The 57,671-nt window shown below is 52.0% G+C and carries 54 protein-coding genes (1 of these 54 only partly in view); 30 read left to right on the forward strand and 24 right to left on the reverse strand.

The annotated features are described in order from the left end of the window. The first annotated feature begins 85 nt into the window (after positions 1-85). Both codB and JSN25_RS02860 read left to right on the forward strand, forming a co-directional pair. Positions 86-1,339, forward strand: coding sequence for a cytosine permease (codB, locus tag JSN25_RS02855; RefSeq protein WP_085048636.1), 1,254 nt, complete (start codon positions 86-88; stop codon positions 1,337-1,339). Then, entirely contained in the window at positions 1,326-2,606 is a 1,281-nt protein-coding gene (locus JSN25_RS02860; RefSeq protein WP_160955902.1) for a cytosine deaminase, read from the forward strand. The genes codB and JSN25_RS02860 overlap by 14 nt, the downstream gene beginning before the upstream one ends. Positions 2,607-2,665: 59 nt before the next feature. Here the strand turns inward: JSN25_RS02860 and nanQ are convergent, their stop codons facing one another. The 5 genes from nanQ to nanR form a co-directional block, all read right to left on the reverse strand. Then, positions 2,666-3,133: an N-acetylneuraminate anomerase gene (gene nanQ, locus JSN25_RS02865; RefSeq protein ID WP_038642896.1), complete on the reverse strand. Its 468-nt coding sequence runs from the start codon at positions 3,131-3,133 to the stop codon at positions 2,666-2,668. A 2-nt stretch (positions 3,134-3,135) separates the two neighbouring features. Beyond that, positions 3,136-4,005, reverse strand: a complete 870-nt coding sequence (gene nanK, locus JSN25_RS02870; RefSeq protein ID WP_204525427.1) for an N-acetylmannosamine kinase — start codon at positions 4,003-4,005, stop codon at positions 3,136-3,138. A 106-nt stretch (positions 4,006-4,111) separates the two neighbouring features. Next, on the reverse strand, positions 4,112-5,602 hold the full coding sequence (gene nanT, locus JSN25_RS02875; protein ID WP_038634306.1) for a sialic acid transporter NanT: 1,491 nt from the start codon (positions 5,600-5,602) through the stop codon (positions 4,112-4,114). 109 nt (positions 5,603-5,711) lie between these two features. Then, the gene (gene nanA / locus JSN25_RS02880) at positions 5,712-6,605 is read right to left on the reverse strand and encodes an N-acetylneuraminate lyase (protein ID WP_110496719.1); all 894 of its coding nucleotides are present in this window, start codon (positions 6,603-6,605) and stop codon (positions 5,712-5,714) included. Positions 6,606-6,739: 134 nt separating this feature from the next. Then, positions 6,740-7,531 carry a transcriptional regulator NanR gene (gene nanR, locus JSN25_RS02885; protein WP_204525428.1) on the reverse strand — a complete coding sequence of 264 codons (792 nt, stop codon included), beginning with the start codon at positions 7,529-7,531 and terminating at the stop codon, positions 6,740-6,742. Positions 7,532-7,890: 359 nt separating this feature from the next. On the opposite strand from nanR, the gene dcuC reads away from it, so the two are divergent. Next, positions 7,891-9,258, forward strand: coding sequence for an anaerobic C4-dicarboxylate transporter DcuC (dcuC, locus tag JSN25_RS02890; protein WP_204525429.1), 1,368 nt, complete (start codon positions 7,891-7,893; stop codon positions 9,256-9,258). 55 nt (positions 9,259-9,313) lie between these two features. Here dcuC and sspB read toward each other — a convergent pair whose 3' ends face one another. The 5 genes from sspB to zapE form a co-directional block, all read right to left on the reverse strand. Continuing rightward, positions 9,314-9,817: a ClpXP protease specificity-enhancing factor gene (sspB, locus tag JSN25_RS02895; RefSeq protein ID WP_038634317.1), complete on the reverse strand. Its 504-nt coding sequence runs from the start codon at positions 9,815-9,817 to the stop codon at positions 9,314-9,316. Positions 9,818-9,822: 5 nt separating this feature from the next. Then, positions 9,823-10,461 (reverse strand): stringent starvation protein SspA, encoded by a 639-nt coding sequence (sspA, locus tag JSN25_RS02900; protein WP_199966671.1) that lies wholly within the window; start codon positions 10,459-10,461, stop codon positions 9,823-9,825. Positions 10,462-10,777: 316 nt separating this feature from the next. Further along, positions 10,778-11,170, reverse strand: coding sequence for a 30S ribosomal protein S9 (rpsI, locus tag JSN25_RS02905; RefSeq protein ID WP_000829815.1), 393 nt, complete (start codon positions 11,168-11,170; stop codon positions 10,778-10,780). 15 nt (positions 11,171-11,185) lie between these two features. Then, positions 11,186-11,614, reverse strand: a complete 429-nt coding sequence (gene rplM, locus JSN25_RS02910) for a 50S ribosomal protein L13 (RefSeq protein ID WP_003025141.1) — start codon at positions 11,612-11,614, stop codon at positions 11,186-11,188. A gap of 215 nt (positions 11,615-11,829) precedes the next feature. Further along, the gene (gene zapE / locus JSN25_RS02915) at positions 11,830-12,957 is read right to left on the reverse strand and encodes a cell division protein ZapE (protein WP_204525430.1); all 1,128 of its coding nucleotides are present in this window, start codon (positions 12,955-12,957) and stop codon (positions 11,830-11,832) included. Positions 12,958-13,149: 192 nt separating this feature from the next. Between zapE and zapG the strand changes: the two genes are divergently transcribed. The 3 genes from zapG to degS all read left to right on the forward strand — a co-directional run bounded on the left by zapG (position 13,150) and on the right by degS (position 16,241). Continuing rightward, positions 13,150-13,548 (forward strand): Z-ring associated protein ZapG, encoded by a 399-nt coding sequence (gene zapG, locus JSN25_RS02920; RefSeq protein WP_003025147.1) that lies wholly within the window; start codon positions 13,150-13,152, stop codon positions 13,546-13,548. A 168-nt stretch (positions 13,549-13,716) separates the two neighbouring features. After that, a complete protein-coding gene (degQ, locus tag JSN25_RS02925; protein WP_204525431.1) occupies positions 13,717-15,084 on the forward strand; it encodes a serine endoprotease DegQ in 1,368 nt (455 codons plus the stop codon). Positions 15,085-15,173: 89 nt separating this feature from the next. After that, positions 15,174-16,241, forward strand: a complete 1,068-nt coding sequence (gene degS / locus JSN25_RS02930; RefSeq protein WP_137350623.1) for an outer membrane-stress sensor serine endopeptidase DegS — start codon at positions 15,174-15,176, stop codon at positions 16,239-16,241. A gap of 146 nt (positions 16,242-16,387) precedes the next feature. Here the strand turns inward: degS and mdh are convergent, their stop codons facing one another. Beyond that, positions 16,388-17,323, reverse strand: coding sequence for a malate dehydrogenase (gene mdh / locus JSN25_RS02935; RefSeq protein ID WP_069324412.1), 936 nt, complete (start codon positions 17,321-17,323; stop codon positions 16,388-16,390). A 436-nt stretch (positions 17,324-17,759) separates the two neighbouring features. On the opposite strand from mdh, the gene argR reads away from it, so the two are divergent. Both argR and yhcN read left to right on the forward strand, forming a co-directional pair. Continuing rightward, complete coding sequence (gene argR / locus JSN25_RS02940) at positions 17,760-18,230, forward strand: transcriptional regulator ArgR (protein ID WP_003025162.1); 471 nt, start codon at positions 17,760-17,762, stop codon at positions 18,228-18,230. Positions 18,231-18,605: 375 nt separating this feature from the next. Further along, positions 18,606-18,872: a peroxide/acid stress response protein YhcN gene (gene yhcN, locus JSN25_RS02945; protein ID WP_038634340.1), complete on the forward strand. Its 267-nt coding sequence runs from the start codon at positions 18,606-18,608 to the stop codon at positions 18,870-18,872. A gap of 56 nt (positions 18,873-18,928) precedes the next feature. Here yhcN and JSN25_RS02950 read toward each other — a convergent pair whose 3' ends face one another. The 4 genes from JSN25_RS02950 to aaeX form a co-directional block, all read right to left on the reverse strand. Beyond that, positions 18,929-19,207: a barstar family protein gene (locus JSN25_RS02950; protein ID WP_038634342.1), complete on the reverse strand. Its 279-nt coding sequence runs from the start codon at positions 19,205-19,207 to the stop codon at positions 18,929-18,931. 117 nt (positions 19,208-19,324) lie between these two features. Further along, positions 19,325-21,292, reverse strand: coding sequence for a p-hydroxybenzoic acid efflux pump subunit AaeB (gene aaeB, locus JSN25_RS02955; RefSeq protein WP_038634345.1), 1,968 nt, complete (start codon positions 21,290-21,292; stop codon positions 19,325-19,327). Between the two features lie 5 nt (positions 21,293-21,297). After that, positions 21,298-22,230, reverse strand: coding sequence for a p-hydroxybenzoic acid efflux pump subunit AaeA (gene aaeA / locus JSN25_RS02960; protein WP_038634348.1), 933 nt, complete (start codon positions 22,228-22,230; stop codon positions 21,298-21,300). Positions 22,231-22,237: 7 nt separating this feature from the next. Next, the gene (gene aaeX / locus JSN25_RS02965) at positions 22,238-22,441 is read right to left on the reverse strand and encodes a p-hydroxybenzoic acid efflux pump operon protein AaeX (RefSeq protein WP_003025177.1); all 204 of its coding nucleotides are present in this window, start codon (positions 22,439-22,441) and stop codon (positions 22,238-22,240) included. A 184-nt stretch (positions 22,442-22,625) separates the two neighbouring features. On the opposite strand from aaeX, the gene aaeR reads away from it, so the two are divergent. Beyond that, a complete protein-coding gene (aaeR, locus tag JSN25_RS02970) occupies positions 22,626-23,555 on the forward strand; it encodes an HTH-type transcriptional activator AaeR (RefSeq protein WP_038634351.1) in 930 nt (309 codons plus the stop codon). An 84-nt stretch (positions 23,556-23,639) separates the two neighbouring features. Here the strand turns inward: aaeR and tldD are convergent, their stop codons facing one another. The 7 genes from tldD to mreB form a co-directional block, all read right to left on the reverse strand. After that, entirely contained in the window at positions 23,640-25,085 is a 1,446-nt protein-coding gene (gene tldD / locus JSN25_RS02975) for a metalloprotease TldD (RefSeq protein ID WP_038642897.1), read from the reverse strand. A 146-nt stretch (positions 25,086-25,231) separates the two neighbouring features. Continuing rightward, positions 25,232-29,032, reverse strand: a complete 3,801-nt coding sequence (gene yhdP / locus JSN25_RS02980) for an AsmA2 domain-containing protein YhdP (protein ID WP_204525432.1) — start codon at positions 29,030-29,032, stop codon at positions 25,232-25,234. 110 nt (positions 29,033-29,142) lie between these two features. Then, a complete protein-coding gene (rng, locus tag JSN25_RS02985; RefSeq protein WP_038634356.1) occupies positions 29,143-30,612 on the reverse strand; it encodes a ribonuclease G in 1,470 nt (489 codons plus the stop codon). Further along, positions 30,602-31,195, reverse strand: a complete 594-nt coding sequence (locus JSN25_RS02990) for a Maf family protein (RefSeq protein WP_085048629.1) — start codon at positions 31,193-31,195, stop codon at positions 30,602-30,604. The genes rng and JSN25_RS02990 overlap by 11 nt, the downstream gene beginning before the upstream one ends. 8 nt (positions 31,196-31,203) lie before the next feature. Further along, positions 31,204-31,692 (reverse strand): rod shape-determining protein MreD, encoded by a 489-nt coding sequence (mreD, locus tag JSN25_RS02995; RefSeq protein WP_038634362.1) that lies wholly within the window; start codon positions 31,690-31,692, stop codon positions 31,204-31,206. Further along, positions 31,693-32,715: a rod shape-determining protein MreC gene (gene mreC, locus JSN25_RS03000; protein ID WP_042311343.1), complete on the reverse strand. Its 1,023-nt coding sequence runs from the start codon at positions 32,713-32,715 to the stop codon at positions 31,693-31,695. A 64-nt stretch (positions 32,716-32,779) separates the two neighbouring features. Next, complete coding sequence (mreB, locus tag JSN25_RS03005; protein ID WP_000913396.1) at positions 32,780-33,823, reverse strand: rod shape-determining protein MreB; 1,044 nt, start codon at positions 33,821-33,823, stop codon at positions 32,780-32,782. Here mreB and JSN25_RS03010 point away from each other — a divergent pair. Beyond that, the gene (locus JSN25_RS03010; protein WP_154050627.1) at positions 33,801-34,121 is read left to right on the forward strand and encodes a hypothetical protein; all 321 of its coding nucleotides are present in this window, start codon (positions 33,801-33,803) and stop codon (positions 34,119-34,121) included. The two genes, mreB and JSN25_RS03010, sit on opposite strands and share 23 nt — an antisense overlap. Before the next feature lie 8 nt (positions 34,122-34,129). Here JSN25_RS03010 and csrD read toward each other — a convergent pair whose 3' ends face one another. Then, positions 34,130-36,070 carry an RNase E specificity factor CsrD gene (gene csrD, locus JSN25_RS03015; RefSeq protein WP_085048627.1) on the reverse strand — a complete coding sequence of 647 codons (1,941 nt, stop codon included), beginning with the start codon at positions 36,068-36,070 and terminating at the stop codon, positions 34,130-34,132. Positions 36,071-36,295: 225 nt separating this feature from the next. Here csrD and acuI point away from each other — a divergent pair, with 225 nt between their 5' ends. The 13 genes from acuI to JSN25_RS03080 all read left to right on the forward strand — a co-directional run bounded on the left by acuI (position 36,296) and on the right by JSN25_RS03080 (position 47,600). Then, on the forward strand, positions 36,296-37,270 hold the full coding sequence (gene acuI, locus JSN25_RS03020) for an acrylyl-CoA reductase (NADPH) (protein ID WP_204525433.1): 975 nt from the start codon (positions 36,296-36,298) through the stop codon (positions 37,268-37,270). Positions 37,271-37,389: 119 nt separating this feature from the next. Further along, a complete protein-coding gene (msrP, locus tag JSN25_RS03025) occupies positions 37,390-38,394 on the forward strand; it encodes a protein-methionine-sulfoxide reductase catalytic subunit MsrP (RefSeq protein WP_159121493.1) in 1,005 nt (334 codons plus the stop codon). Next, a complete protein-coding gene (msrQ, locus tag JSN25_RS03030; RefSeq protein ID WP_087856909.1) occupies positions 38,395-38,994 on the forward strand; it encodes a protein-methionine-sulfoxide reductase heme-binding subunit MsrQ in 600 nt (199 codons plus the stop codon). A 392-nt stretch (positions 38,995-39,386) separates the two neighbouring features. Beyond that, complete coding sequence (accB, locus tag JSN25_RS03035) at positions 39,387-39,857, forward strand: acetyl-CoA carboxylase biotin carboxyl carrier protein (RefSeq protein ID WP_003025210.1); 471 nt, start codon at positions 39,387-39,389, stop codon at positions 39,855-39,857. A gap of 10 nt (positions 39,858-39,867) precedes the next feature. Continuing rightward, entirely contained in the window at positions 39,868-41,217 is a 1,350-nt protein-coding gene (accC, locus tag JSN25_RS03040) for an acetyl-CoA carboxylase biotin carboxylase subunit (RefSeq protein WP_003828838.1), read from the forward strand. 107 nt (positions 41,218-41,324) lie between these two features. Then, positions 41,325-41,567: a YhdT family protein gene (locus tag JSN25_RS03045; RefSeq protein ID WP_159121492.1), complete on the forward strand. Its 243-nt coding sequence runs from the start codon at positions 41,325-41,327 to the stop codon at positions 41,565-41,567. Next, a complete protein-coding gene (gene panF / locus JSN25_RS03050) occupies positions 41,557-43,008 on the forward strand; it encodes a sodium/pantothenate symporter (protein WP_110496710.1) in 1,452 nt (483 codons plus the stop codon). The genes JSN25_RS03045 and panF overlap by 11 nt, the downstream gene beginning before the upstream one ends. Positions 43,009-43,019: 11 nt before the next feature. Then, entirely contained in the window at positions 43,020-43,901 is an 882-nt protein-coding gene (gene prmA / locus JSN25_RS03055) for a 50S ribosomal protein L11 methyltransferase (RefSeq protein ID WP_085048622.1), read from the forward strand. Between the two features lie 161 nt (positions 43,902-44,062). Continuing rightward, complete coding sequence (locus JSN25_RS03060) at positions 44,063-44,794, forward strand: carbonic anhydrase (protein ID WP_233638428.1); 732 nt, start codon at positions 44,063-44,065, stop codon at positions 44,792-44,794. 298 nt (positions 44,795-45,092) lie between these two features. Further along, positions 45,093-46,058, forward strand: coding sequence for a tRNA dihydrouridine synthase DusB (gene dusB / locus JSN25_RS03065; protein ID WP_038634395.1), 966 nt, complete (start codon positions 45,093-45,095; stop codon positions 46,056-46,058). A 25-nt stretch (positions 46,059-46,083) separates the two neighbouring features. After that, positions 46,084-46,380 (forward strand): DNA-binding transcriptional regulator Fis, encoded by a 297-nt coding sequence (gene fis, locus JSN25_RS03070; protein WP_000462905.1) that lies wholly within the window; start codon positions 46,084-46,086, stop codon positions 46,378-46,380. An 88-nt stretch (positions 46,381-46,468) separates the two neighbouring features. After that, a complete protein-coding gene (gene yhdJ, locus JSN25_RS03075) occupies positions 46,469-47,353 on the forward strand; it encodes an adenine-specific DNA-methyltransferase (RefSeq protein WP_159121490.1) in 885 nt (294 codons plus the stop codon). An 82-nt stretch (positions 47,354-47,435) separates the two neighbouring features. Beyond that, positions 47,436-47,600 carry a DUF2556 family protein gene (locus JSN25_RS03080; protein WP_032940702.1) on the forward strand — a complete coding sequence of 55 codons (165 nt, stop codon included), beginning with the start codon at positions 47,436-47,438 and terminating at the stop codon, positions 47,598-47,600. A 34-nt stretch (positions 47,601-47,634) separates the two neighbouring features. Here JSN25_RS03080 and envR read toward each other — a convergent pair whose 3' ends face one another. Then, entirely contained in the window at positions 47,635-48,291 is a 657-nt protein-coding gene (gene envR / locus JSN25_RS03085; RefSeq protein ID WP_137350620.1) for an acrEF/envCD operon transcriptional regulator, read from the reverse strand. A gap of 413 nt (positions 48,292-48,704) precedes the next feature. Between envR and JSN25_RS03090 the strand changes: the two genes are divergently transcribed. The 7 genes from JSN25_RS03090 to JSN25_RS03120 form a co-directional block, all read left to right on the forward strand. Then, positions 48,705-49,865: an efflux RND transporter periplasmic adaptor subunit gene (locus JSN25_RS03090; protein ID WP_069324422.1), complete on the forward strand. Its 1,161-nt coding sequence runs from the start codon at positions 48,705-48,707 to the stop codon at positions 49,863-49,865. Positions 49,866-49,876: 11 nt separating this feature from the next. Beyond that, complete coding sequence (locus JSN25_RS03095; RefSeq protein WP_085048617.1) at positions 49,877-52,990, forward strand: efflux RND transporter permease subunit; 3,114 nt, start codon at positions 49,877-49,879, stop codon at positions 52,988-52,990. 271 nt (positions 52,991-53,261) lie between these two features. Beyond that, positions 53,262-53,483, forward strand: a complete 222-nt coding sequence (locus JSN25_RS03100; protein WP_003025292.1) for a lipoprotein — start codon at positions 53,262-53,264, stop codon at positions 53,481-53,483. Between the two features lie 466 nt (positions 53,484-53,949). Continuing rightward, the gene (locus JSN25_RS03105) at positions 53,950-54,975 is read left to right on the forward strand and encodes an amino acid ABC transporter substrate-binding protein (protein WP_038634415.1); all 1,026 of its coding nucleotides are present in this window, start codon (positions 53,950-53,952) and stop codon (positions 54,973-54,975) included. Between the two features lie 69 nt (positions 54,976-55,044). Then, entirely contained in the window at positions 55,045-56,226 is a 1,182-nt protein-coding gene (locus JSN25_RS03110; RefSeq protein WP_204525434.1) for an amino acid ABC transporter permease, read from the forward strand. A 9-nt stretch (positions 56,227-56,235) separates the two neighbouring features. Then, positions 56,236-57,339: an amino acid ABC transporter permease gene (locus tag JSN25_RS03115; RefSeq protein ID WP_038634420.1), complete on the forward strand. Its 1,104-nt coding sequence runs from the start codon at positions 56,236-56,238 to the stop codon at positions 57,337-57,339. Positions 57,340-57,346: 7 nt separating this feature from the next. After that, on the forward strand, positions 57,347-57,671 hold the beginning of the coding sequence (locus tag JSN25_RS03120; RefSeq protein WP_204525435.1) for an amino acid ABC transporter ATP-binding protein. It continues 434 nt past the right edge of the window; the window shows 325 of its 759 coding nt (coding positions 1-325); the start codon lies at positions 57,347-57,349; its stop codon lies beyond the right edge, outside the window.

The raw sequence follows: 57,671 nt of genomic DNA on the forward strand, positions 1-57,671 counted from the left end.
GTAAACATCACACGAAAACGTTTGCTTTATTCTGAGAACTGTATATTATGCGGCGGATTTTTTGGGCAAAATTCATGGAGGCGTTGTGTCGCAGGACAACAATTATAGCCAGGGCCCCGTCCCTCTGGCGGCGCGGAAAGGCGTGATACCACTAACGTTTGTTATGTTGGGGCTCACATTTTTTTCCGCCAGTATGTGGACCGGTGGCACACTCGGTACCGGTCTTTCTTATAATGATTTCTTCCTCGCAGTTCTCTTCGGTAATCTTCTCCTCGGTATTTACACTGCATTTCTCGGTTTCATCGGAGCAAAAACCGGACTCTCCACCCACCTCCTTGCTCGTTACTCATTTGGCGTGAAAGGTTCCTGGCTTCCTTCACTGCTATTAGGCGGCACCCAGGTAGGCTGGTTTGGCGTGGGTGTAGCCATGTTTGCCATTCCGGTTGGCAAAGCGACGGGGATTGACGTCAATATCCTGATTGCGGTTTCCGGTCTGCTGATGACGATGACTATCTTTTTTGGCATCTCGGCCCTGACCATTTTATCTATCATCGCCGTGCCCGCCATCGTCATTCTTGGCAGCTACTCCGTCTGGCTTGCGGTGAGCGATGTCGGCGGTTTAGACCATTTAAAAGCGATTGCGCCGCAAACGCCGCTTAATTTCTCCACCGCTCTGGCGCTGGTGGTAGGCTCGTTTGTCAGCGCCGGGACGTTAACTGCTGACTTCGTTCGCTTTGGCCGCAATGCCAAAGGCGCGGTGCTGATTGCCATGGTCGCTTTTTTCCTTGGCAACTCGTTGATGTTTATCTTCGGTGCGGCGGGCGCTGCTGCAGTCGGACAAGCAGATATTTCTGACGTGATGATAGCCCAGGGCCTGCTGCTGCCAGCAATTGTGGTGCTCGGCCTGAATATCTGGACCACTAATGACAATGCGCTGTACGCATCGGGTCTGGGATTTGCCAATATTACCGGCCTTTCCAGCCGTACGCTGTCGGTGGCTAACGGCATTATCGGCACACTGTGCGCGCTGTGGCTTTACAATAACTTTGTTGGCTGGCTAACATTTCTGTCGGCAGCGATTCCGCCGATTGGCGGGGTGATTATCGCCGACTATCTGCTGAACCATCGCCGATATGCCGATTTCAGCAAAGCACGATTTATGACCGTCAACTGGATAGCTATTTTGTCCGTTGCGCTGGGCATCGCCGCCGGTCACTATATTCCCGGTATTGTGCCAGTCAACGCCGTACTCGGCGGCGTATTCAGCTATATCCTGCTGAATCCACTTTTCAATCGCAGCCTTGCTAAATCACCAGAGGTCAGCCATGCAGAACAATAACATCACCATCCGTCAGGCGCGTTTACAGGGACGCGAAGGATTATGGCAGCTCACGATTGAAAACGGGCGCTTCAGCCGGATTGAGCCTCAGGACGCAGCTGCGTTACCACAAGGCGAAGTGCTTGATGCCGAGGGTGGTCTGGCAATCCCACCGTTCGTTGAGCCACATATCCATCTGGATACCACGCAAACCGCGGGTGAGCCGAGCTGGAACCAGTCTGGTACGCTGTTTGAGGGTATTGAACGCTGGGCCGAGCGTAAGGCAATGCTGACCCACGAAGACGTAAAAGCGCGCGCGATGCAAACCCTGAAATGGCAGATGGCGAATGGCATCCAGTATGTCCGTACCCACGTTGACGTTTCCGATCCTACGCTAACGGCTTTGAAAGCCATGCTGGAGGTGAAGCAAGAGGTCGCGCCGTGGGTAGAGCTGCAAATTGTCGCATTCCCGCAAGAAGGTATTCTGTCTTATCCCAACGGTGAAGCGCTGTTAGAGGAAGCCGTGCGTTTGGGGGCCGATGTCATCGGCGCGATTCCCCACTTTGAATTTACGCGTGAATATGGCGTGGAGTCGCTGCACAAAATCTTCGCCCTGGCGCAAAAATACGACCGACTTATCGATGTGCACTGCGACGAAATTGACGATGAGCAATCACGCTTTGTTGAAACCGTCGCGGCGCTGGCGCATCGCTACAATATGGGCGAGCGCGTGACTGCCAGTCATACCACGGCAATGCACTCCTATAACGGCGCATATGCTTCCCGTCTTTTCCGCCTGTTGAAAATGTCCGGTATTAACTTTGTCGCCAATCCACTGGTGAATATTCACCTGCAAGGACGCTTTGACACTTATCCTAAACGCCGCGGCGTCACGCGCGTCAAAGAGATGCTGGAAGCGGAGATCAACGTCTGCTTCGGTCATGATGACGTCTTCGATCCGTGGTATCCATTAGGCACGGCAAATATGTTACAGGTGCTGCATATGGGGTTACACGTGTGCCAGCTGATGGGATACGGACAGATAAATGATGGACTGAATCTGATCACTACCCACAGCGCGAAAACCCTGCACCTGCAGGACTATGGCCTGAGCGTGGGGAACACCGCGAATCTGGTGATTTTACCGGCTGAAAATGGATTTGACGCGGTTCGTCGCCAGACGCCTGCGCGGTATTCTATTCGTCATGGGCGAGTCATTGCCGAGACAGTCCCCAGCCAAACCACGCTGCACTTGACGCAGCCGGAAGCGGTGACGTTTAAGCGCTAAATTGTTATATCCCGTGTCGGATGGCCCAACCTTGTCATCCGACACCGTCTCTCTCATCTTCAGGCGTGTAACAAGCTGGCGCGCACCTTAATCACGACTTTTTTGATTTCCCCTGGGTCCCCCACTGCACAACCCGGTTTATGCGGTTCACCCGGCATAAAAATTGCGAATCTTCCCGGCTTTAAGGTGAGCGCCTGCTCATCGGCAATGTGATTGCACAGTTGATAATCGTCCTCAGCATGTATCTCTTCGCACTGGCGAGCAGAATCGGTCATCCCGAACAGAATGCGTTCTTCACCGGACAACAGCACCTGAATATCAATGTACTGCTGATGCAGCTCCGCTTTCTTTTGCTCTGGGCTCTGCGTGACGAACTGCATGACGTTCATAAAAATATTATCGCCCTGCAGCTCATAGCATCCTGGTACTTTCTCCTGCGGCCTTGCCGCAACGGCCAGCGTTAGCGCTTCCTGCAATACCGGATGTAATCCGGAAGAAGGCAGTGAACGCAGCTCATCGGTCATCATCATTATTCTCCCCGGGCCAACAGCGCAGCCCCCAATAATCCAGCGTCATGACGGTAATGCGCTGCCAGTAATTCCACGTGATAGGCCGCTGGCTCTTGTGCCAGATAATGTTCCACCAGCGCCAGATACCCTTCAGCCAGCCCAACGCTGCCGCCAATGACCACGCACTGGCAATCGGTCGTGGCCTTCACATCGGCGACAAGCCTTGCCAATGTTCGCGCTGAGCGATGGATCAACTGGCTTGCCTGCTCATCACCCTGCCCGGCACGGCTAAAAATAGTTTTGGCGTCGCATCCGGCAAGCGCGCCTTCGGCAGCCGCCGCGATCCCACGACCAGATGCGATCGCTTCAACGCAGCCCACACGCCCGCAGCCACACACGGGTCCATGCGGATCGGCCAGCGTATGTCCCAGATGCCCGGCCAGACCGCCGACTCCGGTCAGCAGTTTCCCAACACTCACTACCCCGCCGCCCACGCCGGTGGAAACAGTAATAAACACCATATCGCGATACTCGCCGCCAAGCGCATGATACTCAGCCCACGCCGCGGCCTGCGCATCATTGACCGCCAGCGTCGGCAAACCGGTGAGATCTTTTAGCGTTTGCCGCAGCGGAAAATGCAGCAACCCGCCGAGGTTATGCGGATTCAGCGCCAGCAAAGAACCCTCACGGATAATCCCCGTCGAGGCGATCGCCACCCGCTTCGCCTGCTCTTGTAGTGGCGCAATCAGTGCCTGTAACGCGGCGCGCAGCGCATCCGGCGTTTTGCTGGCAGGCGTTGGCAATTCACGCCGTTCGCGGATTTGCAGACTGCTGTCCACCAGCGCGGCAGCCAGTTTGGTGCCGCCAATATCAATCGCCAGCGTAGTCATGACGCTGCCTTCTGCATCGCGGTGATAAGCTTTTTATCCCACTGCTCAAATAACGACATCGTTCTTCCCTTTCGCTAGTTGCCCGGTTTAGCGCCGGGCGACCCGATTAACTTTTGGATTTCACCATGGTGCTTTTGTCACCGCCGAACGGCACGGCCCCGCTAAATGGCCGACCATCGATGGCATCATGCGTGCGTAACGCTTCAGGGCGCAGCCAGCGCTGTACGCGGGACGGCATATCGAGACCAATCAGCAGGATCACCACAAATGTCAGGCCGAAGGAGAGCGATCCCAGCGCAGTACCCAGATCCAGACGTTGTGCAATCAGCGCGCCGATGATCGGCGCCAGTGCCCCGCCCAGCGCCCCAACGTTGTAGGTGAAGCCCAGACCCGCAGCACGCTGGTCGGTATCGAAATAGCCGCCAATTAATTTCGGTAAGATCCCGGAGATCCCCTGACCGAGCATTTGCTGGAAAAACAGCAGCAAACCGAGTACCCAGACGTTAGAACCACCGATCGCAAACACCGGAATAATCAGCAACTGCGAGGCAAGAAGACTGCAGACATAGGCTTTACGGGTACCCAGCCAGTCGCCAAGAAACCCACCGACGCAGCAACCGACCGCCGCGCCAAAGCCGCTAAAGAAGAGCACTCTGGCAACCGTTGAGGGGTCATACATGAGTTCGGTTTTCAGATACGTGGGCAGCAGCGCCTGAATCGGCCACGAGTAAAGGAAAGCAAACAGCACGACGACCATCAGCATGACGCCCGTGGGCCAACGCTTACCGCTGCTTTGCACCATAAAGCTAATGAAAATAAATGCGCATATCAGTCCGAGAATCGCCACGATAGCCGCATTTTGCAGATTGCCCGCAAAGCAGAACCACAGCGCGGTTGCGGCGGCGAGAGTCATCAGAATATTGATAACCCGATGTTCGCCCCGGTAGAGAATGTCCACCATCGTCCGCACCGGCGCTTTGCCTTCGTGTTTCTCTTTCCAGTCTTCCGCTTCCGGAATATTTTTACGCAGCCAGAGGGCGAAGATAATCGGCAAAATGCCGATAAAGAACAGCGCGCGCCATCCCCAGACCGGAACCACCAGGCTGTAAACCTGGGCGGCGACCACGGCACCAACGGAGAAACCGGAGATCAGGAAACCACTGGCTTTGTTACGCAGGTGTTTAGGCCAGCTTTCAATGACATAGGTGGCGCTGGAACCGTACTCGCCGGCCATCCCCATCCCAATAACCAGGCGGGCGATAAACATGGTGGTGTAACCCGGCGCGAAGCCGCAAGCCAGCGTCCCCACAGAGAACAGTATGATGCTGGTGACCATCGCCAGACGGCGTCCGTAACGGTCGCCCATGGCCCCCAACATTAACCCGCCAAACCAGCGGGAGATAAAGGCGGCTGAGATCAAACTGGCAGCCTGCACCGTCGTCAGACCGAATTCGCCTTGTACTTCCGTCAGCACAAGGGCGATTAACACAAAATCAAAACCATCAAGTAAATATCCCAGCCAGGCGGCGGAAAATGCCCGCCATTGCGCCCGATTGAGATGGCGATACCACGGGATGCTCTGGGTAGAAGTACTCATTTTACTCTCCCGACGATTTTTGTTGTTGTGCCGGATAGCGGCTTTGCCTTATCCGGCCTACGGTCGAAAATCCAGGCCGGGCGAGCGAAGCGTCCCCGGCGACCCGCGATTACGCCTTTTCCGCCAGCAGTTGGTTAGCCAGCGCTTTCAGTTCCGGCAGATAGCGTTCATCTACCGGGGCAAACGGCTTACGACACAGCGGAACAGAAACTACGTCCATATAGTGCAGTACCGTTTTCAGGCCACGGAACACGCCAACCTTAATGAGCAGATCGATAACCTTATTGCATTCAGTTTGCAGCTTTTGTGCCGTCCGGATATCGCCTTCTTTGAGCGCTTTCACAATTCCCTGATAACGCCATCCCATGATGTTGTAAGTGCTACCGATACCGCCATCTGCGCCCGCCAGCAAACCAGAAGCGAAAATCTCGTCATAACCGTTATAAAGCACCAGATCGGGATGAGCGCGGCGGATCTGTTCCATCTGATAGAGATCGCCGGAAGTTTGCTTCAGCGCGCCAACGCCAGGTAGCGTCACCAGCGTGTTGATCTGATCCAGCGTCAGTTTTACGCCGCTCAGCGCCGGGATGTTATAGACCACCATCGGCAATCCATTCGCTGAATCAATAATTGCGCGGTAATGATCGCAGTGCTCTTCGAAGCTGAACGGATAGTAAAACGGCGTGACGGCTGAAACCGCATCAAAGCCGTAGCGATACGCGGCGCTCGCCAGCTGCTGGCTCTCTTCGGTGCTCACCGTGCCAACGTGGGCGATAAGCGTCACCTTGCCTTTCGCTTCTTCGGCAACAATTTCCAGCACCTGCTCTCTTTCAACGCGATTTTGGACAAAGGCCTCGCCCGTAGAGCCACCGACATAGAGCCCATCAATACCCTGGCCAATGTTGAAACGCACCAGCCGGCGCAGGCTCTCAACATCCAGCCGCTGTTGGTTATCGAATGGGGTTAACAACGCTGGCATTACGCCTTTTAGATCTCTTGCCATAACTACCTCTGTCGATGATTAGTGTTATCTTACTGCATACCTTTATACCTGTTATACCAGATCAAATAAGCAGCAATACAATACAGAACGCTTATAGTGCGATCTGCTTCACTAAAAGATCGTCAGGATCGCGATCACTTACACAATTTTTTATTTTTGCTGAAGGCGTGCCAGGTTGCGGAAACGCTGTTGAGGTGTTCTTGCAGTGCGCGGTCAGCTTCTTCAGGATCGCGCTGGCGAATTGCGTCGACAATGGCGATATGCTGCTGATAACTCACGTTGTTGTGCTCATACAACTCTTGATCGGCAACGGTCGGGCGGGCAGCAATCAGCCAGTCTAACAGCGCAACATGGATCGCCATAAAGATGGGATTGCCCGGGATCTCCGCCAGTACGCGGTGAAAATCAACGTCCGAGCGAATGAACAGCGTATTGTCATCCAGCGACTGGCTGTTGATCTCCAGTGCTTTCGCCAGTCTGTCGATTTGCTCGTCAGTAGCATGTTCTGCGGCATATCGTACCAGGCTGGATTCAAAGAACAGTCGCAACTGCTCGAAGTGGGCTATGCCGCCGGGATGCGCGAGGAAATCTTTGGCCATACCGGAGAGCTCGCTGATAATGGTATCAGCCGAAGGACGCGAAACGCGGGCGCGCTCGCCGTTGTTGATTTGTACCAGGCCTTTGCGTTTTAACGCTGCCAGCGCTTCTCGTACAGAAGGACGGCCCACGTTAAAGAAGGCCATCAGCTCCCGCTCAGACGGCAGTTGTTCCCCCTCGCCAAATTCCCGACGACGGATCATCTGCTCCAGTTCTTCTTCAACCATCTCAGACAGTTTTTTACGCGCCAGCGGGCGATTGCGTAAGCTACGGCCAATGGTGGATGGAGAGTCTTCAGCTTGCGAATCAAATGCGTTCATAGGGTCCATTCAGCTAAGTCGTGGTGACAAACAACAGCGGGTTTATCCTAACACAGGATCGAAAGCAGGGTGAAATGATGGTCATCCAGACAGTCTGGCTTATGAATAATATATTTAATATTAATATTATATTTCGCTTAAACATGCTGATTATCTTTAATTAAACAAGACCATATCAGCTTCGTGAAATTTATGAATATGAACGTGATAATTTATCATAACCAACTATTTTATAACGAAAAATAAATTAACCATTGCATTAAAAATAAGATATCCACTCCATAAAAAGTGCCCAGAAAAATATAACATCCATTTTGACAACAGCATTATTACCGGATTTATCATCTTCCCTGGCATGGAGTGAAACAATGTTCGGCATTATTATCTCTGTCATCGTTTTATTAACGATGGGTTACTTGATCCTCAAAAACTACAAACCCCAGGTCGTGCTGGCCGCAGCCGGGATCTTCCTGATGATCTGCGGCGTCTGGCTGGGTTACGGCATGCTGGTCGCTGACGATAAAAGTAGCGGCTATCTCCTGGTCGATATTTACAACGAAATTCTGCGTATGCTCTCAAATCGGGCGGCAGGGCTGGGGTTATCCATCATGGCGGTGGGCGGTTATGCCCGTTATATGGACAGGATGGGGGCCAGCAGAGCGATGGTTAGCCTGTTAAGCCGACCGCTGAAGCTAATCCGTTCCCCCTATGTCGTGCTGGCCGCCACCTATGTGATTGGTCAGATCATGGCGCAGTTCATTACCAGCGCTTCCGGGTTAGGCATGCTGCTGATGGTGACGCTTTTCCCAACGCTGGTCAGTCTTGGCGTGAGTCGATTATCCGCGGTTGCGGTCATTGCTACCTCGATGTCGATTGAATGGGGCATTCTGGAAACCAACTCTATTTTTGCCGCGCAGGTCGCGGGCATGAAAATCGCCACCTACTTCTTCCATTATCAGCTCCCCGTCGCCTCATGCGTTATTGTCGCTGTCGCCATTGCGCATTTTTTCGTACAGCGCCGATTCGATAAAAAAACGTTACCGGAAAACAACGGGTTCGCTGAGCAAAAGACGCTGGAAGATGTGCCCCCGCTGTATTACGCCATTTTACCGGTGATGCCGCTGCTCCTGATGCTGGGTTCACTGTTGCTGGCACATATGGGATTAATGCAGGCAGAGCTGAATCTGGTGGTGGTGATGCTCATGAGCATGACGCTGACCATGTTTGTCGAATTCCTGCATAAACATAATCTGCGCGAAACAATGGATGATGTGCAGGCTTTTTTTGACGGCATGGGGACGCAGTTTGCCAACGTTGTCACACTGGTGGTCGCCGGTGAGATCTTTGCCAAAGGGTTGACGACTATCGGCACAGTGGACGCCGTGATTAAAGGCGCGGAACATTCCGGCCTGGGCGGCATCGGCGTGATGATCATCATGGCCGTGGTCATCGCCGCCTGCGCGATCGTCATGGGATCAGGCAACGCACCGTTTATGTCTTTTGCCAGCCTGATCCCGGATATTGCCGCCGGGCTGCATATTCCGGCAGTGGTGATGATTATGCCGATGCATTTTGCCACTACGCTGGCGCGCGCGGTATCACCCATTACCGCGGTGATTGTCGTAACTTCAGGGATTGCCGGCGTATCGCCCTTTGAGGTGGTAAAGCGCACCGCTATTCCGATGGCAGTGGGGTTTGTGGTGAATATGATAGTCACCATCGCGCTGTTTTATTGATTGCGGAGCCAGAAAACAGAACAGGCCCGAAAGGGCCTGTTTTTTATTTCACTATTTACTTCACTACGCGTAGCGCTGGGCGCCCGCCGCGAGGCGGCGGCGGAGTGTCATCCGGATCGTTGTCGTCGCTGTTGTCAGGCTTATCGCCATCAATGACCGACATAACCGTTTCACTCTCAAAACCAGACGCTTCGTTGTCGTCATCATTTAAGCTGGCGACATCTTCGTCGTAGGCGGCTTCCGGTTCAAACATCGTACCGGCGCCGTTTTCACGAGCATAAATAGCCAGAACCGCAGCCAGCGGGACGGAAACCTGACGCGGCACACCACCGAAGCGCGCGTTAAAGCGTACTTCGTCGTTTGCCAGTTCCAGGTTCCCCACCGCGCGCGGTGCAATATTCAGAACTATTTGCCCGTCACGTGCGTATTCCATCGGAACCTGCACGTCCTGGAGCGTCACATCCACCACCAGATGCGGCGTGAGCTGGTTGTCTAACAACCACTCATAGAATGCGCGCAGCAGATACGGACGGCGTGGTGTTAGCTGTGGCAAATCCATACAGGTTAACCCCGGCCCAGACGCATTTCACGTTCAGGCTCAGTCAGAGAAGCCAGGAAAGAATCACGTTCAAAGACGCGAGTCATATAACCTTTCAGTTCTTTCGAACCGGCACCGTTGAATTCAATACCCAACTGCGGTAAACGCCACAGCAGCGGCGCCAGGTAGCAGTCTACCAGGCTGAACTCATCGCTCAGGAAGTAAGGTTTCTGACCGAATACTGGCGCAATTGCCAGCAGCTCTTCGCGCAGGCGCTTACGCGCGACCTCGGCTTCAGAAGCGGAACCGCTCACGATGACGTTCATCAGCGTGTACCAGTCTTTTTCGATACGCTGCATGTACAGGCGGCTTTCACCACGCGCAACCGGGTAAACCGGCATCAGCGGCGGATGCGGGAAGCGCTCATCCAGGTATTCCATAATGATGCGAGATTCCCACAGGGTCAGCTCACGATCCACCAGTGTCGGTACGCTCTGATTCGGGTTGAGGTCGATCAGATCCTGAGGTGGATTGTCCTTCTCCACGTGCTCAATCTCGAAACTAACACCTTTTTCAGCCAGCACGATGCGGACCTGATGGCTATAGATGTCAGTAGGACCAGAAAACAGCGTCATTACCGAACGTTTGTTGGCAGCGACAGCCATGAAAACCTCCAGGTATATTCAGAATTTTTACTGCTACCAGCCACTCAGTGACCAGCCAGAAGTGATGTCACCCAGACTCAGGAAAGCCATTACTGTTTAAAATACAAACAAAAAATGAGCGATACCTGACATTTGGGCAGAAAATTGGATGATAGTTTACCAGATTTTGTGACCTTTGTGGTGAGTCGATTCTTGAAATGGGAAAAAAGAGGTGGCAATCAGCGGATTACCGTGGTTCAAGGGAGAGAAATAGTGATAAAAAAACCCGCCGAAGCGGGTTTTTTCGCAAATTGTTGTCTGCCAAAGCAGAAAGCAATTAACGTTTGGAGAACTGCGGACGACGACGTGCTTTACGCAGACCGACTTTCTTACGTTCAACCTGACGAGCATCACGGGTAACGAAGCCAGCTTTACGCAGTTCGCCACGCAGGGATTCGTCGTACTCCATCAGAGCGCGGGTGATACCGTGACGGATCGCACCAGCCTGACCAGAGATACCACCACCTTTAACAGTGATGTACAGATCCAGTTTCTCAACCATGTCGACCAGTTCCAGCGGCTGACGAACTACCATGCGGGCAGTTTCACGACCGAAGTACTGTTCCAGAGAACGTTGGTTGATTACGATTTTACCGTTGCCCGGTTTGATGAAAACGCGAGCTGCGGAACTTTTGCGGCGACCAGTGCCGTAGTATTGATTTTCAGCCATTGCCTATAATCCCGATTAGATGTCAAGAACTTGCGGTTGCTGTGCCGCGTGGTTGTGCTCGTTGCCAGCGTAAACTTTCAGTTTACGGAACATAGCACGACCCAGAGGGCCTTTTGGCAGCATGCCTTTAACCGCGATTTCAAGCACACGCTCAGGACGACGAGCGATCATCTCTTCAAAGGTCGCTTGCTTGATACCACCGATGTGGCCGGTGTGGTGATAGTACACTTTGTCAGTACGCTTGTTGCCAGTTACAGCAACTTTGTCAGCGTTCAGAACGATGATGTAATCACCGGTATCTACGTGCGGAGTGTATTCCGCTTTGTGCTTACCGCGCAGGCGCAGAGCCAGTTCGGAAGCCAGACGACCCAGAGTCTTACCGGTCGCGTCAACAACATACCAGTCGCGTTTTACGGTTTCTGGTTTAGCTGTAAAAGTTTTCATTAAAAGCTTACCCAAATAAATAAGTTACACGTAGGTGTTCACCCAAACGTTTTAGTCAGTTGAGGTTCACACGACAAAGTCCGGCAAACCTACCCCTTCGAATAGCCTATGCCGGCGAGAAAGTTTTGGGAAAAAACTCTCTTGTAACGTGGGGTCGCAAGATTATAGAGAAGTCAGGGTCAAAGATCGACCCCTTTATGTGATTTGCGGCAGGTTTAACCGGCTAAATGTTCCCGCTTCAGGTACTCCTCGCTTTGCATCTCCTGCAAACGCGACAAACAACGCTGAAATTCAAACTTCAGACGCTCGCCCTGGTAGATCTCATATAAGGGAGATGCCGCACTCACCACCAGCTTGACGTGGCGTTCGTAGAACTCATCCACCAGCGCGATAAAGCGCCGCGCTTCGCTTTCCATCAGCATCGTCATGACCGGCACATCAAACAACAGCACCGTGTGGAACAGACGCGACAGCGCAATATAGTCATGCTGACTGCGAGCATCGACGCAGAGCGTGGTGAATGACACAGCCAGCGTTTGGTTTTCTACGGCCAGCGTCTGCATCGGACGATGGTTAATCTCCAGCGTCGGCGCATGTTCACCTTTGGTTCCCGCTAATGCCAGCCACAGCTTATCCATCTGCTGGCGGGTTTCATCATTCAGTGGCGACAACCACAAATGCGCCTGCGTTAAGGTGCGCAGACGATAATCGACGCCGACATCGACATTCATGATGTCACAATGCTGCTTGATGGCATCAATGGCAGGAAGAAAACGCGTGCGTTGCAAACCGTTACGATACAGTTCGTCAGGCGGAATATTCGAGGTCGCCACCAGCGTGATGCCTCGGGCAAACAGCGCCTTCATTAAGCCGCCAAGCAGCATGGCGTCGGTGATATCAGAAACAAAAAATTCGTCAAAGCACAGCACGTCCGTTTCGGCCTTAAAGCGGTCGGCAATGATTTCCAGCGGATCGCTATGCCCCTGCAGGGCGGTAAGCTCTTCATGGACGCGCAGCATAAAACGGTGAAAGTGCAAACGCTGTTTACGCCCCCCGGGCAGACTATGGTAGAACAGATCCATCAGCCAGGTCTTTCCACGTCCGACTCCACCCCACATATACAAACCACGCACCGGCGGGTTGGTCGGCGACTCACGCTTGCCCAGCAATTTGCCAAACCGCGCCATCAGACCACTCTCCTGCGGCGCAGGTCGAGCTGGCGTCGTTAGCGCCTGGAAAATGGTTTCCAGTCGATTCACGGCTTCTTGTTGTACGCTGTCGGGCTGATGAGTGCCCTCTTTAAGGGCTTGCTGGTAACGCGATGTCGGGGAAAGGCTTTGCATGATGTTATTGTTATTCCTTGAGAATCGATGTGCCGTCGCTCACGGTTGACGAAAAAAAGGCCGTTCTACATTACGTGATATAAACACGGGATTCCACTTCTACGGGATTAGCGGTTATAGTGGCATAATCAGGCGCAGGCATGGAGCCTAAAGCCAACACCCTACGGAAACACAAGACAACGGGAGATGTTCATGACCTGGGAATATGCGCTAATTGGGTTAGTCGTCGGTATCATTATTGGTGCTGTAGCCATGCGTTTTGGTAATCGTAAATTACGCCAACAGCAGGCATTGCAGTACGAACTGGAAAAAAATAAAGCTGAGCTGGAAGAGTACCGCGAAGAGCTGGTGAGCCACTTTGCCCGCAGCGCTGAATTGCTGGATAACATGGCGGACGATTATCGTCAGATCTACCAGCATATGGCGAAAAGCTCGAGCAACCTGCTGCCAGGTATGTCGCCGGAAAACAACCCGTTCCGTAATCGTCTGGCAGAGTCCGAAGCTGGCAACGATCAGGCACCGGTTCAGATGCCGCGTGACTATTCTGAAGGGGCCTCCGGCCTGCTGCGTAGTGGCGCAAAGCGCGACTAAACGCACATCATTAAGAAATTTATTGGGCGCAGTAATTGCGCCCTCCGCTTCTCTTCCCGTCCCAGCTATTATTTAGTCGTTAGCCTCATTGTGACCAAACCGAAAATTCAATAACATCAAACTGTTTTGAATCATCTTCCGTTTACTCAAGGTACGAGAGCAGGATCCATGAAAAAACAAACCCAGCTGTTGAGTGCATTAGCGTTAAGTGTCGGGTTAACTCTCTCGGCGCCATTCCCGGCCGTTGCGTCGATTCCCGGCCAGGTTCCCGGTCAGGCTGCGCTTCCCAGCCTCGCCCCGATGCTGGAAAAAGTGTTGCCTGCCGTGGTGAGCGTTAGGGTCGAAGGCACCGCAGTCCAAGGACAGAAAGTCCCGGAAGAGTTTAAAAAGTTTTTTGGTGATGAGCTTCCCGACCAACCTTCACAACCTTTTGAAGGGCTGGGCTCAGGGGTCATTATTGATGCCGCAAAAGGCTACGTCCTGACCAATAACCACGTCATTAATCAGGCGCAAAAAATCAGCGTTCAGCTTAACGATGGCCGAGAGTTCGACGCGAAGCTGATCGGCAGTGACGATCAGAGCGATATCGCCCTGCTGCAAATTCAACACCCCAGTAACCTGACGCAAATCACCATTGCCGACTCCGACAAACTCCGCGTGGGTGATTTCGCGGTAGCCGTGGGTAACCCGTTCGGTCTCGGGCAAACCGCCACTTCCGGCATTGTATCGGCGTTGGGTCGCAGCGGTCTGAACCTGGAGGGTCTGGAGAACTTTATTCAGACCGACGCCTCTATCAACCGGGGAAACTCCGGCGGCGCGTTACTTAACCTCAACGGTGAGTTGATTGGCATTAACACCGCGATTCTGGCGCCCGGCGGCGGCAGCATCGGCATTGGCTTTGCGATTCCGAGCAACATGGCGCGCACGCTGGCGCAACAGTTGATGCAGTTTGGCGAAATCAAACGCGGTCTGTTAGGGATTAAAGGTACCGAAATGACCGCCGACATCGCCAAAGCGTTCAATCTGAATGTGCAACGCGGCGCGTTTGTCAGCGAGGTTCTGCCTAACTCAGGTTCTGCCAAGGCGGGGGTGAAATCCGGTGACGTCATTACCAGTCTCAACGATAAACCACTCAGCAGCTTTGCCGAACTGCGTTCACGCATTGCGACAACTGAACCAGGAACCAAGGTCAAACTGGGGCTACTGCGTAACGGTAAACCGCTGGAGGTTGAAGTCACCCTTGATACCAGCACGTCATCGTCCGCCAGCGCAGAAATGATCGCCCCTGCGTTGCAAGGCGCTACGCTCAGCGATGGTCAGTTAAAAGATGGCACCAAAGGCATCAAAATTGATAACGTTGAAAAAAGTAGCCCAGCCGCGCAGGCCGGTCTGCATAAAGATGACTTTATCATTGGCGTTAACCGCGATCGCGTAAACTCGATTGCCGAAATGCGTAAGGTGCTGGAAACGAAGCCGTCGATCATTGCTCTGCAAGTGGTTCGCGGTAACGAGAGTATTTACCTGCTCCTGCGTTAACGCATTAAACCGGACATCCCCTCCCCGTGTGATGTCCGGTAAACTCGTGATATGCTGCTGCCGTTCCCTTTTTTAATGACGCCGCCATCATGTTTGTGAAGCTTTTACGTTCGGTCGCGATTGGTTTAATCGTCGGCGCCATTCTGCTGGCGGCGATGCCCTCTCTGCGCAAAATTAATACTCTTTCCACACCGCAGTTCGACAGTGCAGATGAAACGCCCGCCAGCTATAACCCCGCGGTTCGCCGTGCTGCACCTGCCGTCGTTAACGTTTATAACCGCAGTATGAACAGCACTGCGCATAACCAGCTTGAGATCCGTACGCTCGGCTCAGGCGTTATCATGGATCAGCGCGGCTATATCATTACCAATAAGCACGTCATTAATGATGCTGACCAAATCATCGTCGCATTACAGGATGGACGTGTATTTGAAGCGCTGCTCGTGGGCTCTGATACGTTAACCGACCTTGCGGTGCTGAAAATCAATGCGACTGGCGGACTGCCGACAATCCCCATTAATAACAAGCGCGTGCCGCACATTGGCGATGTGGTGCTCGCCATCGGTAACCCGTACAACCTTGGGCAAACCATTACCCAGGGGATCATTAGCGCCACCGGCCGTATTGGGCTAAACCCGACAGGACGCCAAAACTTCCTGCAAACGGATGCCTCCATCAACCACGGTAACTCCGGCGGTGCGCTGGTCAACTCATTGGGTGAACTGATGGGCATTAATACGCTGTCATTTGATAAGAGTAACGACGGCGAAACCCCGGAAGGTATTGGCTTTGCCATTCCGTTTCAGTTGGCAACCAAAATTATGGATAAGCTGATTCGTGACGGGCGCGTGATTCGCGGCTATATCGGCATCAGCGGTCGTGAAATTGCGCCACTGCACGCGCAAGGCAGCGGGATGGATCAAATTCAGGGGATAGTGGTTAACGAAGTGGCTCCGGACGGTCCGGCAGCCCAGGCAGGTATTCAGGTCAACGATCTGATCATTTCGGTCAATAATAAACCGGCAGTATCCGCTCTTGAGACCATGGATCAGGTGGCCGAAATTCGCCCAGGTTCAGTCATCTCAGTCGTCGTGATGCGCGATGACAAACAGCTGACGCTGCAGGTGACGATTCAGGAATACCCGGCCACCAACTAACGTCACGTCCTGGCTGCCTACTTACCATGAAAAACCGGAGCACATTGGCTCCGGTTTTTATTAGGCGATATCGTAGAGAGTTAGCACGTAATGCCTGATAGCGCGCAGCTTTCAGGCCTACAAATACACGCTGGCCTCTCTTCGCGTTACTTAACGAATTCTTCGCCCAGAGTAATATCTTTCTTCAGCGTGTCCAGCATGCCTTCCAGCGCGCTTTGCTCAAACGCGCTCAGCTTACCGATGGACTGACGCTCTTCTACGCCGTTTTTGCCCAGCAGCAACGGCTGAGAGAAGAAGCGAGCATACTGGCCGTCGCCTTCAACGTAAGCACATTCAACCACGCCTTTTTCGCCACTCAGTGCGCGAACCAGTGACAGGCCGAAACGTGCTGCGGCCTGACCCATAGACAGGGTAGCAGATCCGCCACCGGCTTTAGCTTCCACAACTTCAGTACCCGCGTTCTGGATACGTTTGGTCAGGTCAGCCACTTCTTGCTCGGTGAAGCTCACACCAGGAATTTGTGACAGCAATGGCAGAATGGTCACGCCAGAGTGGCCGCCAATAACCGGGACTTCAACGTCGCCAGGCTGTTTGCCTTTCAGTTCCGCAACAAAGGTATTGGAGCGGATAATGTCCAGCGTGGTCACGCCAAACAGTTTGTTCTTATCGTATACGCCTGCTTTTTTCAGCACTTCTGCAGCGATAGCAACGGTCGTGTTTACCGGGTTGGTGATGATACCGATACATGCTTTCGGACAGGTTTTAGCAACCTGCTGCACCAGGTTTTTCACGATACCGGCGTTGACGTTGAACAGGTCGGAACGATCCATACCCGGTTTACGCGCGACGCCCGCAGAGATCAGTACCACATCAGCACCTTCCAGTGCAGGGGTAGCGTCTTCGCCGCTGAAGCCTTTGATTTTCACAGCAGTAGGGATATGGCTCAAATCAACGGCCACACCAGGCGTTACTGGAGCGATGTCATACAGGGAGAGTTCTGAACCTGAAGGCAGTTGGGTTTTTAACAGTAATGCTAGCGCCTGACCGATACCACCAGCAGCGCCGAGGACTGCAACTTTCATCCTAAACTCCTTATTATATTGATAAGCAAAGTGTCTATTGCTCCGCGGCGGCGACCTTAATTCACAAATCCAACGAATACAACAACCACGCGTCAAGAATGCGTAGTCACGCAAATTTGGCTTTTATGCATTTAACTTACGTAAAATAAAACCTAAGTTACGTAATTCAAAACCACCCGCACAGTAGAGCAACTTTCCAACAGGTGCTGACAATATACCCTACCCACCTCTCAAAACAACATCAATTTGATAACAATTAATTTACTTTTAACCTTATTTGCGAGCCGTGACACAGGCATGTTTCTTGATAACGAAATTTGATAAAATTCCGCTCTTTCATAACATTATTTCAGCCTTTACCAGGGCAGACCGTTTGCATAAAAATTCATCTGTATGCACAATAATGTTGATTCTACCGCCATATTACGGGTGACTTATGCGAAGCTCGGCAAAACAAGAAGAATTAGTGAAGGCGTTTAAAGCGCTACTTAAAGAAGAAAAGTTCAGCTCTCAGGGCGAAATCGTCCTCGCCTTGCAGGATCAGGGCTTTGATAATATCAATCAGTCCAAGGTTTCACGCATGCTGACCAAGTTTGGCGCCGTGCGTACACGCAATGCGAAAATGGAAATGGTGTACTGCCTGCCGGCAGAGTTGGGGGTGCCGACAACCTCCAGCCCGCTGAAGAATTTGGTACTAGATATCGACTACAACGATGCGGTCGTGGTTATTCACACCAGCCCCGGCGCCGCCCAGTTGATTGCCCGCCTGTTGGATTCGTTGGGTAAAGCGGAAGGTATTTTGGGAACGATTGCCGGTGACGATACCATCTTCACCACGCCAGCCAAGGGTTTTACGGTAAAAGATCTGTACGAAGCCATTCTGGAGCTGTTCGAACAAGAACTGTAATACCTCCTTCCCCGTCGTCTCCCGGCGGGGAAAAACCTCTGCTTCCCCCTCTTGGTTCTATTTTCCACTGCCATTCATTTAACAAATGGTGCGTTTAACCGCTAAAATTCGTTCACATAGTGAATATGAAGGCTGAAAAACGCACATTTTGCAAAATACAGTATCTCATTGATTTTACTTAATTTAATTCTATATGAATGTTAAAAACGCCAGTTTTAATTCCTTTAAGTTATAAAAAATAATCTTCTTAAAACGTAATAACCATAGAAACAATTAGCGTGGTATTAATTTATCGCGTTATTAGTGTATACTTGATTTTGTGATGAGGGTCACGAAACAAGACCCACAATAAAAGAATTCGACGAGGTAAATATCATGAAAATCAAAACTACTGTTGCAACTTTAAGTCTTCTTTCTGTTCTCTCCTTCGGTGCAAGCGCCGCGGTTACTCAGGTGAACTCACAAGAAGCACAGAACCTGCAATCCATGGGTAGCATCTCTGTATCTCAGATCGGTAGTTCACCAATGGATATGCGTCAGGCTATCGCCGCTAAAGCTGAAAAAGCGGGTGCCAGCAGCTATCGCGTCACCGAACTCCGTGAAGGTGCTCACTGGCACGCGACTGCAGAACTGTACAAATAAACCCTCGTCGTCTAAACCGACGACTTGCCCCCGCCTGCCGGGGGCTTTTTTGTACCTTACATTGAGTGACGAACATTAAAACGCAACTGCCCTTCCAGCTCTTCTTCCGCTTCATCGAACAGTAATATTAATGCGCCATATCGCCTGCGTAGTTTGTCCGGCAAATGGACAAATTCAATCTCCACCGGCAGCGGCAAGACATCTCCGGTAACGACCTCCCACAGAGAATCTAAATCAACCACTTTTTCCCGGGTCAGACCAAATGCGCGCGTGAACTCGCGGTAGAAATCACCCTGGTCTTCTATCTCGTCAAAATCAAACGTATAGATGTTCATCTATAGCCACCATCCCGACGCCAGTCACTCTACGGACCACCAATATGCAGGGCCTCCCGCATTTCAGGTAAGTATAGCCATAAAAAAACCGACGCTTCTGGCATCGGTTTTTTGTGCTTAATTGCTGGTCAGCGCGTGCTGGTATTTGTGTAGCATCCCACTGAGTCGTTTTACCGGCTCGGTCACCTGTGGAGGGGCTTGCCAGATGATTAACTTCTCCTGATAGATCTCAAGCTCTTCCAGCAACTGGCTAAAGTAGCGGCGGCGTTTATCGTCATTTCCTGCTGAAATCACATGATCGGCGGTGCGACGCAGCTGGCGATGGAAGGCAGATAAATCCTCATTTACCGGTACCGGCGCATCGCGCAGACGCTGATGCGCGATAATCATCGTCAGCGCCAGGCGAAACTTCGCCAGGTCGCCGGGAAATTTGTTCATCAGTAAAAACAACTGCTGATAAAGCGCCGGAAGGTGGTTTTCTTTACGACGAACCACGTTGGTAGTCATTGCAGAAACCGCCGCGGAGACAAACTGGTTGAGTAACACGCGACCAGTTCTGTCCCGCGAGTTATCACGCACCAGCAGAATGACGATAAACGCCAGCACACAACCAACAATCTGCCCCAGCGCACTGTCAAGAAACTGGCTAAAGTGGAAGGTCATCGGGTTATCCAGCACGATGATATTAATGGTGCTGGCCAGCGCGCCCATCGATCCCAGCCGTCGTTTCTGCACCTCGATTCCCAGAAAGAATCCCAGCACGGCCAGGCTCAGACACAACAACAGCATACTTTGCTGCGTATTGGGGATAATCACCAGAAAATAGAGCGCTCCGAGTGGTAATGCCGCCAACGTACCGTAGATAAAATCTATCGCCACCATCCGAGGGTTAGGCAGGCGCATTGCCAGCGAGGTGACAACCGCAATCATCACCATCGCGCCGCTGCCGGATGTCCAGCCGGTCCACAGCCAGAATAAGGTGCCCAGCACACAGGAGAGCGTGGTACGCCAGAAGTTGACCATCGCATGGTGACGCTCGGCGGACTCCACTTTCACTACCGGCTCGCCTTGCAGGATCTCTTCTTCCGTCGCGCTAATTTTTGTATTACTCACCACACCGCGTTTCAGTAGCAGGTAGCGCGTCGCCGCACCTGCCCAGCTATAAATCGTTACCGGTGTTTCACGTTCGCCAGTCCAGACAATAACCCGACGCATCCGCTTCAACTGTTTATGGACATCCTGCACCGTTTCAACCGGCGTATCGAACAACTCGCGGAAGGTGTCGGTGATAAGTTCCGGGCGGGTATTTTGAATAAGGTAAGTTTCACAGGACTGAGTAATAAGCGTGAGCGACAGCGTGTTTAATGCTTTGAGTCTGCGATTAGCACGCACCCAACGTGAAGACTCCATATTGAGGTTGCTGCGCATGCCCTCCAGCGCCGCCGTTCGGCGGACTAAATCGCCCCAGGCTTTGTCCACTTCTTCACTGTCGCCATGCTTTATACACAACTGCATAAGCTGATACTGCGCCACCAGCAGGCTGTCCAGTTCGACATCAATTTCCTGTTTCACCGAGCGGGGCGAAAAGAGCAGATCGGCAACAATGGCGCAGACAATCCCCATCACAATCTCGCTGCAACGCTCAAGTGCAAATTGCGGTGTCAACAACGGTTCAGCCTGGATAGTAATGACGATGATCAGCGCCGTATAACCCGAAAGCCCCCAGGCATAGGAATTCTCGATCTTCACCAGCGACGAGATCCAGGTACAAAAACCGGCCCAGATACAACACACCAGGATCATCAACAACGGAGCGCGGATCATGCTGATAATAATGATCAGGGCGGCAATACAACCAATAAATGTGCCGACGATACGCAGCATCCCGCGGTAGCGGATGGCGCCTGAATAGGGTTCCCCACCGGCGGCAAAAGCCGGGCCTGCTGCCACAATTGCCGCGGTCAACACCGCCCAGCGCGGAGTCTCAAGCTGAAAGTGAAAACCAACGAACAGCGCCAGGACAATTGCGCACGCCAGTTTTACCGCGAAGCGGATATGCTGGTTAGCAATGGAAAAAATACCCATCGCAATTAACCGAACTCGCGCAGGCGGTGCGCCATTTTACGGAAGAAGGATTCCTGACTGGCATCGCGATCCTGCTTGCCGGTGATAACAACGGTAGCCGTCGTCCCGGCTGGCCACAGGGTCCCCTGCTGCTCATCAAGACGAATGCGCACCGGTACACGCTGTGCCAGACGGACCCATTCAAGATTGGAATCAATGGTCGCCATACCTTTTGCATCTCGCGTGCTGCTGGCATTCGTTACGCCAGCCGCCACGCTATCAACGGTACCCTTCAACACATTATTGCTACCAAGCGGGGTAATTTCAGCGCGATATCCAGGGCGTACGCCTTCCAGCTTGGTTTCTTCCATATACGCCAGGACATAGAACGAGTGCTGTTTTACCAGCGCTACCGCCGTGGAGCCACGGGTAATAAATTCGCCGCTGTAAACATTCAGGTTAGTCACCCAACCATCCGCTGGCGCACGAATAACGGTACGTTCAAGATCCAATTTTGCCAAATCGCGGGTCGCTTGCGCCTTCGCCAACTGGTGTAATACGGTTTGCAGTACGTTGTTAGACTGATCAATCTCTTCACGAGACATGGCCTGCACGCCCAGACGGTTACGACGACCGGCTTCCTGACGTTTTTCCTGCGCCAGAACCTGATAATAAGAGACGTCGGCTTCAGCCTGTTCGAGGGCTTTTTTATAGCGCGGCTGGTCGATGGTAAACAGCACCTGATCCTTTTTCACCAGTTGGTTATCATGGACGTTAACGTTGGAAATAAGACCCGCAACGTCCGGCGCAATGGCGACGACATCAGCGCTGAAACGCGCATCACGCGTCCACGGCGACTCGGTGTAGAACACCCATGCGCGAAAAATAGCAATGAAGGCCAGAATGACCAGTACGAGAGTCATGGCCGTACGGGAGAGTTTTTTTGTTAGTGTTTTCACTTCAACCTCAAACGAACAGGCGCGTTATTAAATAGAACAGGCAGCAATACAGCGCGGTGTTAAACAGAGCCGGATGCCAGACAAAATCATAGATGCCAGTTGGAACCAGCACCCGGCGCACCAGCCAGAAAATCGCCAGTGACAAAAGCAATTCGAAAAAAATCGGTGGGAAGGACAGACCAAACACCACGATAACGGGAAACAGACTCATGTTGACCTTGGTAGCTTAAGAGAGTGCAGGTGATAGATTTTCTAGCGTATGTCACCGCAGAGAAGGGCAAGGATGAGCCAGGCGAGAGCGACATAGCCGTTATTTGAATAATAATATATTAACGTAACTGTTATGCTGTTATCTATATTATGTGATCTAAATCACTTTTAAGCCAGAGTGAATAATGGAACGATTAAAACGTATGTCGGTGTTCGCCAAAGTTGTCGAACTGGGCTCCTTCACTGCCGCTGCAAGACAGCTGCAAATGAGCGTTTCATCGATAAGCCAGACCGTCTCTAAACTGGAAGATGAACTACAGGTCAAGCTGCTAAACCGCAGTACGCGCAGCATTGGGCTAACCGAAGCCGGTAAAATTTATTATCAGGGCTGCCGTCGAATGCTGCACGAAGCGCAGGATGTGCATGAGCAGCTGTATGCCTTTAATAACACTCCTATCGGCACATTGCGTATTGGCTGTTCTTCAACCATGGCACAAAATGTCCTCGCCGGGCTGACGGCGAAAATGCTGAAAGAGTACCCCGGCCTGACGGTAAATCTGGTCACCGGCATCCCGGCACCGGATTTAATTGCTGATGGCCTGGACGTGGTCATCCGCGTCGGCGCGTTACAAGACTCCAGCCTGTTTTCACGTCGTCTGGGAGCCATGCCGATGGTGGTCTGCGCCGCTAAAAGTTATCTCGCCCAGTTTGGCGTTCCGGAAAAACCTGCCGATCTCAGCAATCACTCATGGCTGGAATATAGCGTGCGCCCGGATAACGAATTCGAGCTTATCGCCCCGGAGGGGATCTCTACCCGCCTGATTCCAGAAGGGCGCTTCGTCACTAACGATCCGATGACGCTGGTGCGCTGGCTGGCCGCAGGCGCGGGTATTGCCTATGTACCCTTGATGTGGGTGATCAATGAGATCAATCGCGGCGAGGTGGAGATCCTGCTTCCCCGCTACCAGTCGGATCCACGTCCGGTCTATGCGCTGTACACCGAAAAAGACAAACTGCCGCTTAAGGTTCAGGTAGTGATTAACTATCTGACGGATTATTTTGTCGATGTGGCGCAGCTGTTTCAGGGAATGTATGGTCGAGGGAAAGAGAAATAAAGAGTCCAGGCCGGATAAGGCGTTGACGCCGCATCCGGCAAGATGCCCGATGGCACTGACGCTTATCGGGCCTGGATCATGATGCTATGCGGTGCCGCCGACCGTCAAATTATCGACCTTCAGCGTCGGCTGGCCCACGCCCACCGGCAGGCTTTGCCCTTCTTTACCGCAAACGCCTACGCCGTTATCCAGTTTCAGATCGTTACCCACCATCGAAATTTGCTGCATCGCTTCGATACCGGAGCCAATCAGCGTCGCGCCTTTCACGGGTTTGGTCACTTTACCGTTTTCAATCAGATACGCTTCGGACGTTGAGAACACAAATTTCCCGGAGGTGATATCCACCTGACCACCGCCGAAGTTCGGCGCATAAATGCCGTATTCGACGGATTCAATGATTTCCTGCGGCGTGGATTTGCCCGGCAGCATATAGGTGTTGGTCATCCGCGGCATCGGCAGGTGCGCGTAAGATTCACGGCGTCCGTTACCCGTTGGCGCCACACCCATCAGGCGCGCATTCAGTTTGTCCTGCATGTAGCCTTTCAGAATACCGTTTTCGATCAGCACGTTGTACTGTCCCGGTGTACCTTCGTCATCAATAGCCACGGATCCACGACGGTCCGCCATTGTGCCATCATCCACTACGGTACACAGTTCTGACGCGACCAGTTCACCCATATGACCGCTAAATACCGAGGTGCCACGGCGGTTAAAGTCGCCTTCCAGACCATGGCCGACCGCTTCGTGCAGCAGAACGCCAGGCCAGCCAGCGCCGAGTACCACCGGTAACGTACCTGCCGGCGCGGCTACTGCGGACAGATTGACCAGCGCCATGCGCACAGCCTCTTTCGCCCACGCGTCGGCACGAACGTCACCATCGAGATCGCCGAGGAAATAGTCATAACCAAAGCGACCGCCGCCACCGCTCGCGCCGCGCTCACGTTTACCGTCTTCTTCGACCTGCACGCTGACGGACAAACGTACCAGTGGACGGACATCCGCGGCCAGCGTACCGTCGGTCGCCGCCACCAGAATCAGCTCATAAACACCGGTCAGGCTGGCGGTCACTTCCTGAACGCGCTTGTCAGCAGCACGCGCAACGCGGTCAACGCGACGCAGAATATCCAGTTTCTCTTCGCGGCTCATGCTTTGTAACGGATCGACCGAAGTGTAAAGCGCCTGATGCTCTACCGCACCCAGCGTTTTTACTTTGCCATCACCACTGTCGCGCACAATAGTCCGGGCAGCATGCGCACTTTGCTCCAGCGCCAGCAGGCTAATCTGGTCTGCATAGGCAAACCCCGTTTTTTCGCCGCTGATGGCACGTACGCCAACACCCTGATCGATATTGTAAGAACCATCTTTAATGATGCGATCTTCTAAAACCCAGGATTCGTGATAGCTCGACTGAAAATAGAGATCGCCGTAATCGAGACGGCGTTCGGCCAGTTGGCCCAGAATGGCAAACAGATCCTGATGTTTCAGGCCATTCGCCGCTAGCAATTGTTCACTTACCAGGTTCAGACTCATCGTTTTGTTACTCATTTAATTCTGCCGGATGGCGGCAAAAACGCCTTATCCGGCCTACGTTGTTAGGCTACTGTAGGCCGGATAAGCGCTGCTCCATCCGGCAATACTATGTACTGAGATTGGGGCAATTACTTGCCCCCGTCAAATCATTGCTGGCTTTCTTTGCGCGGCTGACGCAGAACTTCGTTAATCTGCGGCTTATCAACCGGACCGGTGATACGGTAACGCAGAATCGAAACTTTACTCCACAGCGGCCCCAGAACCTTACTGGCGGCAAACACCGCCGCGCCGACAATCGGGTTGACGGCAAATGCGGCGGCAACCCCAACGGTGGCAGAAATTTCAGGCGCGACAACCGCTTCCATATCCAGTTCGCGGCGTACCAGATTCACCGAGCCTTTCATCGCGATGTCAGCTTCCAGACCGTCCACCAGCGTGTCGTCGGTATGCATCACACCATCCTTAATCCACGCCGTGCTGCGAATGGAGTCGAAATAGAAGCCTTCACTGAAGGTATCGCTAAAATCAAAGCGCAGTTTACGTAGCAACGCGTCAAAGCTTAACAGGCGTAACAGTTGCCCCGCATGTCCGGTACTGAGTTCGGTAAGCTCACCTTTGCCCAACCGGGTGCGCAAAATCCCATTCAGCGACGCTTCATCCGGATCCCACGGTGGATTACGCCAGTGCAGGTCGTACTCCACATTGAACGAAGAGTTACGAATCGGCGTCGATACGCCAAAGAAACCGGCGGCAGAGTCAATTTTTTTGCCGTTAAGTTTTCCCTTCAGTGACGTACGCTCTTTACCCGGCACATTCACCCATTCACCATCGGCAGTCAGTCTGGCAAAGCCGGTATCCAACAGACCGTTGCTCAACGAGAGCGTATCGCCTTTGATCGCCACATCGGCATCAATACGTCCATATTTCTGTCCCCACAGCCAACACTCTGCACAGCGGAGCTGAACATCCGGCCAGCCACGGAAGCTGACGTTATTGATGGTAGAGAAAGGCGACGCTGGCGCTGTGCCGGGAGACGGCTTTGCGGCGCTCGGGTTGTAATAGAGGTATTTAATGTTCGCCAGCCACGGGGCGTTATTGCGCATAGCCAGCGTGGCGTTGATCTCACGCCCCTGCGCCTGCACGCTGGAACCGTTGCCCGAAGGCTCAGACACAATACTTAAATTGTTCCACTGCTGCCCCCCCAGGGATAACGATGGCGTACGTACCGTGATGCGTTGCGGGAAGTTGGCGTTCGAGCCAACGTTATCCGCAGCGCCTTTCTGGAACAATGCCAGCCATTGCGCGCCGTCCATAGGGGGAAGATTGAGCTCAATGCCTTGCTGATCGGGTAACGCGGGCACGGTGCGGCTTTCCGACGTCCAGATAGCGCGGTCAAGGGTCAGCTTCTGATTCAGCAGCCAGTGGCTGTTGAAGTGATTCTTGCTCCCTGCGTTGCCGGTGAGATCAAAGCTGCGCAGATTGCCGTTGGCCTTCACGTTTACCGGCAGCGCCTCACCGGCCGCCTTATTCAGTGGAGCAGGTAAGTGACTACTTACATTCTTCAGGTCACTCTTTAACGCAATGTCGTAGGTCGCCCCGGCATGATACGGAAGATTGATACCCACCTTGCCATTCCACGCCATACTGCCGCTTAACGCATCGTTCACCTGCGTCGGCAAAATCCCCATACGGTTTGGCTGCCAGTCGCCTTGCAGATTCACCGCCACCTGATAGGCTTTGACCCCTTCGGTAGTGGAAAAATCGACGTTCAGCGGCTGATTAAACCAGTTTGCCGTCATCGGCTCGCTCTGCAGATCGCCGTTCACAAAGCTGAATTTACCGGTCAAATTCTTCAACGTGCTGTCGAGCGGTTTAATAAACAGACTGTTATTACGCAGATTGACATCACCTTTGGCCGTAACCAGCGAGCCATCCAACGGGATATCGAGATGTAAGCGAGCATTCACATCGCCATCAATCTGCAACTGCTCAAGCGTGGCGCCAAGAGAATCTTTTAGCGGCGTATCATCAAAATAAGGTCCAACCGCTTTTCCTGGCCCGTTGATGTCGGCATCAATCAGCAGCTTTTCTTTTGCATAGTCGGGAATATTGGCCGTCAGATTGCTGGCTTTTACGCCGCCTAAATTAACGCCATCCGTTTTCATCCACAGACCGTCATTAATGAAGTTCAGTTCAATATTGAGGTCAGTCAACGCAGGCCAGTCGGGCTGAAAGGCGAATTTAGCATTGCGTAACGGCACCAGGACCTGAAACTGCCCTTCATTATGCAGATACGGGAACAAATGCGGGTTGCCGCCATACACCAACGTGGCATTATCCGCTTCGCCGCCCTGAATCGCGCCGCTGAGGTAGTCAACCAGCTCTTTGCCCATCAGATTTTCCGGGAAGTAGCGCCAGGCCTGAGAGCCGTCATCAGTACTGATCCCCGCCAGAATGCCTAACCATGGCTCGTCACCGGTCGGTTGCAGATAGCGAAAACCACCGCGCGCATGTACCGCTTTCGCTTTGACATCAATATTGCGCCCATCTAACTGAAAACCTTTATCATTCTTCAGCCAGCTTAGCGTCGCCACGCCGTTTTCTATTTCCAATGGTGCGCGGAAGACGCTCTCATACGGCATGCGGGCTTGCTTGATGGAGGCGGTAAGCGCACCATTTTCCACGCTGCCCGAAAGCGTACCGGAGAAATGCTCCGCCCCCGGTAACAACTTCCACTGTTTCCAGGCCAGATTGGTCCACGAGGACTGGAAACGGGTCTTTTCTGTTGCCTGTAATGGGATATCCAGCGCCAGCACATCAATTTTGCCGCTTGGCTGCGTGGCGCGCCAAATATCCCCCAGCGCTGGCGATAACTTAGCCGCCATCGGGCGCAGCCCTTCTAATCCAGCCAGCTCCAGATTGCTGGCGCGAATGCGTAGCTCGTCACTGCGCTTGTTATTCTCACCACCGACTTCCTGCTCAGGGATCCAGGCCAGCGTTAACGCCCCGCTTGGCCAGGGTTTATCATCCATGGTGATACGGGTATCGGGAATAGAGAATTGCCAGCCCGGCTGTTCGCGGCTAATGTGCGCCGTCAGGTTATCCACGGAGAGCGTATGCGTGCGGTTGTTACCCAGCCAGCTGGCGCCGCCTTTCTTCAGCCAGACATCGCCTCCGGAAACGACGCCTTTATTGATCGTCATCCATGCTTCCAGGCTAAAACGCGCGGTTTGCAACGCGACATTATCCTGCATCCATTTGCCCAGCCACGGTTTGACGTCAATGTCGTCTGCCTGCAGCCAGACCCGACCATTATTCAACAGCCCATTGTCGTCGCGCAGATCCATGCGCACCTGCATAACGCCATGTTGACCGGTCAGACTGGAGAGACTGACCTGCCCCTCAGCGCGATGCCGGTTTTTACCGTTCAGCCAGGTAAGCTGTGGGATCGCCAGTTCAGCGCGCTGGCCTGAGAGGGTTAAAAAGCTGATTTGACTGTCGCGGAGATCGAAATGATCGAACTGACGCAGGAAGAGATCGCTGAGGTGACCCGCTTCAATTCCATCACCGCTTTCACTACTCTGGATAGGGGTATTGGTGCGCAACTGCAATTGCCAGAAGGTGAGATCGCGAAACTGCCAGCGCATGTGCAGTAAACTTTGCCAGACATCCAGCGCTAACGTGACGCGTTTTACCGAAAACTCACCGCCGTCTTTGAGCTGCGCGTGGATATCACGCGCTTCAAGCGTAGGGCCGAAATTTTGCCAGTTGGCGGATAGCTGGCTGGCGGTAACGGGCAGGCCAGTCGCGGATTCAATCTTACCGAGAATGGCCGGACGCCAGCTATCAAGATGAGGTAGCGCAAGGCGCAGTCCACTAACCATCAGCGCTGCAATGACAACGAATGCGGCTCCAGTGAGCAGTAATATCCCCGGCAATCGCCTCACGCGCCTCTCCTTGTCTGCAAAAAAATGTGACTCACACCCCTTGAGTGTATATTGCCGGATGGCGGCGCTTGCGCCTTATCCGGCCTACATGCGCTGGTGCTACTACTCAATTACATCATTACGACGTCGAACTGCTCCTGGTTATAGAGCGGTTCAACCTGGACTTTGACCTGTTTACCCACAAAGATTTCGACTTCCGCCAGCGCATGCGACTCTTCGCCTTTCAGGGTTTCTGCCACTGCCGGAGATGCATAAACCAGGAAGCGATCGGAGTCGTATGCATGGTGTACGCGGACAATCTCGCGCATGATTTCATAGCATACGGTTTCCACCGTTTTCACGGTACCGCGTCCATGACAGGTAGGGCACTCATTGCACAGCACATGCTCCACGCTTTCACGCGTGCGCTTACGCGTCATCTCCACCAGGCCCAGCTGTGAAAAACCGTTAATGCTGGTTTTTACGCGGTCCTTGCTCAGAGCCTGCTCCAGAGAGTGCAACACCCGGCGCCGATGATCTTCATTATTCATGTCGATAAAATCGATAATGATAATGCCGCCCAGGTTACGCAGACGCAGCTGACGCGCAATGGCCTGCGTTGCTTCAATATTAGTATTAAAAATAGTGTCGTCGAGATTACGATGTCCAACAAACGCGCCGGTATTGATATCCACGGTGGTCATCGCTTCGGTTTGATCGATGATCAAATAGCCGCCGGATTTCAGCTCAACCTTGCGTTCCAGCGCGCGCTGGATTTCATTCTCAACGTCAAAGAGATCGAAAATAGGCTGACGTCCGCTGTAATGCTCCAGCTTGCTGGTCATCTCGGGAATGTACTCCGCCGTAAATTCCAGCAACGCCTCATAGGTCAGGCGAGAGTCGACGCGGATCCGATCAAGCTGGGCATCGGCAAAATCACGCAAAACGCGCTGCGCCAGCGCAAGTTCGCCATACATCTGGTAGCGCGTTTGCGGACGTTTTTTGCGCTCCATGACTTTCGTCCAGACGCGCTTCAGGTAGGCAGCATCCGAGGCCAGATCCTCTTCGCATACGCCTTCCGCCGCTGTACGAATAATAAATCCGCCCTGCTCATCACAGTAATCGGCTACCACTTTTTTCAGACGTTCACGTTCGCTTTCGCTTTCGATACGTTGGGAAACGCCAACGTGCGACGCGCCCGGCATAAAAACAAGATAACGGGAAGGCAGCGTAATGTCCGTCGTCAGGCGAGCGCCCTTAGTACCCAGCGGATCTTTTACCACCTGTACCATCAAATCCTGGCCCTGGCGAACCAGTTCAGAAATGTCGCGCACGGTGAACTGTTTTTGTTCTTCACCGGCCACGCATTCGGTGTGTGGCATGATGTCTGAAGCGTGAAGAAATGCGGCTTTATCCAGTCCAATATCTACAAAAGCCGCCTGCATACCCGGAAGTACACGACTTACACGACCTTTGTAGATATTGCCTACGATTCCACGTCGCGCCTCACGTTCAATATGAATTTCCTGCAGAATACCGCCATCAATGTAAGCCACCCGTGTTTCCGATGGCGTTACGTTTACCAACAATTCAGCCGTCATGTTTATCCCTTTGCTCACGCAGTGCGTTAAAATTGGTCAGCAACTCATACGTTTCTACCAGCGGTAAGCCGACTACGGCGTGATAGCTGCCATTTATCTTCCTGACAAAACAGCCACCCAACCCTTGAATACCGTATGCACCTGCTTTATCCATTGGTTCACCGCTGGCAACATAACCCGCGATGTCCTCATCGGTGAGTGCTCTGAATGTCACTTCCGTCACCACCAGACAGTCCAGACTGTGCTGGCGATCGGCCAATGCCACGGCGGTCATGACCTGATGCGTGTTGCCCGACAGCTTACGTAGCATTGCGGCGGCATGGGCGGCGTCGTGCGGTTTTTCCAGCACTTCACCGTTAAGAATAACAATGGTATCCGCACCCAATACCGGCAAATCACGCTGCGCCAACGCAACGCCAGCCTGCGCTTTTTCGCGCGCCAGACGAGAAACGTACTGCTGCGCGCTTTCCTGCGGGTGCCGCTGTTCTTCAATCCCAGGAACCAGCCGTTCAAACGTGATACCGAGTTGAGCGAGCAGTTCCTGACGACGTGGAGAACCTGAAGCAAGATACAGAGTATTCATATCAACCTTTATTGCACCGCAAACTGCTGACGGATTTTACGCATCAGTAAGAATAGCCATGGCCAGAGCACACCATTCACTACACTACTCCAGAACACTTCAGGTCTGAAAGAGACATTGATCACTAAAAACTCGGCCCAGAAAACAATAATATCCACGACCAGTGATAACAACACGACCACCAGCGCCTGTTGCCAGAGCGCGAGGTTGCGGAATAGCTGGAATTTCAGCGCGACCAGATAGGCAATGATACTCATCGACAAGGCCCGCACGCCAAGCGTGGAACCGCTAATGAGATCCAGTATGGCACCCACCACGAACCCTGTGCCCACATTTACGCGATGCGGTAGCGCCAGAATCCAATACAACAAGATGAGCAGCACCCAGTTTGGCCGGAAAACAAGAATGTCATCCGGCCAGGGCATAACTTGCAGCAACAGTGCAATAAGGAACGAAAGCCAAATAACCCAACGCCCCTGGCTACGATAGCTTGCCACTTACTGTCCTCCCGGCTTACGCGGAGCAGGTTGTGGCGGCGTGGTGTCCGTAGGTGCGGTAGTGACGCCTGTAGCAGGTGCCGGTACTGGCGCAGGCGGCCCCATGGCATCTGGCGCAGGCAGAACTTGCGGCATCATTTGCATCAAACGTTCATTGGCAACACGGTGTACTTCTTCCGGCGTCATCGGATTGGCGCCGTTACGATCGGCTCCCCACAACAGCAGCAGATAGCGCAAACGCTGCAAACCCGCGGTCGGACGAGCCTGAATGACGGTATAAGCACGCTGAGTGTCCAGCTTAACGGAAGAAACAACAGCAACCGGATAACCTTCCGGGAAGCGTCCACCCAAACCGGAAGTCACCAGCACATCGCCAACGCGAATGTCGGTGTTCGCCGGCAGATGTTCGAGCTGAAGATCGTCCGTACAACCGTTGCCCGCAGCAATGACGCGAATATCGTTACGCAGAACCTGGATTGGCAGAGCATGCGTTGCATCGCAAATCAGCAGTACGCGGCTGGTCAGTTTTGCTACCGCAACGACCTGACCCACTACACCTTTGTCGCTGATAACTGGCTGACCTTCGTAGACGCCGTTAACGCTCCCTTTGTCGATCACGACCTGATCGCTGTATGGGTCATTAACCGTTGAGATGACCTGCGTCACCATCTTTTGTTCGTCCTGACGCAATGGCGATCCCAGCAGCTCGCGCAAACGCGCGTTCTCCTGTTTATATTGCCCCAGCATCAGCAGCTCGCTATTTTTCAGCAGCAGTTCCTGACGCAGCGCCCGGTTTTCAAGTTCGAGTTGGTCACGCGAAGCCAGCGTTTGCGACACGCCGTCGAGTAATTCACGAGGACCATTAGAGATAAAGTAGAAAGGACTGACGGCGGTATCCATGTACGTTCGGATTTGACTAAACGTACCCAGGCGGCTGTCGGCAATAATAACGCCGAGCGCCACCAGCACCGCCAGAATAAGGCGAATCTGTAGCGACGGGCCACGGCTAAAAATTGGCTTCATAGTCTATGCGTATTCTCGTATCAGAGCGGAAGGGCAACCCGCGGGCCACCCTACCTGCGTCCGATTACTCTTCGCTGAACAGGTCGCCGCCGTGCATATCGATCATTTCCAGTGCTTTGCCGCCACCGCGCGCCACGCAGGTCAGCGGATCTTCAGCAACAACAACTGGAATACCGGTTTCTTCCATTAACAGACGATCAAGGTTACGCAGCAGCGCACCGCCACCGGTCAGCACCATACCGCGCTCGGAGATGTCTGACGCCAGCTCTGGCGGACACTGTTCCAGAGCAACCATTACCGCGCTCACGATACCGGTCAGCGGTTCCTGCAGCGCTTCCAGAATCTCGTTGGAGTTCAGGGTAAAGCCGCGTGGAACACCTTCTGCCAGGTTACGGCCGCGTACTTCGATCTCGCGGACTTCATCGCCCGGATAAGCGGAACCGATTTCGTGTTTAATACGTTCTGCGGTGGCTTCACCGATCAGAGAACCGTAGTTACGACGAACGTAATTAATGATGGCTTCGTCGAAGCGGTCACCACCAATACGTACGGAAGAAGAGTAAACCACGCCGTTCAGGGAGATAACGGCAACTTCAGTGGTACCACCACCGATATCCACAACCATTGAGCCGGTTGCTTCAGAAACTGGCAGACCCGCACCAATCGCGGCCGCCATCGGCTCTTCGATCAGAAAGACTTCACGGGCGCCTGCGCCCTGAGCGGATTCACGGATCGCACGGCGTTCAACCTGGGTTGCGCCAACCGGTACACACACCAGTACGCGCGGGCTTGGGCGCATGAAGCTATTGCTGTGCACTTGTTTGATAAAGTGCTGGAGCATTTTTTCAGTCACGAAGAAGTCAGCGATAACGCCGTCTTTCATTGGGCGAATTGCAGCGATATTGCCCGGCGTACGACCCAGCATCTGCTTCGCATCATGACCTACTGCAGCCACGCTTTTCGGCGAACCGGCACGATCCTGACGAATGGCCACAACAGAAGGCTCATTCAATACGATGCCTTGTCCTTTTACATAAATAAGGGTATTCGCGGTACCCAGGTCAATGGACAGGTCATTGGAAAACATGCCACGAAATTTTTTCAACATACTAAGGGATAATCCTGAAAGCTGGGGCGGAAAACAAAATCCGCTTACTTTACCAACCACACGCAGCAGCGACAAGGCGCAAAAATCATCTGCTACGGTGAAAATTAGTGCAGTTCGTTTCCTTTGTTACAAAACCGGCCTGAGTCCATCAGGGCTGAAAAAATCAGCAGCATTCCTCGCTTTTGTTTGCAACCTGTCAAAGGTCATTCACCTGCATGTTTGCTGTTACAACCTGGCGAGCAGACAAGCACACCCCCAGAAGGCACAGCGCGCGTTATTCTACGTGAAAACGAATTAAACGGCAGGTTAAACCGAATATCTTTGCGAATATTTTTTCACGTTAGTGTCAAGTGGCTGTGATGCGGCAAAAAAATCCCCTTGCCCACCAGCAACTCCGCGTTCCGTCAGCGTATGCCACTCGCTACGCGAACGAACTCCCGTGGCATAAACCTGCGTTGGCGTGCCTGAACAGGCCTCCGCCAGGCTTTGAACCAACAGTTGGTTTTCGGTTCGCTTATCAATATTCCTCACCAGGCTTGGATGCAGCTTCAATAACTCAACGTTAAGCTCTTTAATCCAGCTGGTGCTCACCAGCGTTAAACCGGCCTGCGTAACGGCGATCCGTACCCCTAGCGCATCCATCAATCGGATGACGGGCTGTAATCGGCTGATATGTTGACAAACATCTGCCTCAGCAAGTTCAATAATTATGCGTTTGCGTAGTGATTTTTCGCACTGCATCAACGTATCACGCAGCCAGCGCTGAAAACGTGGGCGAATTAGCGATTCAACCGTTATCTGCATCGCCAGGCTTTCCTGCGGCCAGTAGCCCAAAAGCAGGATCAGACGACTTAACTGTAAACGGTCATACTCTTCAGCCAGGCCAAACTGCAGCACCATCGGCATATATTCCGCCGAAATAACCTCTTCGCTGCCATCAAAAATACGGCACATCAGTTCCCGGTGGTGTACCCGTCCTTCACGCGTTACCGCAGGTTTTTGATATATTCTCGGCCCGCCCCGGCTGAGCATCTGTTCAATCAGCGTCCGCCAGCGCACGTTGCCCCGGCCTTTTTCCGGCAGGGAGTCATCATAGACCGACCAGCTGTTCCCACCCTGCAGGACCGAATTCCGGGTGGCGGCCTCAGCATGATCCATCACCTGTTCCGTCGACTGACCACTGCGGCAAACGCAAATGCCAATATGAACCATATCGGCACGATCGATCATTTTATTAGTCGGAAGCGCATCGACCGCTTTTAATAATTGCCCGGCGATGCTTTCGGCTTCTTTCAGCGTGCGATGTGGCAACAGGATGGCAAAATCGCTACGGTGGTAGCGCGCCAGCAATGCCCCCGGATAACGCGTCATAAACGTCGACAACAAATTGATTAGCGTTGAAATTTGTTCTTCCGCCAGGGTGATTCCCCAGCTATCTCGCAGCAGAGTAAAGTCCGGCAGACGCACCATCATCACGACGCCATGCGCTCCCACCTTTTCTTGATCTTCCAACAGCGTGGCCAACTGGTTATCAAAAAACAGACGGTTACTCAGCCCGGTTTTTGTATCCTGCGCAACATAGGAACGAATCAGGGTGTCCAGTCGGCTGCGTTGCTCGCGGGCATTTTGAATTTCAGTCAGCAACATATCGAGCGCACTGCTGGTGCGCGCTGGCCATTCATAGACCGTTCCTCGTACATTCGACCCGCGTTCACCGTTCAGAATACGCGTGGAACGAATCTCCAGTAACTCCTGGCCTGAAAGCTGACGCTGAAGCCAGCGTACCGACAAAAAGAGCATCAGAATAATAAACGCAATGGCCAGTGTGAGCGGCGCGGTAGTCAGTAGCGAATGGAAATAGTTGCCCATCGGATCCTGATAAACCAGGCGAACTGACATGCCCGGATGCTTGACCAACGGTACGGTGATGTCGCGGTAGAGGTTGTTCGTTCCTGCCGGACGGTAGCTGCTGGTTCGGGAGTGGTCATACACTATATGCTCCCCTTGCAGCAACTCGATACGCACGATATCAACAGAAACCATCAGTTCATCGATTTGCGGCGTCAGCGAAACGAAATCGCGGGAGACAAGATGTGTATCAATCGCCGTCGCCACCGCCTGCACTCGCGTAGTGAACTTATATTGAATAGCGTTGTAGAAACTCAGCGAGCAGCCAATCAGAGTCACAAAGATCGTTAACCCAGTAAGCAGCGTGACAAAAGCTGAGAATTTCGTCGTTAATCGCATCCTTGTGTTAACTCCGACAGTTATGAAACAGGTGTGAAAGAGATAAAGCGACTCGAAAATGCAAAACTGAACGCAAAATCCGCCAATTTATGCAAACTGTGGGGGCATACTACCAAATCAGGTATATCTGGCAATTTATTGCGCAGAATCGGCATCATGTTTTGATTAGCGAGTATAGTCTTCATTAACAATTTTCCAATCCACTATACGAATTGAGGACAGGTTATGCAGGCTTTGATCTTAGAACAGCAGGACGGAAAAACCCTCGCATCCGTTCAACCCCTCGACGAAAACCAGCTCCCGGAAGGCGATGTAACGGTGGATGTCCACTGGTCGAGCCTGAACTATAAAGACGCCCTGGCTATCACTGGCAAGGGTAAAATCATCCGCAACTTTCCGATGATTCCTGGCATTGATTTCGCCGGTACCGTGCGTGCAAGCGAAGATCCCCGTTTTCATGCGGGTCAGGAAGTCTTACTGACCGGCTGGGGTGTGGGTGAAAACCATTGGGGCGGGCTGGCTGAACGTGCGCGCGTCAAAGGCGACTGGCTGGTAGCGCTGCCGCAAGGGCTGGACGGGCGCAAAGCGATGGTCATCGGCACCGCCGGTTTTACCGCCATGCTGTGCGTCATGGCGCTTGAAGATGCAGGTATTCGCCCACAAGACGGTGAGATTGTCGTCACTGGCGCCAGCGGCGGCGTGGGCAGCACAGCCGTGGCATTACTGCATAAGCTGGGCTATCAGGTTGCGGCAGTATCAGGCCGCGAAAGCACCCACGACTACCTGAAGAGCCTGGGCGCTAACCGTATTCTTGGCCGCGATGAGTTTGCTGAATCTCGCCCGTTGGAAAAACAGCTGTGGGCCGGTGCAATTGATACCGTTGGCGATAAAGTGCTGGCGAAAGTCCTGGCACAGATGAACTACGGTGGCTGCGTAGCCGCCTGCGGCCTGGCAGGCGGTTTCGCGCTGCCGACCACCGTTATGCCATTCATTCTGCGTAACGTTCGTCTGCAAGGGGTGGAATCGGTGATGACCCCGCCGGCACGCCGCGCGGAAGCCTGGGCGCGTTTAGTTAAAGATCTGCCGGAATCGTTCTATGCTCAGGCCGCCACGGAGATTACGCTGGCGGATGCGCCGAAGTTCGCCGATGCCATCATCAATAACCAAGTGCAAGGCCGTACCCTGGTGAAGGTGAAATAACAGGCACCAGCGCAGAAATTTACACTTAACTAACGAAATTTCGCGGCATATATAGAGACTCCCTGCCATATTAACTACGCATCCCCTGTCTGTCATGATGCGTAAGCCGGGAGTCTGTTATGAAGAAATTACGTCCATTTACAGAAGCCGACGTCACCGCCGAGTCGGCTTTTTTTATGCAGCGCCGTCAGGTACTGCAAGCATTAGGGATCAGCGCTGCCGCGTTGTCTTTGCCCCTCTCTGCACAGGCCGACCTTCTGAGCTGGTTTAAGGGTAATGACCGCCCTCCGGCGCCTGCGGGTAAGCCGCTTAATTTCAGCAAACCCACCGCCTGGCAAAATTCGCTTCCTTTAACGCCAGCGGATAAGGTTTCTGGCTACAACAACTTCTATGAGTTTGGTCTCGACAAAGCGGATCCAGCGGCCAACGCAGGCAGTCTGAAAACCGATCCGTGGAACTTGAAAATCACTGGTGAAGTCGCAAAACCCCTCACTCTCGATCATGATGCGCTGACCACCCGTTTCCCATTGGAGGAGCGGATTTATCGGATGCGCTGCGTGGAAGCCTGGTCAATGGTGGTGCCGTGGATTGGCTTTCCATTACATAAACTGCTGGCGCAGGTTGAACCCACCAGCAACGCAAAATATGTCGCTTTCGAAACGCGCTACGCCCCGGATGAAATGCCTGGTCAGAAAGATCGCTTTATTGGCGGCGGGCTGAAATATCCCTATGTTGAAGGGTTACGCCTGGATGAAGCGATGCATCCACTAACCCTGCTTACCGTAGGGGTTTATGGTAAGGCCCTTCCGCCGCAAAATGGCGCCCCCATCCGCTTAATTGTGCCGTGGAAATACGGATTTAAGGGCATAAAGTCGATCGTGAGTATCAAACTTACGCGCGAACGCCCCCCAACAACGTGGAACCTGGCCGCGCCTAATGAATATGGGTTTTATGCCAACGTGAATCCGCATGTCGATCACCCCCGCTGGTCCCAGGCCACCGAACGTTTTATTGGCGCTGGCGGTATTCTGGACGTACAGCGTCAATCCACGCTGTTGTTTAACGGTTATGCCGAAGAGGTTGCTTCCCTGTATCGTGGTCTTAATCTACAGGAGAATTTTTAAGTGCGTCTGACTGCAAAGCACATTACCGGGCTGAAAGTTTGCCTGCATCTTGGCGGGTTTTTGCCGTTAATCTGGCTCTTTTGGGCGGTAAATCATGGCGGTTTGAGCGCCGATCCGGTCAAAGATATCCAGCACTTTACCGGTAGGACAGCTCTGAAATTCTTACTGGCGACCTTGCTGGTCTCTCCACTCGCGCGCTACGCTAAACAGCCATTATTGATACGCACTCGTCGCCTGTTAGGGCTATGGTGTTTCGCCTGGGCGACGCTGCATTTAACCAGCTACGCGTTACTGGAACTGGGTATTCATAATCTGGCGCTGTTGGGGCGGGAATTCATTTCGCGACCGTATTTGATGTTGGGTATTGTCTGTTGGGTCATATTATTTGCTCTCACCTTAACGTCCACGCAATCTGCACAGCGAAAGCTGGGTAAGTATTGGCAATTTTTGCACAACTTCGTCTATCTTGTGGCGATCCTGGCACCCATACATTATCTGTGGTCGGTTAAAATCATCTCCCCTCAACCGATTATTTATGCCGCACTTGCTGCGGTGCTGTTAGCCTGCCGCTACAGGAAGTTTCGCCAGTGGTGGCGGTAGTTTCACGATATGTGCAGTACGTTGCAAAACACGGACGATCCGATTTTCTTTACATGTTAACGGTTGATTATCTTCCCTGATAAGACCAGTATTTAGCTGCCAATTGCTACGAAATAGTTATAATGTGCGCCTTTGCTATCCCCGGTAGCGTTTTTACGGCGCGGAAAGGGTGACAATCGCATATTGAAGGTATATTTTGTCTTTTACCCGAAAATGACAGAAGATAGCCGCACAATGACTAACAAGTCTGGCAATCTCATGTAATGGCATCAGCACCCAGTGCAACGCCAGAGATGCGTGGCATCTTGTCACTCACTGTTATAAAAATGCTATACAGACGGCGGTAAAACGCCTGTCACAATCTCACTAAACAAAGAGTACGGAACCCACTCATGGATATTCGTAAGATTAAAAAACTGATCGAGCTGGTTGAAGAATCAGGCATCTCCGAACTGGAAATTTCTGAAGGCGAAGAGTCTGTACGCATCAGCCGTGCGGCGCCAGCTGCAAGTTTTCCAATGATGCAACAGGCTTATGCTGCACCAGTGATGCAGCAGCCAGCTCTGTCTAACGCTGTCGCACAAACTGCCTCTCCAAGTATGGAAGCTCCGGCAGCAGCGGAAATCAGTGGTCACATCGTACGCTCCCCAATGGTTGGTACGTTCTACCGCACCCCGAGCCCGGATGCGAAAGCGTTCATCGAAATCGGCCAGAAAGTGAATGCGGGCGATACCCTGTGCATCGTTGAAGCCATGAAAATGATGAACCAGATCGAAGCCGACAAATCCGGCGTCGTTAAAGCGATTCTGGTAGAAAGCGGTCAACCGGTAGAATTTGACGAGCCGCTGGTCGTCATCGAATAACGAGGCGAACATGTTGGATAAAATTGTCATCGCTAACCGCGGCGAGATTGCCTTGCGTATTCTTCGTGCCTGTAAAGAACTGGGTATCAAGACTGTCGCAGTGCATTCAAGCGCGGATCGCGATTTAAAACACGTATTGCTGGCGGATGAGACGGTCTGTATTGGCCCGGCTCCGTCCGTAAAAAGCTATCTGAACATCCCGGCTATCATCAGCGCCGCTGAAATCACCGGCGCGGTGGCAATTCACCCGGGTTATGGCTTCCTCTCTGAGAACGCCAACTTTGCTGAGCAGGTAGAACGTTCCGGCTTTATCTTCATCGGCCCGAAAGCCGACACCATCCGCCTGATGGGCGACAAAGTGTCCGCGATTACCGCGATGAAGAAAGCTGGCGTACCGACTGTCCCAGGCTCTGACGGCCCGTTGGGCGATGACATGGACGCTAACCGCGCTCATGCTAAACGCATCGGCTACCCGGTTATCATCAAAGCCTCCGGCGGCGGCGGCGGTCGCGGTATGCGCGTCGTGCGCAGCGATGCCGAACTGGCGCAATCCATCTCCATGACCAAAGCGGAAGCGAAAGCGGCTTTCAATAACGACATGGTATACATGGAGAAATACCTGGAAAACCCACGCCACATCGAAATTCAGGTGCTGGCAGACGGTCAGGGTAACGCGATTTATCTGGCAGAGCGTGACTGCTCCATGCAGCGTCGTCACCAGAAAGTTGTCGAAGAAGCACCAGCGCCGGGCATTACTCCGGAGCTGCGTCGCTACATCGGCGAGCGTTGCGCCAAAGCGTGCGTGGATATCGGCTATCGCGGTGCGGGTACTTTCGAGTTCTTGTTCGAAAACGGTGAGTTCTACTTCATTGAAATGAACACCCGTATTCAGGTTGAACACCCGGTAACCGAAATGATCACCGGTGTTGACCTGATCAAAGAACAACTGCGCATCGCAGCGGGTCAGCCGCTGTCTATCAAGCAGGACGAAGTTGTGGTTAAAGGCCATGCGGTAGAGTGCCGTATCAACGCCGAAGACCCGAACACCTTCCTGCCGAGCCCGGGTAAAATCACGCGTTTCCACGCGCCGGGTGGCTTTGGTGTGCGCTGGGAGTCTCATATTTACGCAGGTTACACAGTACCTCCGTATTATGACTCAATGATCGGTAAGCTGATTTGCTATGGCGAAAACCGCGACGTCGCTATCGCCCGCATGAAAAACGCCTTGCAGGAACTGATCATCGACGGCATCAAAACCAACGTTGATCTGCAGATCCGTATCATGAATGACGAGCACTTCCAGCATGGTGGAACCAATATCCACTACCTGGAGAAAAAACTCGGACTTCAGGAAAAGTAAGCAAGCGTTAACCGAAAAGGCCGGAAATTCCGGCCTTTTGTTTTTCTCCCCTCCCATAGGTGCCATAAGGTACAATCCCCGCTTTCTTTATCCACAAGGGACAAAAAATGGACGCTCGTTTTGTTCAGGCCCATAAAGAGGCGCGCTGGGCGCTGTGGCTGACCCTTTTATATCTTGCCGCATGGTTAGTGGCCGCTTACTTACCAGACTCATCTCTGGGTTTTACTGGCCTCCCGCACTGGTTCGAAATGGCCTGTCTGCTGACGCCATTGGTTTTCATCATACTGTGCTGGGCGATGGTGAAGTTTATCTATCGCGACATTCCACTGGAGGATGATGATGCAGCTTGAAGTTATTTTGCCGCTGGTCGCCTATCTTCTGGTGGTTTTCGGTCTCTCTGTTTACGCCATGCGCAAAAGGTCGACCGGCACCTTCCTGAATGAGTATTTCCTCGGCAGCCGCTCTATGGGCGGGGTCGTGTTAGCCATGACGCTAACGGCAACCTACATTAGCGCCAGCTCGTTTATCGGCGGCCCGGGTGCTGCTTATAAATACGGGCTGGGGTGGGTTTTGTTAGCAATGATCCAACTGCCCGCCGTCTGGCTGTCGTTGGGTATTCTCGGCAAAAAATTCGCCATTCTGGCACGCCGTTATAATGCGGTTACCCTCAACGATATGCTGTTTGCCCGCTACCAAAGCCGCCTGCTGGTGTGGCTGGCGAGCCTCAGCCTGCTGGTCGCGTTTGTCGGTGCAATGACCGTACAGTTTATTGGCGGCGCGCGTTTGCTGGAAACCGCAGCGGGTATCCCTTACGAAACCGGCCTGCTGATTTTTGGCGTCAGTATCGCGTTATACACGGCGTTCGGCGGATTTCGCGCCAGCGTGTTGAACGACACGATGCAGGGCATGGTGATGCTGATTGGGACTATCGTACTGCTGGTCGGTGTCGTCCATGCCGCTGGTGGTCTCAGCAATGCGGTAGTCACTCTGCAAACCATCGATCCTAAACTGGTCTCGCCGCAGGGCGCTGATGACATTCTGTCCCCCACGTTTATGACTTCATTCTGGGTACTGGTGTGCTTTGGCGTGATTGGCCTGCCGCATACGGCGGTGCGCTGCATCTCCTATAAGGACAGCAAAGCGGTACACCGTGGAATTATCATTGGCACCATCGTGGTGGCTGTCCTGATGTTTGGTATGCATCTGGCCGGCGCGTTGGGCCGGGCGGTGATCCCTGACCTGACGGTACCGGATCTGGTTATTCCCACGCTAATGGTAAAAGTCTTGCCGCCGGTAGCAGCCGGGATCTTCCTCGCCGCGCCCATGGCCGCGATCATGTCGACGATCAATGCCCAATTGCTGCAAAGTTCCGCTACGATCATTAAAGATCTCTATCTGAACCTTCGCCCGGAACAACTGCAAAATGAAACACGGCTGAAACGCATGTCGGCAGTGATCACTCTGCTGCTGGGCGCGTTACTGCTGCTGGCCGCCTGGAAGCCGCCAGAGATGATTATCTGGCTTAACCTGCTGGCGTTTGGCGGGTTGGAAGCCGTCTTCCTATGGCCGCTGGTGCTGGGCCTTTACTGGGAGCGGGCAAACGCGGCAGGCGCACTGAGCGCAATGATTGTCGGCGGCATACTTTATGCCGTACTCGCTACTTTTAACATTCAGTACCTGGGCTTTCATCCGATTGTGCCCTCGTTACTGATAAGTTTGCTGGCTTTCCTGATCGGCAACCGTTTCGGTTCCGCCGTTCCGCAAGTCGCCATATTGACTACTGATAAATAAAGAGTTTTGCTATGCCATGGATTCAACTGAAACTGAACACGACCGGTGCAAACGCTGAAGAGTTGAGCGATGCGCTGATGGAAGCGGGCTCCGTTTCCATTACTTTCCAGGATACGCATGATACGCCGGTATTTGAACCTCTGCCGGGCGAGACTCGCCTGTGGGGCGATACCGACGTTATCGGCTTGTTCGATGCAGAAACCGACATGAAAGAAGTCGTTGCGATTCTGGAGCAGCACCCACTACTGGGTACAGGCTTCGCGCATAAAATCGAACAGCTCGAAGACAAAGACTGGGAACGCGAATGGATGGACAACTTCCACCCGATGCGCTTTGGCGAACGTCTGTGGATTTGCCCAAGCTGGCGCGATGTCCCGGATGAGAACGCCGTCAACGTGATGCTCGACCCGGGTCTGGCGTTTGGTACCGGTACTCACCCAACCACCTCTCTGTGCCTGCAATGGCTGGACGGTCTCGATCTTAACGGTAAAACGGTTATCGACTTTGGCTGCGGATCCGGCATCCTTGCCATTGCGGCACTGAAGCTGGGTGCAGCGAAAGCGATTGGTATAGATATCGATCCGCAAGCGATTCAGGCCAGCCGTGATAACGCCCAACGTAATGGCGTTTCTGAGCGTCTGGAACTTTATCTGCCTAAAGACCAGCCAGAGTCGATGAAAGCCGATGTGGTGGTCGCCAACATCCTTGCTGGCCCATTACGTGAACTCGCACCTTTAATCAGCGTGCTGCCCGTTGAGGGCGGTTTGCTGGGGCTTTCTGGTATTCTTGCCAGCCAGGCGGAAAGCGTCTGTGAAGCCTATGCCGACCTCTTTACGCTCGATCCGGTTATCGAGAAAGAAGAGTGGTGTCGCATTACCGGACAGAAAAAATAATCCCTTCCGGCGTGGTTATCCGACCACGCCATTTTCAGACAACAGACCAGCATACTGATACTTTACCCAACGATATAATAACTAATTGATTTTTATATTTTTTGTTAAGTAAACGCATGCACTTCAATCGTTTTACAACAATTTTACTGGCAGCATGCTTAATGCCCCTGAAGACGCTGGCCGTGCCATGGGGCTATACCGGAGAAACCAGCCCTGCGCAGTGGGGCAAAATAAGCAAAGAGTATGCAACGTGTCAGACGGGTATCAACCAGTCACCCGTTGATATCCAGACCACGACAACCAGCAAACTCGGCCTGCCCGCGCTCAATTTACAATACATTGATGGCCCGACAAGATTTCGCAGCATTAACCATACGCTGCAGGCTACAATGAGCTCCTACGCCCCTAATTTCATTGAAATTGAAGAAAAGCTCTATTATTTAAAACATTTTGATTTTCACGCTCCAGGCGAACATACCCTCAACGGTAAAATCTATCCACTGGAGCTGCAGTTGACCCACAAAAACCAACATGGTGATATCGCCATTGTGGCGGTCATGTTTGACATTGGTGAGCCTAACCAGGCGATTCAAAACCTGTGGGAGTCCTTTCCCACCATGGAGGGCAACAGCATGCCCATTTTTTCGCCCGTCGATATCAACCAGCTTCTACCCGACAACAAGACCTACTGGCTCTACAGTGGCTCGATAACAACGCCTCCCTGTACTGAAGGCGTCACCTGGGTTGTCCTGAAAAAGCCTGTGGCCCTTTCCGCCGAACAGTTAGATAAATTTCACTACATTGTTGGGCCAGCGAACAATCGTCCACCGCAGCCGCTGAATGAACGCACGATTACGGACAGCAATTCAGGTGGCACCGAGATCCTGTACTAAAATGAGGTAACGATCACACAATAGCGAGGTAATTTGCTGATTAATTCAGCAGAATATCTTGTCAGTACCTTCTGTAACTGAAGAAAAAATGAGAAGTTACGCAAAATTATATGCGTATATAAAATCGACACATTTTTGTAATGCCATGATTTATATGATTAAATATTTTCATGAGTTCATATTTACGGCAATTCATTGATCCACCTCAGTGGATTGGTCAAAGTTTGGCCTTTCATCTCGTGCGAAAAATGCGTAATATACGCCGCCTTGCAGTCACAGTATGGTCATTTCTTAACTCATGCGCATCGGACAACACCAGCTCAGAAATCGCCTGATCGCAGCACCTATGGCTGGCATCACTGACAGACCATTCAGGACGCTGTGCTATGAGATGGGAGCCGGATTGACGGTATCCGAGATGATGTCTTCTAACCCGCAGGTTTGGGAAAGCGACAAGTCTCGTTTACGGATGGTGCACGTTGACGAGCCAGGAATTCGCACGGTGCAAATTGCCGGTAGCGATCCTGTTGAGATGGCCGATGCCGCACGTATTAACGTGGAAAGCGGCGCCCAGATTATTGATATCAATATGGGGTGTCCGGCTAAAAAAGTGAATCGCAAGCTCGCAGGTTCAGCCCTCTTGCAGTACCCGGATTTAGTGAAATCAATACTAACCGAGGTCGTCAATGCAGTGGACGTTCCTGTCACACTCAAGATTCGCACCGGCTGGGCTCCGGAACACCGTAACTGCGTAGAGATTGCCCAACTGGCTGAAGACTGTGGCATTCAGGCTCTGACCATTCATGGACGCACCCGCGCCTGTTTGTTCAATGGAGATGCTGAGTACGACAGTATTCGGGCAGTTAAGCAGAAAGTTTCCATTCCGATTATCGCGAATGGCGACATTACTGACCCGCTTAAAGCCAGAGCTGTACTCGACTATACGGGGGCGGATGCCCTGATGATAGGCCGTGCTGCTCAGGGAAGACCCTGGATCTTTCGGGAAATCCAGCATTATCTGGACACTGGGGAGCTGCTGCCCCCGCTGCCACTGGCAGAGGTGAAGCGCTTGCTTTGTGCGCATGTTCGGGAACTGCACGACTTTTATGGTCATGCAAAAGGGTACCGAATTGCGCGTAAACACGTATCCTGGTATCTCCAGGAACACGCTCCGGATGACCAGTTTCGGCGCACATTCAACGCCATTGAAGATTCCAGCGAACAGCTGGCGGCGTTGGAGGCATACTTCGAAAATTTTGCGTAAACAGAAATAAAGAGCTGACAGAACTATGTTCGAACAACGCGTAAATTCTGACGTACTGACCGTTTCTACCGTTAACTCTCAGGACCAGGTAACTCAAAAGCCCCTGCGTGACTCGGTTAAACAGGCACTGAAGAACTATTTTGCTCAATTGAACGGTCAAGACGTTAATGATCTCTATGAGCTGGTACTGGCTGAAGTAGAACAGCCCCTGTTGGACATGGTGATGCAATACACCCGCGGCAACCAGACCCGTGCTGCCCTGATGATGGGCATCAACCGTGGTACGCTGCGTAAAAAACTGAAAAAATACGGCATGAACTGATACTAATCAGTTAAGTGTTTGTTTTAAAAGGCGCTACTCGGCATGGGGAAGCGCCTTTTTTATTAATGTCACACGGGAGGCTTTGGCGATGAACGCAAGAGGTGAACCTGTCTATTTTGGCGATGAATCTAAAAAGATAATCCTGGGTGATGCGCTGACCGAGCTAAAAAAGCTACCCGCTGAAAGCATCGATCTCATTTTTGCCGACCCACCTTATAACATCGGCAAAGACTTTGACGGGATGGTGGAATCCTGGGACGAAGAGACCTTTCTGGCGTGGCTGTTTGAGTGTATCGACGAGTGCCATCGTATTCTCAAACCACACGGTAGCATGTACATCATGAACAGTACGGAGAACATGCCGTACATCGACCTCAAATGTCGCCAGCTTTTTACCATCAAAAGCCGTATCGTGTGGTCATATGATAGCTCAGGGGTACAGGCTAAAAACTACTTTGGTTCGATGTATGAACCTATCCTGATGATGGTAAAAGATCAGAAAAACTACACATTTAACCGTGATGATATTCTGGTTGAAGCCAAAACGGGCGCTAAACGTGCGCTAATAGACTACAGAAAGAATCCGCCCCAGCCTTACAATCAGAAAAAAGTACCTGGCAATGTCTGGGATTTTCCCCGCGTTCGCTATCTGATGGATGAATACGAAAATCACCCCACCCAAAAACCCAAAGCCCTCCTGGAACGGATCATTCTGGCTTCCTCCAACCCGGATGACAAAGTGCTCGATCCGTTTGCCGGCAGCTTTACAACCGGCGCCACCGCAGTCGAATTAGGTCGCAAATTTGTCGGTATTGAAATCAATGCTGAATACGTAAAAATGGGGCTCAGAAGACTGAGTATCGGTTCTCATTTTTCAGAGACTGAACTTGCAAAAGTGAAAAAACGTAAGACAAAAAACCTGTCCAAAAAGAGCCGATTAACGACAAACAGTGGCGATCTTTCGGCAAAGTAAAGGCATTGTAAGTCTGCTTTTCAGCTTACTGATTTCGTGTATATTCCCTGCACGCTTGGGCATGAATACACAGGATTTAGCAATGATTCGCAAGTATTGGTGGCTGGTTGTTTTTGCGGTCTTCGTTTTTCTTTTTGATGCGCTGCTCATCCAGTGGATAGAACTGATGACGACAGAGCACGACAAGTGCCGGAATATGAACTCAGTGAATCCCCTAAAGCTGGTCAACTGCGCCGATCTCGACTAGCACCGTCGACAGCCGTCAGGCCCTGGCGGCTAAACTAGCCAACCTGGTTTTCACTCTGTATTAATTGCATTACACAGCCGTCCGGGCTTAACATTTTTAATACATTGTCAACTAATGCTGGCGCTTGCCCATAAAGATCATAACTCTCTGGATTCATTAGCCAGTTTTTTATTATTCCGCTAAAGCTACCGTGCAAAATAATTATGATGACGTCTAAATCCAGACTGGTGGCAATCAAATTTTCATCTACGCACCGTTGGAGAGAATCGCGAATGCTTTGGTGGCTGAGACCTATTTTATCGCGAATGGCCTGCTCTGATATCATATCTTTATGGAATTCGCATTTATGATATAAAATCTGCATTAATGCCTGCTGGCGAGGGTTCTCCGCAATATATTGTAATCCCACCACAAATTTTTCACGCAACCGCTGTAAAGGGTTATCCCCCCAACGACCAATAAGCCTGTCCTGAATAAGATCGCGTAAGGGAGGTTGTTGTAACCATAGCTCATTAAACAATTGAGTTTTATTTTCGAAATGCCAATAAAGTGCACCCCGCGTCACATTGGCGGCATCCGCTATGTCGTTTAGCGTCGTATTACTTACGCCACGTGCGGCAAACTGTACAATCGCCGTTTCCATCAGGTGCTGTCGCGTTTTGAGGGCATCCGCTTTCGTTTTTCTGGCCATGATTCCGACTATCTGGATTGGAGTAGAGAATGATTAACTTTCTTATCTAATATTTTCTATCTGGAACAAATGTATCACTTAGCGTTTATTTAGACGAGGGCTAAAGTATTTAATTACGGACATTACACACGAATAGATAAAACAAATAACAGAAACCAATATATTCACCAATCAGATGATCATTTCAAGATGTATTTATCAGCATCATAGTGTTGCTATAAATATCACAATGAAACGGTAGCTGATTAATCTTTTTTTGCTTTTATGTGCCGTCAACCCCGCCCATAAATAAGTATTGCTTACATCGCAAGCTAATAATTTGTAGGATAGCCAACTATTATTTTTCTTGTGCGCGTTATCACCTCCGCTGTTACCCGGTTAATAACGAGCGTTCGGTTTTTTAAGGAATAGAAATGACGAAAAATGCCAGGTTTTCACTCCTGCCCTCATTCATCATCATCTCCGCTGCATTACTCGCCGGTTGTAACGATCAGGGAGAAACACAAGCACATCCCGCAGAGCCGCAGGTGACTGTCCATGTCGTCGAAAAGGCCCCTTTAGCCGTGACGACCGAATTACCCGGGCGCACCACAGCATTCCGTATTGCAGAAGTCCGTCCTCAGGTTAGCGGAATTGTACTTAAACGGAATTTCACCGAGGGGAGCGATGTTGAAGCCGGTCAATCGCTTTATCAGATCGATCCAGCGACTTACCAGGCTGACTATGACAGCGCCAAAGGCGAACTGGCAAAGAGCGAAGCGGCCGCCGCTATCGCGCATTTAACGGTAAAACGTTATGTGCCGCTGGTTGGCACTAAGTACATCAGCCAGCAAGAGTACGATCAGGCAATTGCTGATGCCCGCCAGGCTGATGCCTCCGTAATCGCGGCAAAAGCGGCGGTCGAAAGCGCACGTATCAACCTGGCCTACACCAAAGTGACATCGCCCATTAGCGGACGTATCGGTAAATCTAACGTCACCGAAGGCGCATTGGTCACGAATGGTCAGGCAACTGAGCTTGCTACCGTGCAACAGCTCGATCCTATCTATGTCGACGTCACGCAGTCCAGTAACGACTTTATGCGCCTCAAGCAGTCTATTGAACAAGGTAGTCTGCATAAAGACAGCGCCAGCAGTACCGTCGAACTGGTGATGGAAAATGGTCAGGCATATCCGCTGAAAGGCTCATTGCAATTTTCTGATGTGACGGTTGATGAAAGCACCGGATCAATCACTCTCAGAGCCGTATTCCCTAACCCACAGCACACGCTGCTGCCAGGCATGTTTGTGCGCGCGCGCATTGATGAAGGCGTCCAACCGAATGCCATTCTTGTTCCGCAGCAGGGTGTAACGCGCACGCCACGCGGCGATGCCACCGTGATGGTCGTTAACGACAAGAGCCAGGTTGAAGCGCGGACAGTTGTCGCCGCTCAAGCTATTGGTGACAAATGGCTCATCAGCGAAGGTCTGCAACCCGGTGACAAAGTTATCGTGAGCGGCTTACAGAAAGCACGCCCTGGCGTTCAGGTTAAAGCAACCGTCGATACCGAAACCCCTGCGACGAAAGCCCAATAAGGTAACCGGATATGGCTAACTTTTTTATCAGGCGTCCTATCTTTGCTTGGGTACTGGCCATCATTCTGATGATGGCGGGCGCTCTGGCAATCATGCAACTGCCCGTGGCACAGTACCCGACCATCGCGCCCCCTGCCGTATCGATTTCCGCCACCTATCCAGGTGCGGATGCGCAGACGGTGCAGGATACCGTCACGCAGGTTATCGAACAGAATATGAACGGTATCGATAACCTGATGTATATGTCCTCCACCAGCGATTCTGCCGGGAGTGTGACCATCACGCTGACCTTCCAGTCCGGTACCGACCCCGATATCGCGCAAGTTCAGGTGCAAAACAAGCTGCAGCTCGCCACCCCCTTACTGCCGCAAGAAGTTCAGCAGCAGGGGATCAGCGTCGAGAAATCAAGTAGCAGCTTTTTGATGGTCGCGGGTTTCGTTTCTGACAACCCGCAAACCACGCAGGATGATATTTCCGACTACGTCGCCTCGAACGTTAAAGACTCAATCAGCCGTCTGAATGGTGTGGGTGACGTGCAGCTGTTTGGTGCGCAGTACGCTATGCGCATCTGGCTGGATGCAAACTTGTTGAATAAGTACCAGCTCACACCGGTTGATGTGATCAATCAGTTGCAGGTGCAGAACGATCAGATTGCCGCCGGTCAGTTGGGCGGTACGCCTGCGTTGCCTAATCAGCAGCTTAACGCCTCAATCATCGCGCAGACGCGCCTGAAAGATCCTGAAGAATTCGGGAAGGTCACGTTACGCGTCAACAGCGATGGTTCGGTTGTTCACCTGAAGGATGTCGCGCGTATTGAGTTGGGTGGTGAGAACTACAACGTGGTCGCGCGTATTAACGGTAAACCAGCCTCCGGTCTCGGGATCAAACTGGCAACCGGCGCAAACGCGCTGGATACCGCTAACGCTATCAAAGCCAAGCTGGTTGAACTGCAACCGTTCTTCCCGCAGGGAATGAAGGTGGTCTACCCGTATGACACCACGCCGTTCGTCACTATCTCCATTCATGAGGTCGTGAAAACGCTGTTTGAAGCAATCATACTGGTATTCCTCGTGATGTATTTGTTCCTGCAAAACATCCGGGCTACGCTCATTCCAACCATTGCCGTGCCTGTTGTATTGTTGGGCACATTTGCCGTGCTTGCCGCGTTTGGCTACTCCATAAACACCCTGACGATGTTCGGCATGGTACTCGCCATCGGCCTATTGGTTGATGATGCGATAGTGGTGGTGGAAAACGTGGAACGTGTGATGATGGAAGATAATCTGCCGCCCAAAGAGGCGACAGAAAAATCCATGTCACAAATTCAGGGCGCGCTGGTCGGTATCGCCATGGTGCTGTCTGCGGTATTTATCCCGATGGCCTTCTTTGGCGGCTCAACCGGGGCTATCTATCGGCAGTTCTCTATCACCATCGTTTCTGCAATGGCGCTTTCAGTGCTGGTAGCGCTGATCCTGACTCCCGCGCTTTGTGCAACGCTGTTGAAGCCGGTATCAGCTGAACATCACGAGAATAAAAGCGGTTTCTTTGGCTGGTTTAATGCCAAATTCGATCACAGCGTCAATCATTACACCAATAGCGTCAGCGGTATTGTGCGTAAAACCGGGCGTTACCTGGTCGTCTACCTGGTTATCGTGATTGGGATGGCGGTGTTGTTTATGCGCCTTCCAACCTCCTTCTTGCCAGAAGAAGATCAGGGCGTATTCCTGACGATGATTCAGCTTCCGGCCGGCGCAACACAAGAGCGAACCCAGAAAGTGCTGGATCAGGTTACCCACTACTACCTGAATAACGAGAAAGCCAACGTCGAAAGCGTCTTTACGGTTAACGGCTTTAGCTTCAGCGGACAGGGGCAAAACTCAGGGATGGCGTTTGTCAGCCTCAAGCCCTGGGAAGAACGCAGTGGCGACGAGAATAACGTTGAATCGATTATCGCCAGAGCAACCCGCGCGTTTAGCCAGATTCGTGATGGCTTAGTGTTCCCTTTCAACATGCCAGCCATTGTTGAACTGGGTACCGCAACCGGCTTCGACTTCGAACTGATTGACCAGGGCGGGCTGGGACATACCGCGTTAACGCAAGCACGTAACCAACTTTTGGGCATGGTTGCTAAACATCCTGACCTGTTGGTTCGCGTGCGTCCAAATGGTCTCGAGGATACCGCGCAGTTCAAACTGGATGTTGATCAGGAAAAAGCCCAGGCCCTTGGCGTCTCGCTGTCCGATATTAATGAAACCATCTCCGCTGCGCTGGGTGGCTATTACGTCAATGACTTCATAGACCGTGGCCGCGTGAAAAAAGTGTACGTACAGGCCGATGCCAAATTCCGTATGTTGCCGGAAGACATCAATAATCTGTATGTTCGTAGTGCCAATGGCGAAATGGTACCGTTCTCCACGTTCAGTTCCGCACATTGGATCTACGGATCACCACGTCTGGAACGTTACAACGGCATGCCTTCAATGGAACTGTTAGGGGAAGCGGCCCCAGGCCGAAGCACCGGTGAAGCGATGGCGCTGATGGAAAGTCTGGCTGAGAAACTGCCTAACGGTATCGGCCATGACTGGACGGGTATGTCCTATCAGGAACGACTCTCGGGGAACCAGGCGCCTGCGCTGTATGCCATCTCGCTCATCGTTGTCTTCCTTTGCCTTGCCGCATTGTATGAGAGTTGGTCAATTCCGTTCTCGGTGATGCTGGTTGTACCGCTTGGCGTGGTTGGCGCACTGTTAGCAGCATCGCTACGTGGGATGAATAACGACGTGTATTTCCAGGTTGGGTTGCTAACCACTATCGGTCTCTCGGCTAAAAACGCCATCTTGATCGTCGAGTTTGCCAAAGACCTGATGGATAAAGAGGGCAAAGGACTGATCGAAGCGACGTTGGAGGCATCCCGCATGCGTCTTCGCCCTATCCTGATGACCTCTCTGGCCTTCATTTTGGGGGTTATGCCTCTGGTTATCAGCCACGGTGCGGGTAGCGGTGCGCAGAATGCGGTCGGTACAGGTGTAATGGGGGGAATGCTAACCGCAACATTGTTGGCGATCTTCTTTGTTCCCGTCTTCTTTGTTGTCGTCAGACGGCGTTTTAGTCGGCACACTGATTAATTTGTAAAATAAAGGCGTCTACGGACGCCTTTTTCATCAGTACACTCTCTCTTTGTTTATTAATAAGATAGCCATTTATTTCATTTAAGTCGTTCCTTCAAACCCACCCGCAACCTTTCTTTTTATCCATTATTTTTACAATCCACATGAATTGAGATTATTCCTCCTGTCAGTCTTTTTTTAAGAAGTGGTAAAATAATGACCGAGTTCGCAGATGGCTTAGCGTTTGTCTTTGCTCAATTAGCGAAACGCTTATTTTTGAGGTAACATCATGAAAAGATTAATATCCGTTGCATTGCTTACCGCGTTTCTTGCCGGTTGTGCACACGATTCTCCCTGCGTACCTGTATACGACGATCAGGGACGCCTGGTTCATACCAATACCTGTATGAAAGGCACCACGCAGGATAACTGGGAAACAGCCGGTGCCATCGCCGGTGGCGCAGCCGCCGTTGCCGGATTGACGCTTGGGATAGTTGCCCTGACCAAATAACTCTTCTTAAAGGTTTTAAAGCGCGGTGGTTACCGCGCTTTTAGCAATAAAATAAAATTCACATATAAGACAAAACGTTGGTTTATAGCTCTTACTGAATAATAAAATTATTATAGATATCCCTCACATATCCACGACTTGAAATTAGCATTTTTCCTGTTTTTTGTTACACCGCGTTTTCTTTTCATTATTCTCACGCGATTAATATTAACGTCCGAAATCGTTATCACGCGTCCTGTCTGATTTTAAAATTTTTGCGCTGAAATGTGGCTTACGTTTCAATTTTGCACCACTTCAGGGCGCTGCATTTATTTTTTCCTGTCTACACTCTGCATATTGCGCCGAATAATCGTGCGCAAAAACCTGGCACTACCTTTGCTTAAAAGAGTATGGCCAAAGCCACAGACCGGTAAAAGACGTTTTCAGAACGTTTTCATAACAATAATTCCTCCACACAGGATGCTCTATGAAAAAGATGATAATAGCCAGCCTGGCTGCGGCCGGCGTGCTCCTTGCGATTGCAAATCAGGCGCATGCCGGCGCAACACTTGATGCCGTAAAGAAAAAAGGGTTTGTGCAATGCGGGATCAGTGACGGGTTGCCTGGCTTCTCTTACGCCGATGCGAGCGGTAAATTTTCAGGTATTGATGTCGACGTATGCCGAGGCGTTGCCTCCGCCGTATTTGGTGATGATACCAAAGTAAAATATACCCCACTCACCGCCAAGGAACGTTTTACCGCGTTACAGTCTGGCGAAGTCGATATGCTCTCGCGTAATACCACATGGACCTCCTCTCGTGATGCAGGTATGGGCATGTCTTTCACTGGCGTAACCTATTACGATGGCATTGGTTTTCTTACCCACAATAAAGCCGGCCTGAAGAGCGCCAAAGAACTGGATGGCGCAACGGTGTGTATTCAGGCAGGAACCGATACCGAACTGAACGTGGCTGACTACTTTAAAGCCAACAATATGAAGTACACCCCTGTCACTTTTGACCGCTCGGATGAATCGGCTAAGGCACTGGAATCAGGACGTTGCGATACGCTGGCCTCCGACCAGTCGCAGTTGTACGCCCTGCGAATCAAGCTGAGCAATCCTGCAGAATGGATTGTCCTGCCAGAAGTTATTTCTAAAGAACCCTTAGGTCCGGTTGTACGTCGTGGCGACGATGAATGGTTCTCCATTGTTCGCTGGACGCTATTCGCCATGCTGAATGCGGAAGAGATGGGTGTTAACTCGAAAAACGTTGACGAAAAAGCGGCTAATCCTGCAACGCCGGATATGGCGCATCTGTTAGGTAAAGAAGGGGATTATGGTAAGGATCTGAAGCTTGATAACAAATGGGCTTATAACATTATTAAGCAAGTAGGTAACTACTCGGAGATCTTTGAACGTAACGTTGGATCGGAAAGTCCATTGAAGATCAAACGTGGACAGAACAACCTCTGGAACAACGGTGGCATTCAATATGCGCCACCGGTGCGCTAATGCAACGTGATGTAACGGGCGCCGCAGTTGCGGCGCTCAGCCCAGAGTCATTGTTACCGAGGTTTTCTTATGCTTCATCGCCGCTCAACCGTAAAAGGATCGCTATCCTTTTCTAACCCTGCGGTCCGCGCCTGGTTATTCCAAATACTCGCCGTCATTGCGGTCATTAGCATTGTGGTCTATCTCATTCATAACACGATTAATAACCTGAGCAGTCGCGGTATTACCTCGGGATTTTCTTTTCTCGATCGCAGCGCCGGATTTGGTATCGTCCAGCATCTGATTGATTACGAGCAAGGCGATACCTATGGCCGCGTGTTCCTGGTCGGTCTGCTTAATACTCTGTTAGTTTCCGCACTATGTATCGTCTTCGCTTCATTTCTCGGTTTCTTTCTCGGGCTGGCACGCCTGTCAGATAACTGGTTATTGCGAAAGCTCTCCACGGTCTATATCGAAACGTTCCGCAATATCCCACCGCTATTGCAGATCTTCTTTTGGTATTTTGCCGTATTACGTAACCTGCCCGGCCCACGTCAGGCGGTTAACACGCTGGATTTAATGTTTCTGAGCAACCGGGGGCTGTATATTCCGGCGCCGCAAATGGGAGAAGGTCTTTTTGCCTTTTGTACCGCGGTCCTTATTGCCGCCGTTGTCACCTTCGGGCTATTCCGTTTCAACAGAATGCACCAGATAAAAACCGGTCAGTTACGCCGTACCTGGCCCACAGCTCTGGCGTTGATCGTGTTCTTACCAATGATTTCACAGTGGTTTTTTGGCGCGGCACTTCACTGGGATATCCCCGAACTACGCGGTTTTAACTTTCGTGGCGGCATGGTGCTTATACCTGAACTGGCGGCTCTGACGCTGGCGCTTTCAGTGTATACCTCAGCGTTTATTGCAGAAATTATTCGGGCAGGAATTCAGGCTGTTCCTTATGGCCAACATGAGGCAGCACGCTCTCTGGGTTTGCCAAATCCGGTGACGCTCCGCCAGGTCATCATCCCGCAGGCGCTGCGCGTCATTATTCCTCCACTAACCAGTCAGTACCTGAATATCGTTAAGAATTCATCGCTCGCTGCCGCCATTGGCTACCCGGATATGGTTTCCCTATTTGCCGGCACGGTACTCAATCAAACGGGACAAGCCATTGAAACTATTGCCATCACGATGTCGGTGTACCTGATCATCAGCCTGAGCATTTCTCTACTGATGAATATTTATAACCGTCGTATCGCACTGATCGAGCGCTAAGGAGCCATGATGACAAAAGCACTACTGTCTCACCCCTCGCGCCAGAGCAGTAACCCGGCAAGCCGCTGTCTGTTCTGGGTTCGCAAAAACCTGTTCTCCAGTTGGTCAAATAGCCTGCTCACGCTGCTATGCGTGTGGCTAATTTGGTCCTTCCTTCCACCGCTGTTGAACTGGGTATTTTTTCAGGCCAACTGGGTAGGCTCTACCCGAGCTGACTGTACCAAAGCGGGGGCCTGCTGGGTGTTCATTCATGAACGCTTCGGACAATTCATGTATGGACTTTACCCACACGATCAGCGCTGGCGCATTAATCTGGCCCTGCTGATTGGCCTGGTCTCAATCGTTCCCATGTTCTGGAAAACCATTCCCCACCGTGGTCGTTATATCGCCGTTTGGGCAGTCGTTTATCCTTTGGTGGTCTGGTGGTTGATGTACGGTGGTTTTTTCGGGCTTGAGCGAGTAGAAACCCGGCAGTGGGGCGGGTTAACGCTGACGCTTATCATCGCATCCGTCGGTATTGCGGGTGCGCTCCCGTGGGGGATTCTACTGGCATTGGGGCGTCGTTCCCATATGCCCGTCGTGCGGATTTTATCCGTGATTTTTATTGAGTTCTGGCGCGGCGTACCGTTGATCACCGTCCTGTTTATGTCCTCTGTCATGCTGCCTCTGTTTATGTCTGAGGGGACCAGTATCGACAAGCTTATCCGGGCACTGGTCGGTGTCATTCTTTTCCAGTCAGCCTATGTTGCAGAGGTGGTTCGTGGGGGATTACAGGCCTTGCCAAAAGGTCAGTATGAAGCGGCTGAATCACTGGCTCTGGGGTACTGGAAAACCCAAGGGTTGGTCATTCTTCCCCAAGCCCTCAAGCTGGTTATTCCTGGTTTGGTTAATACGATTATTGCCCTGTTCAAGGATACCAGTCTGGTCATCATCATCGGCCTGTTTGATCTCTTCAGCAGCGTGCAACAAGCAACCGTGGATCCTGCATGGCTGGGTATGTCGACGGAAGGATATGTTTTTGCCGCACTGATTTACTGGATCTTTTGTTTCAGTATGTCGCGTTACAGCCAACATCTGGAAAAACGTTTTAATACCGGGCGTACACCGCACTGAGGAATTTATGAACCAATTATTAAGGCCGTCTACCGACGCGATGATTACGCTGGAAAACGTCAACAAATGGTACGGACAATTCCACGTTTTGAAAAACATCAATCTGCAGGTAAAACAAGGAGAGCGTATCGTCTTATGCGGTCCTTCCGGCTCGGGTAAATCGACAACTATCCGTTGTATTAACCATCTGGAAGAGCATCAGCAAGGACGTATTGTGGTGGATGGGATTGAACTCAATGAAGACATTCGCAATATTGAGCGCGTCAGGCAGGAAGTTGGCATGGTCTTTCAACACTTCAATCTCTTTCCTCATCTGACGGTTTTGCAAAACT

Origin of the sequence: Citrobacter cronae (assembly GCF_016893685.1) — a bacterium.
In the GTDB taxonomy this organism is placed as follows: Bacteria; Pseudomonadota; Gammaproteobacteria; order Enterobacterales; family Enterobacteriaceae; genus Citrobacter; species Citrobacter werkmanii.

What these genes read in the sequence shown, in the direction of transcription:
- JSN25_RS03010 (WP_154050627.1), top strand. Translation starts at nt 33,801, where the DNA reads ATGCCACGAAATTTTTTCAACATACTAAGGGATAATCCTGAAAGCTGG.
- nanR (WP_204525428.1), bottom strand. Translation starts at nt 7,531, where the DNA reads ATGGACCCTATGAACGCATTTGATTCGCAAGCTGAAGACTCTCCATCC.
- msrP (WP_159121493.1), top strand. Translation starts at nt 37,390, where the DNA reads ATGAAGAAATTACGTCCATTTACAGAAGCCGACGTCACCGCCGAGTCG.
- JSN25_RS03045 (WP_159121492.1), top strand. Translation starts at nt 41,325, where the DNA reads ATGGACGCTCGTTTTGTTCAGGCCCATAAAGAGGCGCGCTGGGCGCTG.
- accC (WP_003828838.1), top strand. Translation starts at nt 39,868, where the DNA reads ATGTTGGATAAAATTGTCATCGCTAACCGCGGCGAGATTGCCTTGCGT.
- JSN25_RS03105 (WP_038634415.1), top strand. Translation starts at nt 53,950, where the DNA reads ATGAAAAAGATGATAATAGCCAGCCTGGCTGCGGCCGGCGTGCTCCTT.
- JSN25_RS02950 (WP_038634342.1), bottom strand. Translation starts at nt 19,207, where the DNA reads ATGAACATCTATACGTTTGATTTTGACGAGATAGAAGACCAGGGTGAT.
- rpsI (WP_000829815.1), bottom strand. Translation starts at nt 11,170, where the DNA reads ATGGCTGAAAATCAATACTACGGCACTGGTCGCCGCAAAAGTTCCGCA.
- degS (WP_137350623.1), top strand. Translation starts at nt 15,174, where the DNA reads ATGTTTGTGAAGCTTTTACGTTCGGTCGCGATTGGTTTAATCGTCGGC.
- nanK (WP_204525427.1), bottom strand. Translation starts at nt 4,005, where the DNA reads ATGACTACGCTGGCGATTGATATTGGCGGCACCAAACTGGCTGCCGCG.
- JSN25_RS03110 (WP_204525434.1), top strand. Translation starts at nt 55,045, where the DNA reads ATGCTTCATCGCCGCTCAACCGTAAAAGGATCGCTATCCTTTTCTAAC.
- rplM (WP_003025141.1), bottom strand. Translation starts at nt 11,614, where the DNA reads ATGAAAACTTTTACAGCTAAACCAGAAACCGTAAAACGCGACTGGTAT.
- acuI (WP_204525433.1), top strand. Translation starts at nt 36,296, where the DNA reads ATGCAGGCTTTGATCTTAGAACAGCAGGACGGAAAAACCCTCGCATCC.
- JSN25_RS03060 (WP_233638428.1), top strand. Translation starts at nt 44,063, where the DNA reads ATGCCCCTGAAGACGCTGGCCGTGCCATGGGGCTATACCGGAGAAACC.
- argR (WP_003025162.1), top strand. Translation starts at nt 17,760, where the DNA reads ATGCGAAGCTCGGCAAAACAAGAAGAATTAGTGAAGGCGTTTAAAGCG.
- aaeB (WP_038634345.1), bottom strand. Translation starts at nt 21,292, where the DNA reads ATGGGTATTTTTTCCATTGCTAACCAGCATATCCGCTTCGCGGTAAAA.
- prmA (WP_085048622.1), top strand. Translation starts at nt 43,020, where the DNA reads ATGCCATGGATTCAACTGAAACTGAACACGACCGGTGCAAACGCTGAA.
- tldD (WP_038642897.1), bottom strand. Translation starts at nt 25,085, where the DNA reads ATGAGTCTGAACCTGGTAAGTGAACAATTGCTAGCGGCGAATGGCCTG.
- nanA (WP_110496719.1), bottom strand. Translation starts at nt 6,605, where the DNA reads ATGGCAAGAGATCTAAAAGGCGTAATGCCAGCGTTGTTAACCCCATTC.
- accB (WP_003025210.1), top strand. Translation starts at nt 39,387, where the DNA reads ATGGATATTCGTAAGATTAAAAAACTGATCGAGCTGGTTGAAGAATCA.
- csrD (WP_085048627.1), bottom strand. Translation starts at nt 36,070, where the DNA reads ATGCGATTAACGACGAAATTCTCAGCTTTTGTCACGCTGCTTACTGGG.
- yhcN (WP_038634340.1), top strand. Translation starts at nt 18,606, where the DNA reads ATGAAAATCAAAACTACTGTTGCAACTTTAAGTCTTCTTTCTGTTCTC.
- fis (WP_000462905.1), top strand. Translation starts at nt 46,084, where the DNA reads ATGTTCGAACAACGCGTAAATTCTGACGTACTGACCGTTTCTACCGTT.
- rng (WP_038634356.1), bottom strand. Translation starts at nt 30,612, where the DNA reads ATGACGGCTGAATTGTTGGTAAACGTAACGCCATCGGAAACACGGGTG.
- JSN25_RS03100 (WP_003025292.1), top strand. Translation starts at nt 53,262, where the DNA reads ATGAAAAGATTAATATCCGTTGCATTGCTTACCGCGTTTCTTGCCGGT.
- degQ (WP_204525431.1), top strand. Translation starts at nt 13,717, where the DNA reads ATGAAAAAACAAACCCAGCTGTTGAGTGCATTAGCGTTAAGTGTCGGG.
- nanQ (WP_038642896.1), bottom strand. Translation starts at nt 3,133, where the DNA reads ATGATGACCGATGAGCTGCGTTCACTGCCTTCTTCCGGATTACATCCG.
- dcuC (WP_204525429.1), top strand. Translation starts at nt 7,891, where the DNA reads ATGTTCGGCATTATTATCTCTGTCATCGTTTTATTAACGATGGGTTAC.
- sspA (WP_199966671.1), bottom strand. Translation starts at nt 10,461, where the DNA reads ATGGCTGTCGCTGCCAACAAACGTTCGGTAATGACGCTGTTTTCTGGT.
- dusB (WP_038634395.1), top strand. Translation starts at nt 45,093, where the DNA reads ATGCGCATCGGACAACACCAGCTCAGAAATCGCCTGATCGCAGCACCT.
- JSN25_RS02990 (WP_085048629.1), bottom strand. Translation starts at nt 31,195, where the DNA reads ATGAATACTCTGTATCTTGCTTCAGGTTCTCCACGTCGTCAGGAACTG.
- mdh (WP_069324412.1), bottom strand. Translation starts at nt 17,323, where the DNA reads ATGAAAGTTGCAGTCCTCGGCGCTGCTGGTGGTATCGGTCAGGCGCTA.
- aaeR (WP_038634351.1), top strand. Translation starts at nt 22,626, where the DNA reads ATGGAACGATTAAAACGTATGTCGGTGTTCGCCAAAGTTGTCGAACTG.
- sspB (WP_038634317.1), bottom strand. Translation starts at nt 9,817, where the DNA reads ATGGATTTGCCACAGCTAACACCACGCCGTCCGTATCTGCTGCGCGCA.
- aaeX (WP_003025177.1), bottom strand. Translation starts at nt 22,441, where the DNA reads ATGAGTCTGTTTCCCGTTATCGTGGTGTTTGGTCTGTCCTTCCCACCG.
- JSN25_RS03080 (WP_032940702.1), top strand. Translation starts at nt 47,436, where the DNA reads ATGATTCGCAAGTATTGGTGGCTGGTTGTTTTTGCGGTCTTCGTTTTT.
- mreB (WP_000913396.1), bottom strand. Translation starts at nt 33,823, where the DNA reads ATGTTGAAAAAATTTCGTGGCATGTTTTCCAATGACCTGTCCATTGAC.
- yhdJ (WP_159121490.1), top strand. Translation starts at nt 46,469, where the DNA reads ATGAACGCAAGAGGTGAACCTGTCTATTTTGGCGATGAATCTAAAAAG.
- JSN25_RS03115 (WP_038634420.1), top strand. Translation starts at nt 56,236, where the DNA reads ATGACAAAAGCACTACTGTCTCACCCCTCGCGCCAGAGCAGTAACCCG.
- zapE (WP_204525430.1), bottom strand. Translation starts at nt 12,957, where the DNA reads ATGCAAAGCCTTTCCCCGACATCGCGTTACCAGCAAGCCCTTAAAGAG.
- JSN25_RS03090 (WP_069324422.1), top strand. Translation starts at nt 48,705, where the DNA reads ATGACGAAAAATGCCAGGTTTTCACTCCTGCCCTCATTCATCATCATC.
- envR (WP_137350620.1), bottom strand. Translation starts at nt 48,291, where the DNA reads ATGGCCAGAAAAACGAAAGCGGATGCCCTCAAAACGCGACAGCACCTG.
- JSN25_RS02860 (WP_160955902.1), top strand. Translation starts at nt 1,326, where the DNA reads ATGCAGAACAATAACATCACCATCCGTCAGGCGCGTTTACAGGGACGC.
- mreC (WP_042311343.1), bottom strand. Translation starts at nt 32,715, where the DNA reads ATGAAGCCAATTTTTAGCCGTGGCCCGTCGCTACAGATTCGCCTTATT.
- JSN25_RS03095 (WP_085048617.1), top strand. Translation starts at nt 49,877, where the DNA reads ATGGCTAACTTTTTTATCAGGCGTCCTATCTTTGCTTGGGTACTGGCC.
- nanT (WP_038634306.1), bottom strand. Translation starts at nt 5,602, where the DNA reads ATGAGTACTTCTACCCAGAGCATCCCGTGGTATCGCCATCTCAATCGG.
- zapG (WP_003025147.1), top strand. Translation starts at nt 13,150, where the DNA reads ATGACCTGGGAATATGCGCTAATTGGGTTAGTCGTCGGTATCATTATT.
- panF (WP_110496710.1), top strand. Translation starts at nt 41,557, where the DNA reads ATGCAGCTTGAAGTTATTTTGCCGCTGGTCGCCTATCTTCTGGTGGTT.